The sequence below is a fragment of the Nocardiopsis sp. NPDC006832 genome, from assembly GCF_040635885.1.
GTDB lineage: Bacteria > Actinomycetota > Actinomycetes > Streptosporangiales > Streptosporangiaceae > Nocardiopsis.
The window spans coordinates 1-53,468 of the sequence record NZ_JBEYLC010000045.1; the positions used below are offsets into that span (position 1 = coordinate 1).

The 53,468-nt window shown below is 69.1% G+C and carries 48 protein-coding genes and 3 tRNA genes; 37 read left to right on the forward strand and 14 right to left on the reverse strand.

All coding sequences use genetic code 11. The annotated features are described in order from the left end of the window. The 10 genes from ABZ717_RS20060 to ABZ717_RS20105 all read left to right on the forward strand — a co-directional run. Window positions 1-1,059: glycosyltransferase family 2 protein (locus ABZ717_RS20060; protein WP_358512764.1), on the forward strand; the 1,059-nt coding region annotated here is incomplete at its 5' end. Next, entirely contained in the window at window positions 1,056-2,672 is a 1,617-nt protein-coding gene (locus tag ABZ717_RS20065; protein ID WP_358512766.1) for a glycosyltransferase family A protein, read from the forward strand. The genes ABZ717_RS20060 and ABZ717_RS20065, both read left to right, overlap by 4 nt. A 17-nt stretch (window positions 2,673-2,689) precedes the next feature. Continuing rightward, window positions 2,690-4,309 carry a glycosyltransferase gene (locus ABZ717_RS20070; RefSeq protein ID WP_358512768.1) on the forward strand — a complete coding sequence of 540 codons (1,620 nt, stop codon included), beginning with the start codon at window positions 2,690-2,692 and terminating at the stop codon, window positions 4,307-4,309. Between the two features lie 547 nt (window positions 4,310-4,856). Beyond that, window positions 4,857-5,921: a 3-isopropylmalate dehydrogenase gene (locus tag ABZ717_RS20075; RefSeq protein WP_358512770.1), complete on the forward strand. Its 1,065-nt coding sequence runs from the start codon at window positions 4,857-4,859 to the stop codon at window positions 5,919-5,921. Window positions 5,922-6,140: 219 nt separating this feature from the next. Next, a complete protein-coding gene (locus ABZ717_RS20080; RefSeq protein ID WP_358512772.1) occupies window positions 6,141-7,256 on the forward strand; it encodes a branched-chain amino acid aminotransferase in 1,116 nt (371 codons plus the stop codon). A 71-nt stretch (window positions 7,257-7,327) separates the two neighbouring features. Further along, window positions 7,328-7,852, forward strand: coding sequence for a hypothetical protein (locus tag ABZ717_RS20085; protein ID WP_358512774.1), 525 nt, complete (start codon window positions 7,328-7,330; stop codon window positions 7,850-7,852). Window positions 7,853-8,118: 266 nt separating this feature from the next. Then, window positions 8,119-9,729, forward strand: a complete 1,611-nt coding sequence (gene cimA, locus ABZ717_RS20090) for a citramalate synthase (protein WP_358512776.1) — start codon at window positions 8,119-8,121, stop codon at window positions 9,727-9,729. Between the two features lie 363 nt (window positions 9,730-10,092). After that, entirely contained in the window at window positions 10,093-11,040 is a 948-nt protein-coding gene (locus ABZ717_RS20095) for a sugar ABC transporter permease (protein ID WP_358512778.1), read from the forward strand. Continuing rightward, entirely contained in the window at window positions 11,037-11,924 is an 888-nt protein-coding gene (locus ABZ717_RS20100) for a carbohydrate ABC transporter permease (protein WP_358512780.1), read from the forward strand. The genes ABZ717_RS20095 and ABZ717_RS20100 overlap by 4 nt, the downstream gene beginning before the upstream one ends. A gap of 30 nt (window positions 11,925-11,954) precedes the next feature. After that, window positions 11,955-13,355: an ABC transporter substrate-binding protein gene (locus tag ABZ717_RS20105; protein ID WP_358512782.1), complete on the forward strand. Its 1,401-nt coding sequence runs from the start codon at window positions 11,955-11,957 to the stop codon at window positions 13,353-13,355. 165 nt (window positions 13,356-13,520) lie between these two features. On the opposite strand, the gene ABZ717_RS20110 is transcribed toward ABZ717_RS20105, so the two are convergent. After that, window positions 13,521-14,330, reverse strand: a complete 810-nt coding sequence (locus ABZ717_RS20110) for a DUF3152 domain-containing protein (RefSeq protein WP_358512846.1) — start codon at window positions 14,328-14,330, stop codon at window positions 13,521-13,523. A gap of 196 nt (window positions 14,331-14,526) precedes the next feature. On the opposite strand from ABZ717_RS20110, the gene ABZ717_RS20115 reads away from it, so the two are divergent. From ABZ717_RS20115 to ABZ717_RS20140, 6 genes are all read left to right on the forward strand, one after another. Beyond that, window positions 14,527-15,327 (forward strand): fumarylacetoacetate hydrolase family protein, encoded by an 801-nt coding sequence (locus ABZ717_RS20115; RefSeq protein WP_358512784.1) that lies wholly within the window; start codon window positions 14,527-14,529, stop codon window positions 15,325-15,327. Window positions 15,328-15,413: 86 nt separating this feature from the next. Next, window positions 15,414-16,322: a GDSL-type esterase/lipase family protein gene (locus tag ABZ717_RS20120; RefSeq protein ID WP_358512786.1), complete on the forward strand. Its 909-nt coding sequence runs from the start codon at window positions 15,414-15,416 to the stop codon at window positions 16,320-16,322. Between the two features lie 98 nt (window positions 16,323-16,420). Further along, window positions 16,421-17,869 (forward strand): glutamate--tRNA ligase, encoded by a 1,449-nt coding sequence (gene gltX, locus ABZ717_RS20125; RefSeq protein ID WP_358512788.1) that lies wholly within the window; start codon window positions 16,421-16,423, stop codon window positions 17,867-17,869. 131 nt (window positions 17,870-18,000) lie between these two features. Continuing rightward, window positions 18,001-18,072, forward strand: a tRNA-Gln gene (locus tag ABZ717_RS20130). Window positions 18,073-18,124: 52 nt separating this feature from the next. Continuing rightward, window positions 18,125-18,200 (forward strand) — tRNA-Glu (locus ABZ717_RS20135). Window positions 18,201-18,311: 111 nt separating this feature from the next. Then, a tRNA-Glu gene (locus tag ABZ717_RS20140) sits at window positions 18,312-18,384 on the forward strand. 152 nt (window positions 18,385-18,536) lie between these two features. On the opposite strand, the gene ABZ717_RS20145 is transcribed toward ABZ717_RS20140, so the two are convergent. Continuing rightward, the gene (locus ABZ717_RS20145; RefSeq protein WP_190318418.1) at window positions 18,537-19,271 is read right to left on the reverse strand and encodes an IclR family transcriptional regulator; all 735 of its coding nucleotides are present in this window, start codon (window positions 19,269-19,271) and stop codon (window positions 18,537-18,539) included. Window positions 19,272-19,395: 124 nt separating this feature from the next. On the opposite strand from ABZ717_RS20145, the gene leuC reads away from it, so the two are divergent. The 3 genes from leuC to ABZ717_RS20160 all read left to right on the forward strand — a co-directional run bounded on the left by leuC (window position 19,396) and on the right by ABZ717_RS20160 (window position 22,061). Beyond that, window positions 19,396-20,793 carry a 3-isopropylmalate dehydratase large subunit gene (gene leuC, locus ABZ717_RS20150; protein ID WP_358512790.1) on the forward strand — a complete coding sequence of 466 codons (1,398 nt, stop codon included), beginning with the start codon at window positions 19,396-19,398 and terminating at the stop codon, window positions 20,791-20,793. A 30-nt stretch (window positions 20,794-20,823) separates the two neighbouring features. After that, entirely contained in the window at window positions 20,824-21,420 is a 597-nt protein-coding gene (gene leuD, locus ABZ717_RS20155) for a 3-isopropylmalate dehydratase small subunit (protein ID WP_358512792.1), read from the forward strand. Window positions 21,421-21,779: 359 nt separating this feature from the next. Further along, the gene (locus tag ABZ717_RS20160) at window positions 21,780-22,061 is read left to right on the forward strand and encodes an HU family DNA-binding protein (protein WP_014910144.1); all 282 of its coding nucleotides are present in this window, start codon (window positions 21,780-21,782) and stop codon (window positions 22,059-22,061) included. A gap of 162 nt (window positions 22,062-22,223) precedes the next feature. On the opposite strand, the gene cofC is transcribed toward ABZ717_RS20160, so the two are convergent. Then, window positions 22,224-22,871 carry a 2-phospho-L-lactate guanylyltransferase gene (gene cofC, locus ABZ717_RS20165; protein ID WP_358512848.1) on the reverse strand — a complete coding sequence of 216 codons (648 nt, stop codon included), beginning with the start codon at window positions 22,869-22,871 and terminating at the stop codon, window positions 22,224-22,226. Between the two features lie 152 nt (window positions 22,872-23,023). On the opposite strand from cofC, the gene ABZ717_RS20170 reads away from it, so the two are divergent. The 5 genes from ABZ717_RS20170 (at window position 23,024) to ABZ717_RS20190 (ending at window position 28,158) form a co-directional block, all read left to right on the forward strand. After that, window positions 23,024-23,875 (forward strand): lysophospholipid acyltransferase family protein, encoded by an 852-nt coding sequence (locus ABZ717_RS20170; protein WP_358512794.1) that lies wholly within the window; start codon window positions 23,024-23,026, stop codon window positions 23,873-23,875. Beyond that, window positions 23,872-24,933, forward strand: a complete 1,062-nt coding sequence (locus ABZ717_RS20175) for an NAD(P)H-dependent glycerol-3-phosphate dehydrogenase (RefSeq protein ID WP_358512796.1) — start codon at window positions 23,872-23,874, stop codon at window positions 24,931-24,933. Before ABZ717_RS20170 ends, ABZ717_RS20175 begins: the two co-directional genes overlap by 4 nt. Before the next feature lie 11 nt (window positions 24,934-24,944). After that, window positions 24,945-26,162 (forward strand): aminotransferase class I/II-fold pyridoxal phosphate-dependent enzyme, encoded by a 1,218-nt coding sequence (locus ABZ717_RS20180; protein WP_358512798.1) that lies wholly within the window; start codon window positions 24,945-24,947, stop codon window positions 26,160-26,162. A gap of 60 nt (window positions 26,163-26,222) precedes the next feature. After that, window positions 26,223-27,347, forward strand: a complete 1,125-nt coding sequence (locus tag ABZ717_RS20185; protein ID WP_358512800.1) for a D-alanine--D-alanine ligase family protein — start codon at window positions 26,223-26,225, stop codon at window positions 27,345-27,347. Between the two features lie 250 nt (window positions 27,348-27,597). Beyond that, complete coding sequence (locus ABZ717_RS20190) at window positions 27,598-28,158, forward strand: Uma2 family endonuclease (RefSeq protein ID WP_358512802.1); 561 nt, start codon at window positions 27,598-27,600, stop codon at window positions 28,156-28,158. A 67-nt stretch (window positions 28,159-28,225) separates the two neighbouring features. On the opposite strand, the gene ABZ717_RS20195 is transcribed toward ABZ717_RS20190, so the two are convergent. The 6 genes from ABZ717_RS20195 to ABZ717_RS20220 form a co-directional block, all read right to left on the reverse strand. After that, window positions 28,226-29,029, reverse strand: coding sequence for an EI24 domain-containing protein (locus ABZ717_RS20195; protein ID WP_358512804.1), 804 nt, complete (start codon window positions 29,027-29,029; stop codon window positions 28,226-28,228). Window positions 29,030-29,038: 9 nt separating this feature from the next. Beyond that, complete coding sequence (gene cydC / locus ABZ717_RS20200) at window positions 29,039-30,811, reverse strand: thiol reductant ABC exporter subunit CydC (protein ID WP_358512806.1); 1,773 nt, start codon at window positions 30,809-30,811, stop codon at window positions 29,039-29,041. Next, a complete protein-coding gene (cydD, locus tag ABZ717_RS20205) occupies window positions 30,808-32,535 on the reverse strand; it encodes a thiol reductant ABC exporter subunit CydD (protein WP_358512808.1) in 1,728 nt (575 codons plus the stop codon). The genes cydC and cydD overlap by 4 nt, the downstream gene beginning before the upstream one ends. 205 nt (window positions 32,536-32,740) lie before the next feature. Next, the gene (cydB, locus tag ABZ717_RS20210; RefSeq protein WP_358512810.1) at window positions 32,741-33,775 is read right to left on the reverse strand and encodes a cytochrome d ubiquinol oxidase subunit II; all 1,035 of its coding nucleotides are present in this window, start codon (window positions 33,773-33,775) and stop codon (window positions 32,741-32,743) included. A gap of 13 nt (window positions 33,776-33,788) precedes the next feature. Beyond that, on the reverse strand, window positions 33,789-35,234 hold the full coding sequence (locus ABZ717_RS20215; RefSeq protein WP_358512812.1) for a cytochrome ubiquinol oxidase subunit I: 1,446 nt from the start codon (window positions 35,232-35,234) through the stop codon (window positions 33,789-33,791). Window positions 35,235-35,516: 282 nt separating this feature from the next. Beyond that, window positions 35,517-36,239, reverse strand: coding sequence for a DUF305 domain-containing protein (locus tag ABZ717_RS20220; RefSeq protein WP_358512814.1), 723 nt, complete (start codon window positions 36,237-36,239; stop codon window positions 35,517-35,519). A gap of 90 nt (window positions 36,240-36,329) precedes the next feature. On the opposite strand from ABZ717_RS20220, the gene ABZ717_RS20225 reads away from it, so the two are divergent. Beyond that, window positions 36,330-37,085: a DUF3105 domain-containing protein gene (locus ABZ717_RS20225; protein ID WP_358512816.1), complete on the forward strand. Its 756-nt coding sequence runs from the start codon at window positions 36,330-36,332 to the stop codon at window positions 37,083-37,085. 91 nt (window positions 37,086-37,176) lie between these two features. Here the strand turns inward: ABZ717_RS20225 and ABZ717_RS20230 are convergent, their stop codons facing one another. After that, entirely contained in the window at window positions 37,177-37,656 is a 480-nt protein-coding gene (locus ABZ717_RS20230) for a DUF3515 domain-containing protein (RefSeq protein ID WP_358512818.1), read from the reverse strand. Between the two features lie 32 nt (window positions 37,657-37,688). Further along, a complete protein-coding gene (locus ABZ717_RS20235) occupies window positions 37,689-37,922 on the reverse strand; it encodes an Lrp/AsnC ligand binding domain-containing protein (protein WP_358512820.1) in 234 nt (77 codons plus the stop codon). A gap of 148 nt (window positions 37,923-38,070) precedes the next feature. Here ABZ717_RS20235 and ABZ717_RS20240 point away from each other — a divergent pair, with 148 nt between their 5' ends. Both ABZ717_RS20240 and ABZ717_RS20245 read left to right on the forward strand, forming a co-directional pair. Continuing rightward, entirely contained in the window at window positions 38,071-39,066 is a 996-nt protein-coding gene (locus ABZ717_RS20240; RefSeq protein WP_358512822.1) for a thiamine-phosphate kinase, read from the forward strand. A gap of 140 nt (window positions 39,067-39,206) precedes the next feature. After that, entirely contained in the window at window positions 39,207-39,854 is a 648-nt protein-coding gene (locus ABZ717_RS20245) for a cellulose binding domain-containing protein (protein ID WP_358512824.1), read from the forward strand. A 108-nt stretch (window positions 39,855-39,962) separates the two neighbouring features. Here the strand turns inward: ABZ717_RS20245 and rpmB are convergent, their stop codons facing one another. After that, complete coding sequence (gene rpmB, locus ABZ717_RS20250) at window positions 39,963-40,148, reverse strand: 50S ribosomal protein L28 (RefSeq protein ID WP_013151263.1); 186 nt, start codon at window positions 40,146-40,148, stop codon at window positions 39,963-39,965. A gap of 414 nt (window positions 40,149-40,562) precedes the next feature. Here rpmB and recG point away from each other — a divergent pair, with 414 nt between their 5' ends. The 10 genes from recG to smc all read left to right on the forward strand — a co-directional run bounded on the left by recG (window position 40,563) and on the right by smc (window position 52,026). After that, window positions 40,563-42,782 carry an ATP-dependent DNA helicase RecG gene (gene recG / locus ABZ717_RS20255; protein WP_358512826.1) on the forward strand — a complete coding sequence of 740 codons (2,220 nt, stop codon included), beginning with the start codon at window positions 40,563-40,565 and terminating at the stop codon, window positions 42,780-42,782. A gap of 64 nt (window positions 42,783-42,846) precedes the next feature. Next, window positions 42,847-43,413, forward strand: coding sequence for a 16S rRNA (guanine(966)-N(2))-methyltransferase RsmD (rsmD, locus tag ABZ717_RS20260; RefSeq protein WP_358512828.1), 567 nt, complete (start codon window positions 42,847-42,849; stop codon window positions 43,411-43,413). 139 nt (window positions 43,414-43,552) lie between these two features. Beyond that, a complete protein-coding gene (coaD, locus tag ABZ717_RS20265; protein ID WP_358512830.1) occupies window positions 43,553-44,041 on the forward strand; it encodes a pantetheine-phosphate adenylyltransferase in 489 nt (162 codons plus the stop codon). 210 nt (window positions 44,042-44,251) lie between these two features. Further along, window positions 44,252-44,800, forward strand: coding sequence for a DUF177 domain-containing protein (locus tag ABZ717_RS20270; protein WP_358512832.1), 549 nt, complete (start codon window positions 44,252-44,254; stop codon window positions 44,798-44,800). Between the two features lie 130 nt (window positions 44,801-44,930). After that, window positions 44,931-45,107, forward strand: coding sequence for a 50S ribosomal protein L32 (gene rpmF / locus ABZ717_RS20275; RefSeq protein WP_067601846.1), 177 nt, complete (start codon window positions 44,931-44,933; stop codon window positions 45,105-45,107). Window positions 45,108-45,458: 351 nt separating this feature from the next. Continuing rightward, a complete protein-coding gene (gene rnc / locus ABZ717_RS20280; protein ID WP_358512834.1) occupies window positions 45,459-46,244 on the forward strand; it encodes a ribonuclease III in 786 nt (261 codons plus the stop codon). A 3-nt stretch (window positions 46,245-46,247) separates the two neighbouring features. Next, window positions 46,248-47,102, forward strand: coding sequence for a bifunctional DNA-formamidopyrimidine glycosylase/DNA-(apurinic or apyrimidinic site) lyase (mutM, locus tag ABZ717_RS20285; protein ID WP_358512836.1), 855 nt, complete (start codon window positions 46,248-46,250; stop codon window positions 47,100-47,102). A gap of 118 nt (window positions 47,103-47,220) precedes the next feature. After that, window positions 47,221-47,508: an acylphosphatase gene (locus ABZ717_RS20290; RefSeq protein WP_358512838.1), complete on the forward strand. Its 288-nt coding sequence runs from the start codon at window positions 47,221-47,223 to the stop codon at window positions 47,506-47,508. 357 nt (window positions 47,509-47,865) lie between these two features. Continuing rightward, window positions 47,866-48,057: a hypothetical protein gene (locus ABZ717_RS20295; RefSeq protein ID WP_067601834.1), complete on the forward strand. Its 192-nt coding sequence runs from the start codon at window positions 47,866-47,868 to the stop codon at window positions 48,055-48,057. Between the two features lie 420 nt (window positions 48,058-48,477). Beyond that, a complete protein-coding gene (smc, locus tag ABZ717_RS20300; RefSeq protein ID WP_358512840.1) occupies window positions 48,478-52,026 on the forward strand; it encodes a chromosome segregation protein SMC in 3,549 nt (1,182 codons plus the stop codon). 25 nt (window positions 52,027-52,051) lie between these two features. Here smc and ABZ717_RS20305 read toward each other — a convergent pair whose 3' ends face one another. Beyond that, complete coding sequence (locus ABZ717_RS20305) at window positions 52,052-52,402, reverse strand: ribosomal protein L7/L12 (RefSeq protein ID WP_358512842.1); 351 nt, start codon at window positions 52,400-52,402, stop codon at window positions 52,052-52,054. 140 nt (window positions 52,403-52,542) lie between these two features. Continuing rightward, window positions 52,543-53,468: Fn3-like domain-containing protein (locus tag ABZ717_RS20310; protein ID WP_358512844.1), on the reverse strand; the 926-nt coding region annotated here is incomplete at its 5' end.

The following is a 53,468-nucleotide window of genomic DNA, read 5'->3' on the forward strand; positions in this document are numbered from 1 at the left end:
TTGCGTGATCTGCGTGCGGTGCGGGTGGAGTGGGGGCGGCACAGTGGGCCGGTGGCGGCGGTGCGTGCGGTGGCCGGGTTGGCCGCCGCGGGCATCCCGCTGGTGGGAGCCGGACCGCCGATGTGGGCGCGGCCCTTGGGCGAGGAACTCCACGCGCTTCTCGGGCGAGTGAGTGAGGAGGGGTTCGTCGACGAGCTGCTGCGTGAGGAGCACAGTGTGCGGTTGCGGCGGGTGGCGTTGCGGCTGTTCGGGCGGCAGGCGCGTTGGTATCGGTCGGGTGGTGGGTCGGTAGAGCCTTCGGTGTCGGTTGTTTTGTGTACGCGGCGGCCGGAGATGGTGGGTTTCGCTTTGCGTCAGGTGGGGCGTCAGCGGGGTGTGGATGTGGAGGTGGTGTTGGCGCTGCACGGTTTCGGGGTGGGTGCTCCTGGTGTGTCGGAGGCGGTCGAGATCTTCCGGGGGAGTGGGCGTTCCCTGGTGGTGTGGGAGCCGGATTCGGGGATGGTGTTCGGTTCGGTGTTGAACGGGGCGATCGCGCGGGCGAGTGGTTCGTTGGTGGCGAAGATGGACGATGACGATTGGTATGGGCCGGATCATCTGTCGGATCTGGTGTGGGCCCGCCGCTATTCCGGCGCAGACCTGGTCGGCTGCGCGACGGAGTACTACCACCTGGAACAGTTGGATCTCACCGTTCGACGCCCGGTCCGCTCCGAGCGCTTCGCCCGGCACGTGACCGGTGCCGCGATGCTGACCGACCGCACCGTCATGGAGGAGGTCGGCGGTTTCCGGCCATGGAAGGTCGATGAGGACGCCGGTCTCCTCGACGACATACGCGTTATGGGTGGCGCGATCTACCGCACCCATGGTCTGGGGTGCGTCATCCGCCGCAGGCCGGACGGGCACACCTGGCGCGAGGACCCCGGCTACTTCTTGCGGGGAGCACACCAACAGTGGCGTGGCTGGCGGCCCAGCGTGTTGCTGGAACCCGACCTCATGGACGCGCCGGTGAGGGCGGCCGGCGAGAGCCCCTTCGACATGACGACATCCGGGAGTGAACGATGACGCTTGTTCAAGCCGACCCGGTGCGGAAGCGGTCCGCGCCTCGCCCGCTCATTCGCCGTAACGACTATTCGGTGTTGGAGCCGCCCGCGCTGGGGGAGTGGGAGCCCGAGTTGTCGGTGGGTGTGGTGGTTCCGGCCCATGGTGGTCAGGAGAAGTTGGATCTGACCCTGGCCTCGTTGGCGGCGCAGAGTTATCCGGGCGGCCTGATGGAGGTCGTGGTGGTGGATGACGGCAGTGATCCGCCGTTGCGGCTGCCTCCGATCCACCCGGAGCACACCCGGATCGTACCGAGCCTGCCCGGAGGTTGGGCTCGCGGACACGCGGTGCGGACCGGAGCCGCGGCCACCGACGCCGACGTCCTCCTGTTCTTCGACGCGGACATGATCGCCTTCCGGGAACATGTCGAGGCGCAGATGCGGTGGCACCACCTGGCGGACTACCTGGCGGTCACCGGGCACCTGCGCTGTGTCGACCACGACCCCGGAGAGTTGGAGCCGACCGAGGTGTTCGACGCGGTGCGTCGGGGAGAGCCGGAGGCGTTGGTCCGGACACCGGGTGAGGAACTGGGGTGGTTGCGCCGCGCCTACAAGCGGACGAGGAACCTGAGTACCGCGGACTACAAGGTGTTCAACTTCTTCATCGGCGGCACCGGTTCGGTGCGTCGGGAATTCTTCGAGGAGTCCGGTGGGGCCGCGTCCGAACTGGTCCTCGGCGAGGACACCCATCTCGGATACAGGTTCGCTCAGAACGGGGCGGTCTTCGTCCCTGAGCTGGAGACCAGTAGTTGGCACCTGGGACTGCCGCAGATGGAGACCCGCAAGGAGGAGGGGGCCCGGTTCCGTCGCCCCTTCGTGGGCACGAGGCTTCCCCTCAGCGGAGGGCGACGGGACCTGCCCGGACGGCAGTGGCAGGTGCCGAGGGTCGACGTGGTGCTGGACGCGACGGAAGCCCGGTTCGATGATGTGGCCGCGACTGTGGACGCGATGCTGGCGGGCCGGGTGTGCGACGTCCGGGTCCACCTGGTAGGCGAATGGTGGCGGGTGACGTCGGGGCGGCACCGGGTCCTGGACGATCCGGCGCTGGAGGCACGGCTCCTCCACGAGCACTACCGATGCGAGCCGAGAGTACGTCTGGCCGAGACCGTGTCGGAACCCGACCCGGACGTCCCCTTCCGGATGTCGATCCGGCCCGGGCAGATCCCGACCATCGATGGGATCCACCTGCTGATGGCGAAGGCGAACGAGACGGGGGCGGGCCTGGTCCTGGTGACCGGGGTCGGCGACGACCTGGACGGGCCTCGCCTGGAGCGTGCGGCGGCCTTCGCCCGTGCGCGGCGCTTGGGGGAGGGGGCCGAGGACCTGGACACCATGGTGGGTGAACTCTTCGGTGTGCACTGGATCGCCGGTGAGTCGGTGCTGTCCATGCCGGGTGAAGAGGTGGAGGAACCCTCGATCCGATCGGAGGAGGAACCGCCAAAGGACTGGCGGGCACGGTTGGAACGGGAACAGGCGCGGGCCGAGTTCCACAAGGCGCGCGCCACGAAGTTGGAGAACCGGTTCCGCTGGTTGACCGGGAGCCGTGCCGGTCGGTTCCTGCGTCGGGCCATCGGCTGATGGGCGGGGGAGGGTACATGGCCGAGGGCGAGACACCGGGCGCGAGGAACGGTCGCGCAGTGGTGGGAGAGAACGAGCCCCCTCGGCGTCCCAGGCTGCGCCGTAACGACTATTCGGTGTTGGAGCCGCCCGCGCTGGGGGAGTGGGAGCCCGAGTTGTCGGTGGGTGTGGTGGTTCCGGCCCATGGTGGTCAGGAGAAGTTAGATCTGACCCTGGCCTCGTTGGCGGCGCAGAGTTATCCGGGCGGCCTGATGGAGGTCGTGGTGGTGGATGACGGCAGTGATCCGCCGTTGCGGCTGCCTCCGATCCGCCCGGAGCACACCCGTCTACTGGTCGCTCCGGAGAAGGGATGGGGGCCCGGGCACGCGGTCGGGGCGGGTGTGAGGGCCTGCTCGACGTCGGTCGTGCTGCGGTTGGACGCCGACATGGTCGTCGGTCGGCGGCACGTCGAGGCGCAGATGAGGTGGCACCATCTGGCCGACTACCTCGTCGTCATGGGTCGGACGGTCTTCGGTGAGGAGCGGGGCCGCGAGTTCACCCCCGCCGATGTCCACGAGCACGTGTACCGGGCGGAGACCGACGAGCACCTGTTCCCGGGCGCGAGCGGCATGGAGTGGATGGCCGAGATCCTGGAAGGCACCGATGGTCTGCGCTCGGCCGGGCACCGGGCCTGGGAGGTGTTCACGGGGGCCACGGCCTCGACGCGGCGCGAGCTGTTCGAGGCGGTCGGTGGGACGTCACCGGACCTGGTCCTGGGAGAGGACAGCGAACTCGGGTACCGGCTTTCGCAACGGGGCGCGGTGTTCGTCCCGGAGCAAGAGTCCGTGGGTCTGCATCTGGGAGTACCGACGACGGAGCGACGAGGGGAGGAGGCGGCGCGCTATGGGCGTCCCTTCCTGGAGAACCGGGTTCCTCGCAAGTACACTCGCCGCCGGATACCCGGGCGGACCTGGCAGGTGCCCTTCGTCGACGTGGTGGTCGACACGGTGGGTCGCACGTTCGACGACGTGGTCGAAACGGTGGACGCCCTGCTCGCGGGTGACGTGGCGGACATCCGGGTCACCTTGGTGGGCCAATGGCGGTGGGTCACACCGGGGCGACACGCCACGATCGACGACCCGGCGGTTGACGTGCGACTCCTCCACGAGAACTACCGCTGTGAGCCGAGGACGCGCTTCGCGGAAACCGAACCGGAGCCCGACCCGGACGTCCCCTTCCGGCTCCTGCTGTCTCCCGGTACACGCCCGAGGAGGTGCGCGGTACGTGTCCTGACAGGGGCCGCCGACCGTGAGGGGGCCGGTCTCGTCCGATCCGTGGGCGCGGGCGGAAGGGCCGAACCACTGCGTCTGGAGCGCACTGCGGCCTTCGCTCGCGCGCGGCACCTGGGGGCGGACATGGCGGGCCGGGACGCCGCCGTCGCCCGATTGTGGGGTGTGCACGTGCTGGATCACGCCGAGGTTCTCACCGTGTCGGAGAGGGGCGGTGAGGGGCCGCCGAAGGACTGGCACAAGAAGATGCGCAAGGCGGAGAGGGACGCGACCCGCTGGCGGACGGAGGTCGAGCGATGGGAACGCCGGATTCGGGCGCTGACCCAGGGACGCGGTGCGTGGTTGTTGCTCGGCGGGCTCCGGAGGTGACACAGGGCCGATCTCCGCGTCGATGCGGTTCGTTTTCACCGTTCTGATCAGCGAAAACACAAAGGCTTCTCACATGGTGAGAAGTTCTGGTCATATAGTTGGACATCCGATAGTCTGAAGTCCTAGGAGTCAGTGGTGTAGGCACACTGCCGGGCGCCACGATCCACGCCGAACCCGCCCCCACCGGGGCCCGTTCCGGCGACTCCGGCAGGCGATCCCGCCGGGGCGAACTCCTTGTCCCCCTTCTTTCGTGGACACCGTCGCCCACGCCGTTCAGCGGTGATGGCCCCGTCGTGCTCGGGCGCCGTCGCACGACGCATCCGGAGGATCACATGTACGACATGATCGAGTACCCGTCCGCGCCCGACACCGACGACGAGATCGCTCGCGCCCTGCAGGACGCGATCAACCGTCGCGCCTGAGCGAATTCGCGGGTGGGGGACTGTGCCGGTCGTTCGGGCCGGTACAGTTGTCTCACCTACTGTTCATTTGATCTCGTCATGTGAGAAACACGGGCGTGGTCACGTCTGAGTTAGAGGCAGTCCGTATGGCAGCGCGCACCGTGAAACTGGCCGTCATCCCCGGAGACGGGATCGGCCCCGAGGTCGTCGCCGAAGGCCTCAAGGTGCTGGGGGTCGTGGCCGCCCAACACGACCTGGCCATCGAGACCACCGAATACGAGCTCGGCGCCCGGCTCTGGCACCGCACCGGTGAGACGCTGCCCGACACCGTCGCCGAGGAACTGCGCGGACACGACGCCATCTACCTGGGCGCGGTCGGCGATCCCTCCGTCCCCAGCGGCGTCCTGGAGCGCGGCCTGCTGCTGCGCCTGCGCTTCGACTTCGACCACTACGTGAACCTGCGCCCCGTCCGGCTCTACCCCGGCGTGGACAGCCCCCTGGCGGATGTCTCCCCCGAGGACATCGACATGCTGGTCGTTCGGGAGGGCACCGAGGGCCCCTACGCCGGCGCCGGCGGTGTGCTGCGCAAGGGCACCCCGCACGAGATCGCCACCCAGGACAGTGTCAACACCCGCTTCGGGGTCGAGCGCGTGGTCCGGTACGCCTTCGACAAGGCCGCCGAGCGTCCCCGCAAGAAGCTGACGCTGGTGCACAAGGACAACGTCCTGACCTTCGCCGGCGAGCTGTGGCAGCGCACGGTCAAGGAGGTCGGCGCCGAGTACCCGCAGGTGTCCGTGGACTACTGCCACGTCGACGCCGCGTCGATGTTCTTCGTCAATCAGCCGGGCCGCTTCGACGTGGTCGTCACCGACAACCTGTTCGGCGACATCATCACCGACATCGGCGCCGCCATCACCGGCGGCATCGGCCTCGCCGCCAGCGGTAACATCAACCCCGACAACACCTTCCCCAGCATGTTCGAGCCGGTCCACGGCTCGGCGCCCGACATCGCGGGCCAGGGAAAGGCCGACCCGACCGCCACGGTGCTGTCGGCCGCGGCGATGCTGGATCACCTGGGGGTTCCCGAGGCCGCTCGCCGCATCGAGCAGGCGGTCTCCATCGACCTGAAGACCCGCGCCCAGAGCGACGCGGTCCGGTCCACCTCCCGGATCGGCGACGACCTCGCCGCGCGAGTAGCCGAGCAGGGCTGAGGCGACCGCTTCCGGCCCTGCCTCGAACAGCGGGCGCGGCCGTAGCGGGACTTCAGCCACCTCATGACCCACGAACGGGCGCGTCCGGAACATCCGGCGCGCCCGTCGTCCGTGCGACCGTCCATGGTCCGCTCTGGCCCCGGGTGCGCTCTTCCGACACACTAGATTCCAGGTCGGCGGCGCTGCCGACCCGATGCACCCGAGAGGACCACCGACAACATGAACAACAACACCACCACCACTGGGTTGACGTTCGACGTCCAGCTCTCCGACCGGCGGAAGACCCCGCGGGAACGTGAGGCACTGCTGGAGAACCCCGGGTTCGGTCAGGTGTTCACCGATCACATGGTGAGCATCCGCTACACCGAGGGCGAGGGCTGGCACGACGCCAAAATCGAACCGTACGGCCCGCTGTCCCTGGACCCCGCCACGGCCGCCCTCCACTACGGGCAGGAGATCTTCGAAGGGCTCAAGGCCTACCGTCACCCGGACGGTTCGCTCGCCTCCTTCCGCCCGGAGGCCAACGCCGCCCGCTTCAACCGGAGCGCCGCGCGCATGGCCATGCCGGCGCTGCCCGAGGAGCTCTTCCTCAAGTCCATCGAACTGCTCATCGAACACGACGGCGACTGGGTCCCGGACAAGGAGTACTTCAGTCTCTACCTTCGTCCGTTCATGGTCGCCACGGACGTCGGCCTGGGGGTCAACCACCCTTCCCGCAGCTACGTCTACCTGCTCATCGCCTCGCCGGTGGGTTCCTACTTCTCCGGTGGCGTCCAGCCGGTGACGGTCTGGTTGTCCAAGGACTTCACCCGCGCCGCCCCGGGCGGCACCGGTGCCGCGAAGGTCGCCGGCAACTACGCCGCGAGCTTCCTGGCCCAGTCGCAGGCAGTGGAGAAGGGCTGCGACCAGGTCGTGTGGCTGGACGCCCGCGAGCACCGTTGGGTCGAGGAGATGGGCGGCATGAACCTGTGGTTCGTGTTCGGCGAGGGCGAGAACGCGCGCCTGCGCACCCCCTCGCTGACCGGAACCCTGTTGCCCGGTATCACTCGCGAGTCGTTGCTCAGGCTCGCCCCCGACCTGGGCATCCCCGCCGAGGAGAAGCCCCTGTCCATCGACGAGTGGAGGAGCGCCGCCGAGTCCGGTGAGATGACCGAGGTGTTCGCCTGCGGTACCGCGGCGGTCGTCACCCCGGTCGGTCACGTCAAGAGCGACGACGGTGAGTTCACCATCGGCGACGGCACCCCGGGCCCGGTCACCATGCGGCTGCGCGAGGAGCTCGTCGGCCTGCAGACGGGTCTGCGCGCCGACAAGTACGACTGGATCACCAAGTTCTAGTCGGCTGAGGGCCGCCCGGGGCGTCCCGGGCGGCCCGTGTCATCGATCCCCCTCATCCCCTGGAGTCCCCCATGACCGAGTCCCCGTCCCCCGCCCCGGACGGTTCCGCCCACGCCCGCCCCCGATCCCCGTGGCCGGGCAGGGTCGCCCTGACCGCCTGCGCCGGTCTGGTGGTGGGAGCCGTCGCCTACGGCGCGGCGGAGGTGTCGGCGGCGCTGAACCCGCCGGCCCCGACCCCCTCGGAGTCCGCCGACGAACCCTCCGACTCCGAGCGCACGGTGACCCCGTTGCTCCACCCCGACGAACCGGAGGAGGAGCACGTCGCGGAGGAGGCGCACCACGGCGAAGCCGTCGCCCCGGCCGGTGATCCGGCGCCCGGCGGTGGACAGGAGGCCGAGCCGGAGGCTCCGGCCCCTCCCGCGCAGGGCGATCCCGGGTGGGTCGACCCGCGCGGGGAGATCCTGGACGAGATCCTCAACACACCGCAGGACCGCCCGCCGATGGAGCCGCTCATCACCCAGGAGGAGCTCGACGCCATGACCCAGGAGGCCGAGTCCGCCGCGGTTCCGCAGACCCCGGCCCCCGCGGGTCCCTGAGGTCCGAGATGTCCGTAGTGGGAAATTCGCGTCTTGAAGAGTGAGACAAACCGGCCCCGAGGTGCGACTCTTCGGGGCCGGTATGGCACACTGGCCCCATGCCGTCCCAGGTCGTGATTATTCAGGGGCGCGCTGGCTGACGACTTCCCGCGATGACGCAGGGAAGAGAATCCGGACCCTGCCAGCGCGCTGACCTCTCGTGTCCACGAGGGGTCTTTTTTGTTGGCCGGGGCCGCCGTGCACATCCACCTTCGGGAGTTCCACCAATGAGGGACGACAGTTTCCACGTCTTCGACACCACGCTGCGCGACGGAGCCCAGCGCGAGGGGATCAACCTTCGGGTCTCCGACAAGCTGGCCATCGCCAAGCAGCTGGACGACTTCGGGGTGGCGTTCATCGAGGGCGGTTGGCCCGGCTCCAACCCCAAGGACACCGAGTTCTTCCAGCGGGCTTCACAAGAGCTCCAGCTGGAACACGCGCGACTCACCGCGTTCGGCGCGACCCGCCGTTCCGGTGTGAAGGCCGCCGACGACCCACAGGTGGCCGCGCTGCGCGAAAGCGGCGCGTCGGTCGTCACCCTTGTCGCCAAGAGTGACGACCGCCACGTCGAACGTGCCCTGCGCACGACCCTGGACGAGAACCTCGCCATGGTCTCCGACACCGTCTCGCACCTGCGTGAACACGGGCAGCGCGTGTTCGTGGACTGCGAGCACTTCTTCGACGGCTACCACCACAACCCCGAGTACGCCCTGTCCGTGGTGCGCTCCGCCGCGGAGGCGGGCGCCGACGTGGTGGTCCTGTGCGACACCAACGGCGGCATGCTGCCCGGCGACATCCGCCGCGTGGTCACCGAGGTGCTGGAGGCCACCGGTGCGCGCCTGGGCATCCACGCCCAGGACGACACCGGCTGCGCCGTCGCCAACACCCTGGCCGCCGTGGACGCCGGAGCCACCCACGTGCAGTGCACCGCCAACGGCTACGGCGAGCGGGTGGGCAACGCCAACCTGTTCTCCGTGGTGGGCGCGCTCACCCTCAAGTACGGCCGTGAGGTGCTGCCCCAGGGCTGCCTCGGCGAGATGACCCGGGTGGCCACCACGATCGCCGAGATCGTCAACCTGGCCCCCGACACCCACCAGCCCTACGTGGGGGTATCGGCGTTCGCGCACAAGGCGGGCCTGCACGCCTCGGCGATCAAGGTCGACCCCGACCTGTACCAGCACACCGACCCGGAGCTGGTCGGCAACCGGATGCGCATGCTCGTATCCGACATGGCCGGGCGCGCTTCGGTGGAGCTCAAGGCCCAGGAGCTGGGTCTGGACCTGTCCGACGATCGTGGTCTGTCCGGCCGGGTCGTGGACCGGGTCAAGGGCCTGGAACTGTCCGGGTACAGCTTCGAGGCGGCCGACGCCTCCCTGGAGCTGTTGCTGCGCGAGGAGATGGGTGAGCCCGTCCGCTACTTCGAGACCGAATCCTGGCGGGTGCTGACCGAACGTCGTCCGGCCACCGGGTCGGGTCCGCTGTCCAGCGACTACGTGAGCCTGACCGAGGCCACCGTGAAGCTGCGGGTCAAGGGCGAGCGCGTGATCGCCACCGCGGAGGGCAACGGCCCGGTGAACGCCCTGGACCGGGCGCTGCGCGGCTCGATGGAGAACGCCTATACCGCGCTGGCCGGCCTGGAGCTGACCGACTACAAGGTCCGCATCCTGGAGGGCGCCTCGGGTACCGACGCGATCACCCGGATCCTCATCACCTTCAGCGATGGAACGGGGGAGTGGACGACGGTGGGCGTGGGCCCCAACGTCGTCGACGCCTCCTGGGTCGCGCTGGAGCAGGCCCTCACCTACGGCCTGCTGCGCCAGGGCTACCCGAGGGATTAGGCGCGGTGTTCGTTCCCCGCCTCCGCTAGCGCTTCGGTGGTCGGTCGGGTGACGGAATCGTCACGTTCCTCCGTCACCCGACCGGACCCGTTCGACGCACGGTGCAGGTCACGGGCTTGAAACTTACTTACAGGTAAGAAAGGCCTGTCCGAAGGGTCATAGCCACCGTGACCCGGACCACTCGATACTGCGAACTTTCAGCCGATTCGCGATGGACGAGTGGTGATAGATGTCGAACGAAACCGTGGTGCGCCCCTCCGTTGGTGCGCTGTTCGTCTTCCCGCGAAGCGCAGGTCACGCACCACCTGAAGACTTCGGGACGTGTCCTCACCCACGATTCGCACACGGGGTGGAGGTAACGGCGTGACCACCGGTTCGGCGACCGACCGGCCGGCCGTGTCACCGCCATCCCCCAAGACCCGTAGGAAACGAGCCCGAGCCGGAAGAGACGCCTTGCTCGCCTGGGGCTTCCTCGGCCCCTCCGTGGCGATCTTCGCGCTCTTCCTCGTCTACCCGCTGGGCCGCACCATCTATCTGTCGCTGCACGGCAACGACATCATCGGCAGGCCGAACCGGTTCGTCGGCCTGAGCCACTTCGCCGAGATGGCCTCTCCCGAGTACGTCCAGGTGCTGATCACCACCGTGCTCTTCAGCGTCGGCGTGGTCGTACCGGGCGTGGTCGGCGCGCTGATCATCGTCCTGCTGTTGGAGGGGGTGATCCGCGGACAGAAGTTCCTGCGTGGAGCCTTCGCGGTACCGTTCGCCTTCTCCGTGGCCAGCGCCTCGGTGATCTTCGCGGTCTTCTACAGTCCCGGCAACAGCGTGCTCAACGGCATCCTGTACCGCTTCGGCCTGGATCAGGTGCCCTGGCTGACCTCGCAGGAGATGGCCCTGTGGTCCATCGTCATCACCACCGTGTGGATGAACCTGGGCTACGGGGTGCTGGTGCTGGCCGCCGGCATCGGCTCCATCCCCAAGGAGGTCAACGAGGCCGCCCGCATCGACGGCGCCACCGGGCCGAGGCTGGCCTGGGACGTCACCATCCCGATGCTCGGACCGCAGCTCTTCTTCCTGATCGTCATCTCCACGATCAACGCGCTACAGAGCTTCGGCCAGATCCACATCCTCACCGGCGGAGGGCCGGTCGGCTCCACGACCACCCTCGTCTACTCCATCTTCCAGGACGCCTTCGCCTACGGCACCAGCGACTTCGGTCGGGCCAGCGCCCAGGCGCTCGTCCTGCTGTTGGTGGTCCTGGTGTGCACCGCGCTCCAGTTCGGTGTCATCGAGCGGAAGGTGCACTACTCATGACGACCCTCGAACGTGAGACCGCACCCGCCCGCACCGGGGCGGTCCGCACCAGGCACCGGCGCACGCCAGGGCACATCGCGGGCCGTGTCCTGCTGTACCTGACGCTGGGCGTCTTCCTGATCCCGGTGATGTTCCCCGTCTACTACGTGTTCGCGGGCGCGCTCATGGGGTCTCAGGACCTGTCGGCCTTCCCGCCGAGGCTGCTGCCCACCGGCGTGAACCTGGAGAACGTCCAGGGCGCCCTGGACGCGGTGCCGCTGCTACGTATGTACGGGAACTCGCTGGTCATGGCGGGCATCATCACGGTGAGCCAGCTGTTCACCTCCGCCCTGGCCGCGTACGCGTTCGTGTTCCTGCGCTTCCGCGGCAGCGCGATCGTCTTCGCGCTGTTCCTGTCCACGCTGATGGTGCCGGCCGAGGCGACCTTCATTCCCAACTACCTGACCATCACCGGGTGGGGGATGGGCGACACCTACGCCGGTCTGGTCATGCCGTTCTTGGCCTACGCCTTCGGCACGTTCCTCCTACGCCAGAGCTTCAAGCAGTTCCCCCGCGAGCTGTTCGACGCCGCGCGCATCGACGGCATGGGTCACCTGCGGTTCCTATGGACCATCCTGCTGCCGCTGAGCAAACCGGCCCTGACCGCCGTCGGCATGTACGTGTTCATCACCAGCTGGAACATGTACTTCTGGCCGCTGATCATCACCCGCAGCACCGAGATGCAGACCCTGCAGATCGGCCTCAACAGCCTCAAGGTGGGGGAGTACTCCAACCCCGGACTCCTCCTGGCCGGCGCCGCGCTGTCGGTCCTCCCCACACTCGCCCTCGTGATCTTCGGACAGCGCTTCATCGTTCGAGGACTCACCGCGGGCGCGGTCAAGTAGGGCGCGAAACACCTAGTGGAGACGAGAAAGATGACAACCTTCCCCCGACGGCGAGGCGTCAAGGCCGCCGCCCTGCTCGCGAGCCTGGGCCTGCTGCTCAGCGCGTGTTCCGGAGACGATGGTGGCGGTGGCTCCGACCTCACCGCACCCGGCCCGGAGGTGCTGGACGGACTCGACGAGGCGGTCCAGGTCGAGTTCTGGCACAGCATGGACGCCACCAACGGCCAGGTGCTCGACGAGCTCATCGCGGGCTTCAACGCCGAGAACGAGGGCCGGATCGAGGTCACCGGTTCCTTCCAGGGCGACTACGACACCGCGCTGGCCAACCACCGTGCCGCCATCCAGCAGGGCGACACCGCCGAACTCATCATGATCTACGACCTGGGCACCCAGTTCATGATCGACTCCGGGCAGACCGTGCCGGCCCAGTCCTTCCTCGACCAGGACGACTACGACACCTCCACGGTCGAGGAGGCCCTCCTCAACTACTTCACCGTCGAGGGCGAGCTGCGGTCCTTCCCGTTCAACAACTCCACCCCGCTGATGTACATCAACCGGGACGCGTTCGAGGAGGCGGGTCTGGACCCGGACTCCCCGCCCACCGACCTCGCCGAGATCCGTGAGGCCGCCGAGGAACTCACCGTCACCGACGACGATGGCACCGTCGTCCAGTACGGGTTCGGCGCCGCGGTGTACGGGTGGTACATCGAGCAGTTCATGGCGCGCGCCGCAGTGCCCTACTGCGACAACGCCAACGGCCGTGACGGTCGCGCCACCGAGGTGCTCTTCGACGATCCCAAGATCATCGAGCTCGTCGAGTGGTGGGACCAGATGATCGAGGACGACCTCGCCGTCCAGATCGGCCGCAACACCGACGACGGCCAGGCCGCCTTCACCTCCGGCCGCGCCGCCATGACCCTGGAGTCCACCGGTTCCCTGGGCGGCTTCATCGAACAGTCCGACTTCGAGGTCGGCGCGGGCTACTTCCCGCTGGTCGGCGCGGGCGACCCGGGAGGCTCGATCATCGGCGGCGCCTCCCTGTGGGTCAACGGTGAGGGCCACAGCCCGGAGGAGGTCCGCGGTTCCTGGGAGTTCGTGCAGTACCTGCTGACCCCCGAGGCCCAGTCGACCTGGCACGCGGGTACCGGTTACCTGGCGGTCAACACCGAGGGCTACGACGGTCCCGAGGCGCAGGAGCGCTCCGAGGAGTTCCCGCAGTTCTCCGTGGCCGCGAACCAGCTCGCCGACTCCGAGATCAACGAGAACACCGCCGGTTGCATGATGGGCGTGATGTCCGAGGCCCGCGTCGCCGCCGAAGAGGGCTGGGAGGCCGCCCTGACCAGTGACGCGACCGCCGAGGAGGCCATGTCCGAGGCCGCCCAGGGCGTGGGCGGCACCATCGAGGAGTACAACCTGTCCGTGGAGGACTGAGCATCGACCGGGTTCACCCGGTAGGAGGCGCGGGGCCGCGGCGCGTCGTCGCGGCCCCGCCCCTCGTGTACGGGGATTCTGAACGACGGCGCCGAGCCCATCGAACACGGTTCGAACGCTCCATGCCGGCGAAGCCACGCGAGGCGATCGAAAGGTCGCGCGACGTCAGTCGGCGTCGGGGTCGACCCAGCCGTTGGCCTCGCAGCCCTGCAACCCCAGGGTCTGCTGCTGCATCACGGGGGCCACCTCGCCCTCGCCGGGGCAGTCGACGTGCCCATGGCCCAGGGTGTGGCCGACCTCGTGGTTGATCACGTAGACGCGGTAGGTCTCCAGGTCGTCCTCGAAGTCCTCCACGCCCGCGACCCAGCGGTTCTGGTTGATGATGGCGCGGTTGCCGTTGGCGCAGGAGACGAACCCGTTGGTGTTCAGCGGCGCGCACAGACGGTCCACGGTGTCGGGCGCGGCCAGCAGCACACGGATGTCGGCGTCGTCGCCGTCCACGCGTTGCAGGGAGCGGGAGCCCTCCTCGCCCCAGCTGCGGGGGTCGCCCAGGATCAGCTCGACGGCCTCGACGAAGTCCGAGTCATCGCCGGGCAGACCCTTCTCGACCTCCACGGCGAAGGTGGTGAGCGGACCCTCGCCCATCGCTTCGCTCTCGCCCTTCATGACCCGGATGTCGCCGTCGGCGGTGTCGACCTCGTCCTCGACCGAGCGCAGCAGCACCGGGGTCTCCTCCTCGGTGGGAGTGGCGCTCGGGTCGGGTGAGGCGTCGGATTCCGCGTCCGTCTCGGCGCCCCCGGTCTCGGCGGGGGACGCGGCGGGATGCCGGCGGACGCCGTCCGGGTCTCCCTCGCCGACGGGACCCTCGGCGGAGGTCTCCTGGGTGCTGTCGAGCTCGTCATTCGGCTCGGGGACGCTCACCATCAACACAGCGGAGGCCCCGGAGACCAGGCACACACCGATGGCCAACCCCATGGGGTTCCTGCGCCGGCGGTGCCGGGCACGGGTACCACGTGAACCCACGGTCCCTCCACCTCTCGACGGTCATCGAAACCCAGCATGCCAGAGTCGTGGACCCACAAAGGGTAGGGCTTGCGGACACGATCGATACTCCCACGCGGTTACGCTTCACTCGGACAGTGAGTCGAAGTGGGCTGCTTGGAGGATTCAGGTGCGTATCGCACGTTTCGCGTCCGGCGACGAGGTCGGTTTCGGTCTGGTCGAGACGGACACGGACAGTGGGGAGGAGTTCGTCGCCCGACTGAGCGGCCACCCGTTGATGGGTGACATCAAGCTCACCGGTGAGCGCGCCAGGCTCGCCGACGTGCGACTGCTGTCACCCGTGTTGCCGACGAAGGTCGTGTGCATCGGCAAGAACTACGCCGATCACGTCGAGGAGATGAAGGACGTCACGGGGGAGACCACCGACGAACCGGTGGTGTTCCTCAAGCCGTCCACGGCCGTGACCGGCCCGCAGGACCCGGTCTTCTACCCGGCGGCCTCGGAGCGGGTCGACTTCGAGGGCGAGATGGCCATCGTCATCTCCCGCCCCTGCCGCGAGGTGCCGCGTGAGCGCGCCAAGGACGTCATCTTCGGGTACACGGTCGCCAACGACGTGACCGCCCGTGACCTGCAGAAGAAGGACAAGCAGTGGACGCGGGCCAAGGGGTTCGACTCCTTCTGCCCGATCGGCCCGTGGATCACCACCGGGCTGAGCATCGAGGAGGCCCAGGACCTGCGGGTCACCACCACCGTGGACGGTGAGACGCGTCAGGATGGACGTACATCACAGTTCATCCACGACATCGCGGGCATCATCTCCCACGTCAGCTCGTTCATGACCCTCCTCCCGGGTGACGTGATCCTGACCGGCACGCCCGCCGGTGTGGGCCCCGTCCAGGTCGGCCAGGAAGTGGCCGTCACGGTCGAGGGCCTGGGCACCATCAGCAACCGGGTGGTCGAGCGGGACTGACCCCGAGCGAGCCGTGCGCGGGCCGGGCGCCCGCGCACGGGCCACCCGTCGGGGCCACGCGCTCCGACCGAGCGGAAGGTCCGACCTTGGCCCCCCGAAAACACCGCGTCCCGCCCCTCGCCCTCACCGGTGCCATCACCCTCGTCCTGGCCCTGGTGGGTTCGGGGCTGTGGGTCCTCGGCAGGAGCATGGGCGAACCCGAACGGGACGCCGACGGCGAAGGCCACGCCCTGGTGCGGCTCATGCTCGCCGGGGACTCCATGACCCACGGCGCCGACGGGGACCGGACCTGGCGCTATCACCTGTGGAACCACCTGGAACCGCACGTGGACGGGCTGGACTTCGTCGGCCCCTACAACGCGCCCGCGACCCCCGAACAGATCATCCCGCCGGAGATGATGGGGGCCGAGCCCACAGAGCCGGTCGGCGGAGACACCGAGGGCGTCGACTACCGTGACCCGGACTTCGACCAGGACCACAACGCCCGCTGGGGTCGCACCCTGGCCGACGCCGCCACCACCATCGGCGCCGACGTGGCCGAGCACCGACCCGACGTACTGTGCGTGCTGATCGGCCTCAACGACCTGTTGCACCCGATCACCGCCGAGGCGATGGAGGAGAACATCCGCGCCTACGTCCGGGACGCACGCGAGGCGAACCCGGACATCCACATCCTGTTCGCCGAGGCCCTGCCCATCACCATGGCCGACCAGGACCAGGGCTTCGCGCTGCGCCTGTACGTGTACAACAAACTGGTCCGCAAGCTGACCCTGGAACTGTCGAGCGAACGTTCGCCGGTGGTGGGCTTCGACCTGGCCAAGGCCGAGTCCTGGGACGTGAAGGCCGACACCTACGACGGCACCCACCCCAACGACGGCGGTGAGATCAAGATCGCGGCCGGGTTCGCCGACGCCCTGTCGGAGAAGTTCGGCCTGGGGACGGGCTACCCGAGACCACTGCCCATCGCGCCCGGGGAGCGGACCGAAACGCCCTGAGCGGATCCGCGCCGCCGAGGCGGTCCCGCGGTGTCCGTCCGCCGGGGAGCATCCGCGTTCCGCGATGGGGCGAGTGCGCCACCGATACCCTGGGGCCCGTGACTGAGACTCCGATTCGTACCCGCTTCGCCCCGTCCCCGACGGGCATGTTCCACGTCGGTGGCGCTCGATCCGCGCTCTTCAACTGGGCTCTGGCCCAGCAGCGGCCCGAGGGCCGCATGGTGCTGCGCATCGAGGACACCGACGCCGCACGCAACCGGCCCGAGTGGACCGAGGGCATCATCCGTGCGATGTCGTGGATCGGCATCGACGAGAGCGACCCCCACTTCGAGGGCCCCTACTTCCAGTCGGCCTACGTCGACAAGCACCGCGAGACCGCGCAGGAGCTGTACCGCTCCGGCCTCGCCTACTACTGCGACTGCACCCGTGAGCAGGTGCAGGAGCGCCGCGACAACCCGAACCTGGGCTACGACGGCTTCTGCCGCGACCGCGGCCTGGAGGCCGGGCCGGGTCGGGCGCTGCGTTTCCAGGTGCCGGCCGGTGGCCCCACCATCGTGCGCGACCAGATCCGCGGCGACGTGGAGTTCGACCACGCCGCCATCGAGGACTTCGTGATCGCCCGGGCCGACGGCTCCCCGCTGTTCGTGCTGGCCAACGTCCTGGACGACGTCGAGATGCGCATCACGCACGTCATCCGCGGCGAGGAGCACTTGTCCAACACCCCCAAGCAGCAGCTGCTGTGGGAGGCGTTGGGCCTGACCCCGCCGGTGTGGGCGCACCTGCCGGTCATCGTCAACGAGCAGCGCAAGAAGCTGTCCAAGCGCCGTGACAAGGTCGCCCTGGAGTCCTACCAGGAGGAGGGCTACCTGGCCGAGGCGATGATCAACTACCTGATGCTGCTGGGCTGGGCGCCGGGTGAGGACCGCGAGATCATGCCGTGGTCGGAGATGATGCCGCTCTTCGAGATCCAGGACGTCAACAGCTCCAGCGCGTTCTTCGACGAGAAGAAACTGCGCGCCTTCAACGGCGAGTACATTCGCGCGCTGTCGGTCGAGGACTTCATCGCGCGCTGTCAGCCGTGGCTCACCGGGCAGGACACCCCCTGGAACGCCGAGGACTACGACGCCGACGTCTTCGCCGCCGTCGCCCCGCTGGCGCAGAGCCGGGTCGCGCTGCTCGGCGAGATCGTCCCCAACGTGGACTTCCTGTTCCTGAAGGAGCCGGTGGAGGACGACAAGAGCTGGAAGAAGGCGATGAAGCCGGGCGTGGGCAAGGAGATGGTGGAGGCCGCCCTGGCGCGCTTCTCCGACCCCGAGCTGTCCTGGACCGCCGACGACCTCAAGATCGCCACCGAGGAGACCGGTGCCTCGCTCGGGCTGAAGCTGGGCAAGGCCCAGGCCCCGGTACGCGTGGCCGTCACCGGTCGGACCGTGGGACTGCCGCTGTTCGAGTCCCTGGAACTGCTGGGACGCGAGCGCGTCCAGGCACGTCTGGAGGCCGCGCTGGAGAAGCTGCGTGCCGAGGAGAAGGACGCCCGGGAGGGCTGATGCCACGGGGTGGTGGGGCTGTGTGCCCCACCACCCGTATTCGGTTCGCGAGCACTCTGAATGTCCGCTAGAGTTATCTACGTCGCCGAGGGGGACAGGGACGCGAAAGCGACCGGATCCCCTCAAAACATTGGCCTATGGTGTAATCGGCAGCACGACTGATTCTGGTTCAGTTAGTCTAGGTTCGAGTCCTGGTAGGCCAGCGAGTTCGATGTCTCGGCATCGGACGTGCGGATCCTCGGATCCGAGAAGTATGCCCCCGTCGTCTAGTGGCCTAGGACGCCGCCCTCTCAAGGCGGTAACGGCGGTTCGAATCCGCTCGGGGGTACCAACAGGAAGTGGCTTCCACGGTGTGGAAGCCTTCTTTCTGAGCCGATGCTCGCCATCGGTGTCCGGTTCGTGTGGTTATCATGGTTTCGATGATCTACGCGGATCACGTCCGGCCCCCGTCGTCTAGTGGCCTAGGACGCCGCCCTCTCAAGGCGGTAACGGCGGTTCGAATCCGCTCGGGGGTACAAGAACTGAAGGTCTCACCCATTCGGGTGGGGCCTTTCGTCGTTTCCGGGGGTCATTCGGGGTCGACGCCTTCCGGTGCGGTCAGGACGTGTCGAGGGCGACTCCCGGTTCGGGTGCCGCCCTCGGGGGATCGGATCGACGGGACGGGTGGTCAGTGACCTCCCTCGTAGGTGTGCAGGGACTCGCTGATCTTCTCCGCGGCCGACACCACGGCCTGGGAGTGCATGCGTCCGGGCGAGCGGGTCAGGCGCTCTATCGGGCCGGACACCGAGACCGCGGCGATCACCCGTCCACCGGGGCCGGCGACGGGGGCCGACACCGAGGCCACGCCCTGCTCGCGTTCGGCGACGCTCTGGGCCCAACGGCGACGCCGTACCTGCGCCAGGCTCGCGGCGGTGAAGCGCGCGCCCACCAGGGACCGGCGGATGCGGTCGGAGTCCTCCCAGGCGAGCAGCACCTGGGCGGCCGAACCCGCGTTCATGGGAAGTTCGCTGCCCACGGGCACGGTGTCGCGCAGACCACTGCTGCGCTCCGACGCGGCCACGCACACACGAAGGTCGCCCTGTCGGCGGTAGAGCTGGGCGCTCTCCCCGGTGAGGTCGCGTAGCTGGACCAGGACCGGCGCGGCCACGGCGAGCAGACGGTCCTCTCCGGTGGCTATCGACAACTCACCCAGGCGCGGCCCGAGCACGAATCGACCCTGGCTGTCCCTGGTCACCATGCGGTGGCGTTCCAGGGCGACGGCGAGGCGGTGGGCGGTGGGGCGGGCCAGGCCGGTGATCTGGACCAATTGCGCCAGCGACGCGGGCCCCGATTCCAGGGCGTCGAGGACGGACATCGTCTTGTCCAGGACACCGACACCGCTGGATGAGCTAGAGTTGTCCATGGCTTGATATTGCCGTCTCGCTATATGGAATGCAAGTCGGGCCGACCATCCGCGCGAGGGTTCCGGGTACGTGCGAGACACGGCGGGACCCAAGACCGAGAAGACACGAGAGAGGCGATCTCCCATGGCACGCACGATGGCCGAGAAGGTCTGGGAGGAGCACGTCGTTCGACGTGCCGAAGGCGAGCCGGACCTGCTCTACATCGACCTCCACCTCGTCCACGAGGTGACCAGCCCTCAGGCCTTCGAGGGCCTGCGTCTGGCCGGTCGCCCCGTTCGACGTCCCGACCTCACCATCGCCACCGAGGACCACAACGTCCCCACGATGGACCTCCTCGCGCCCATCGCGGACCCGGTCTCCCGCAAACAGGTCGAGACGCTGCGCAAGAACTGCTCGGACTTCGGCGTGCGCCTGCACCCCATGGGCGACATCGACCAGGGCGTCGTCCACGTCGTCGGCCCCCAGCTCGGCCTCACCCAGCCCGGCATGACCGTGGTCTGCGGCGACAGCCACACCAGCACCCACGGCGCGTTCGGCGCGTTGGCCTTCGGTATCGGCACCAGCCAGGTCGAGCACGTCCTGGCCACCCAGACCCTGCCGATGCAGCCGTTCAAGACCATGGCCGTCACGGTCAACGGCAGGCTCCGGCCCGGGGTGACGTCCAAGGACATCATCCTCGCGGTCATCGCCAAGATCGGTACCGGTGGCGGCCAGGGCTACGTCATCGAGTACCGGGGCGAGGCCATCGAGGCCCTGTCCATGGAATCGCGCATGACGGTCTGCAACATGTCCATCGAGGCGGGCGCCCGCGCCGGCATGATCGCCCCGGACCAGACCACCTACGACTACGTCAAGGGTCGGCCGCACGCCCCGCAGGGCGCCGACTTCGACGCCGCCGTCGAGCACTGGAAGAGTCTGCGCACCGACGAGGGCGCCGAGTTCGACGCCGAGGTGGTCCTGGACGCGGACGACCTCAGCCCGTTCGTCACCTGGGGCACCAACCCCGGCCAGGGCGTGCCGCTGGACGCCGGTGTGCCCGAGCCGTCCTCCTTCGAGGACCCCTCCGCCCGCGCGGCCGCCGAGAAGGCCCTGGCCTACATGGACCTGAAGGCCGGCACGCCCATGCGCGAGGTCTCCGTCGACACGGTCTTCCTGGGCTCGTGCACCAACGGTCGCATCGAGGACCTGCGGGCCGCGGCCGAGGTCGTCCGCGGTCGCAAGGTCGCGGACGGCGTGCGCATGCTGGTCGTGCCCGGCTCCATGCGGGTCAAGGAACAGGCCAACGAGGAGGGCCTGGGCGAGATCTTCAAGGAGGCCGGCGCCGAGTGGCGTGAGGCGGGCTGCTCGATGTGCCTGGGCATGAACCCGGACCAGCTCAAGCCCGGCGAGCGCAGCGCCTCCACGTCCAACCGCAACTTCGAGGGCCGCCAGGGCCGGGGCGGGCGCACCCACCTGGTCTCGCCGCTGGTGGCGGCGGCCACCGCGGTCCGCGGAACCCTGTCCTCCCCGGCCGACCTGTAGTCGCCCCGACCCGTCAAGGAGAGTCCTCCCATGGAGAAGTTCGACGTCCACACCGGTCGGGCCGTGCCGCTGCGCGCGAGCAACGTCGACACCGACCAGATCATCCCCGCCGTCTACCTCAAGCGGGTCAGCCGCACCGGCTTCGAGGACGGTCTGTTCGCCGAGTGGCGCAAGTCCGACCCGGACTTCGTGCTCAACCGCCCCGAGTACGAGGGCGCGAGTGTGCTGGTGGCCGGTCCCGACTTCGGCACCGGTTCGTCCCGTGAGCACGCCGTGTGGGCCCTGCAGGACTACGGCTTCAAGACCGTGCTGTCCCCGCGCTTCGCCGACATCTTCCGTGGCAACTCGCTCAAGGGCGGTCTGCTCACCGTGCTGCTGCCCCAGGAGGTCATCGAGCGGATCTGGGCGGCCGTGGAGGCCGACCCGACGATCGAGGTGACCGTCGACCTGGTGGAGCGTCAGGTGCGCGTTCCGGCCGCGGACGTGGTGGAGCCGTTCGAGTTGGACGACTACACCCGCTGGCGGTTGCTGGAGGGTCTGGACGACATCGCCCTGACGCTCCGTCACACCGACGACATCACGGTCTTCGAGGGCACCCGACCGGCCTGGAAGCCGGCCACGCTCTAGCCGGGGTCCGGGCCGGAAGCCCCTTCCGAACACGGGATCGAGGGTCGTTGTGACGCAGCGCACCCTCGGTCCCGAATAATTTTACCTTTACTTGACGTGAGCATTCGCTTACCGACTTTGTGTCCTTAAGGCGGGAGGTCGGGGGGCCCGGAATCCGGTTATACGTAGGCTTTTGAGGCCTACAGAAGGGGGCAAAAAGGACGCGTTCCCCGTCCGGGCACATCCGTCCCGGTAGTTGCGGAGCGTGACCTTGCAGGTCGGAAAGGCCCCGACACGCCTTGCCCACGGGCGTTTGTATTTGTGTAAGGGCCGCTGCTTCCCCTAATTTCGTGCGAGCAAGGGGGAACCGGAGGAACCTTATGAACAAGCGTGACCTGATCGACGCGATCTCCGACCGGCTCGGAGACAAGAAGACCGCGACCGAAGCGGTCAACGCTGTGCTTGAAACCATTCAGGCCACCGTGGCGTCGGGCGACAAGGTCGCCATCACGGGCTTCGGAGTATTCGAGAAGTCCGAGCGCGCGGCGCGTACCGCTCGCAATCCCGCCACCGGCGCCACGATCAACGTCCCCGCGAGCTTCGTTCCGAAGTTCCGCGCCGGCGCTGACTTCAAGGCTCTGGTCAACGGCGACAAGAAGTAGTCCTCTCGCCTCAGGCGAGCCGGAAGTACCCGCCCGGGTTCCCTCCATAGGGGGCCCGGGCGGAGTGCTGTCCGGGGTCGCTCTCCATCGGTCCGGGGTCGTCCTCGGGTCGGGCGCGGCCCACGGATGCTCTGGACGGCGCTCAGACGCACCGAGAGTGCCTCAGGGGCTCTTCTGTGACTCCCGGGTCGACACGCGCCCCACCAGGGCGCGTGTGCGCGGACCCAGGCCCAGGGTGGTCGCGCAGACCAGGTCCTCGGGTGTGTCCACGTCACGGCGCACCGACTCCACGTTCGGCGGTGAGAGCTCGTGTGCCCCACCCGCCAGATGGCGGGCCCGGGAGGCCCCCTCGAAGGCGGGGGCGAACGGCCGACCCGGTGCCGCGGCCAACAAGGTCGTTCCCACCCGCGGCGAGTCCGCGAGGAACGACCGCTCGTGGGCGGACGCGGCGGTGAGGACACGCTCCAGCTCCGCCGGCCGCAGTGCCGGCAGGTCCGCCGACAACGCGCAGATCCCCAGCCCGGGTCCCAGGGCGCGCGCGGTGCGCGCCCCGTGCACCAGGGCCGGGTTCAGACCGCCCCCCGGCTCCCCGGACACCACCACGGCGCCCAGGGCGGACAAGGCGGCGTCCGCGCGGGCGTCGTCGGTCACCACGAACAGCGTCCCCACCGAAGGGCACCGGCGCGCGGCGGCCACCGTGTCGCAGGCGATCGCGAGCGCCAGTTCCTCGCGAAGGTCCCCGGCGGCCCGGGCCAGTCGACTCTTGGCCAGACCGAGGTGCTTGACTGGGACGATCAGGGACCAGCGCACCCCGGGCAGGGCGGACCCGCCACGTTCTCCACAGCCGGTCACGGTTCCCCCGGAACTTGATACGGCGACGACACTGACGAGGGTAGATGTTCGGGGATCGGCGCGGCGCGGACACCCTAGACTGAGTCGGTTGTGTTGAAGTGAGGAGTCCCGTGACCAAGCAACGAGAATCACGATGGGTCGTTTGGGTCGTGTCCCGGATCGTCCGTTTCGTCCTCTGGCTGATCACCAAGCCGGAGTGGCGGGGGACCGAGAACGTCCCCAAGCAGGGCGGTGCGATCATCGCGGCCAACCACCTGTCCGTGACCGACCCGCTGACGGTCGCCCACTTCCTCTACATCGGTGCCCGGCGCTGGCCCACCTTCACCATGAAGGACTCGGTCATGAAGATCCCGGTGGTCAGCTCGGTCGCCAAGGCCACGGGCCAGATCCCGATCAAGCGCGGCAGCTCCGACGCGGTCAAGGCGCTGGGCGAGGCCGAGAAGGCGCTCACCCAGGACGGTTCCTCGGTGATCTTCTACCCCGAGGGCACCTGCACCCGTGATCCGAACCTGTGGCCGATGACCGCCAAGAACGGTGTGGCGCGCCTGGCGCTGACCACGGGTGTCCCGGTCATCCCGGTGGCGCACTGGGGAGAGCAGAACATCCTGCCCTACGGTGCGAAGAAGCCCCGGCTGCTGCCGCCGCGCAAGCGCATTCAGTTCAAGGCCGGACCGCCGGTGGACCTGTCCGCCTACCGGGACGAGCCGATCACGGCCACCGTCCTGGAGGGGGCCACCAAGGCGATCATGGCCGACATCACCGCCCTGCAGGCCGAGATCCGCGGGGAGGAGCCGCCCGCGGTGCCCTTCGACTTCGCCAAGGCCCGCCGGGAGCAGGCCGAGGCCAAGCGCACCGAACGCGCGGTGGAGCAAGGGGGACAGGGCGCCGAGGCCGCGGCGAACGGGGCCGGGCAGGCCGAGACCGCCGACGGCGACAACGGGAAGAACAACACGGGGGCATGACCGAGTACATGAGCGATGACAAGGTGAAGGTCGCGATTCTGGGCGGTGGCTCGTGGGGGACCACGTTCGCCAACGTCGTCGCCGACGCCGCCGACCTCGCCCGCAAGTCGGGGCAGGAGGCCGCCGAGGTCGTCCTGTGGGCGCGCCGGGCCACGATCGTGGACGCGATCAACGAGGCCTCGGAGAACCCCGACTACCTCCCGGGGCTCATGCTCAACGCGGAGCTGCGGGCCACCACCGACGTCGACGAGGCGCTGGAAGGCGCCTCGGTCGTGGTACTGGCGGTACCCTCCCAGTCGCTGCGGGCCAACCTCGCCGACCTGAAGGACGTCTTCCCCCGGAACGCCGTGGCCGTCAGCCTCATGAAGGGCGTCGAGCTGGGCAACCTCCTACGGATGAGCCAGGTCATCGGCGAGGTCCTGGAGCTGCCCGAGGAACAGATCGCCGTGGTCTCGGGCCCCAACCTGGCCAGGGAGATCGCCGAACGCCAGCCGGCCACCGCCGTGGTGGCCTGCCCGCACGAGCCCACGGCCGTGCGGTTGCAGTCGCTGTTCAAGTCGGCCTACTTCCGCCCCTACACCAGCACCGACCTGGTGGGCGTGGAGATCGGCGGCGCGATGAAGAACGTCATCGGGCTGGCCGTGGGCGTGGCCGAGGGCATGGGCTTCGGTGACAACACCAAGGCCTCGCTCATCACCCGTGGTCTGGCCGAGACCACCCGCCTGGCGGTGACGCTCGGCGCCGACGAGCACACCCTGTCCGGCCTGGCCGGAATGGGCGACCTCGTCGCGACATGCTCCTCCCCGCTGTCGCGGAACCGGACCTTCGGTGAGAAACTGGGCGCCGGTAAGACCCTGGAACAGGTCGTCCAAGAGACCAGCCAGACGGCCGAAGGGGTCAAGTCCTCCGAGTCGATCCTCGAACTCGGGTGGGCCAACGGGGTCGACATGCCGATCACCGAGGCCGTCGTCAAGATGATGCACCACGACCTGAGCCCGGCCCGGGCGCTCGCGGAATTCATGTCCCGTAGCAGCAAGCCGGAGCGGTACGGGGTCTGAGAGCGAGCACGATGTCACACACACCCGGATCCGGGAACGCGGGCGAGCACACCAGGGCGGTCTCCCTTCCGGAGTCCTCCGCCCCCGACCAACGACCGATGCGGATGCCGGTCCACCGCGCCACCACGTACGCGTTCGACACCTCGCAGGGGTTCGCCGACGTGCTGGACGGCAGGACCGACGGCTACTCCTACGCGCGCATCGACAGCCCCACCGCGGACGCCTTCGCCGAGGCCGTGGCCGCGCTGGAGGGCGTGGGGCTCCCCGACCGGGTGCGCGGCCAGGCGTTCGCCTCCGGCATGGCGGCGATCAGCACCGTGTTCCTGGCCCTGACCGAGGCGGGGGCGCACGTGGTGGCGTCCCGCTCGATCTACGGCAACACCTACTCGCTGCTGGACCGGATGATGCGTCGGTTCGGCGTGCGCACCGACTTCGTGGACATCACCGACCTGGACTCGGTGCGGGCGGCGATCACCCCGGACACGCGGATGGTGTTCACCGAGACGCTGTCCAACCCCACCATGACCGTCTCCGACCTGCCGGAACTGGGGCGGATCTGCCGTTCGGCGGGCGCCGCGCTGGTGGTGGACTCCACGTTCGCTTCCCCGGCGATCTGCCGTCCCCTGGAGTTCGGCGCGGACGTGGTGGTGCACTCGGCCACCAAGTACCTGGGCGGACACAGCGACACCACCGGTGGTGTGGCCGTGGCCTCGCCCTCGCTGATCGAGCGGATCCGCGCGGCCCGCGTCGACCTGGGCCCGTGCCTGGCCCCGGACGAGGCGTACCTGCTGCACCGCGGTCTGGAGACCCTGCCGCTGCGCGTACAGCGCCAGTGCGAGACCGCCGCGGCGTTCGCCGCCGCGCTGGAGGACCACCCGGCCGTGGAGCGGGTCGACCACCCGTCACTGGCCGCGCACCCCCAGCACGACCTCGCGGACAAGCTGTTCGACGCGGGCCGTTACGGCGCCGTGGTCACCGTGCACCTCAAGGGCGGACGCGACGACGGCATGGCCTTCGTCGACCGCCTGCGGCTGGCCACGATCGCCGCGTCCCTGGGCGGCACCCACACCCTGGTCGGGCATGTGGGCTCGACCTCGCACCGGTTGATGAGCGCGGCCGAACTGGCGGCGGCGGGCGTCTCACCGGGCGCGGTACGGTTCTCCATCGGCCTGGAGGACCCCCAGGACCTCATCGACGACGCCTTGACGGCGCTCGACGGGGGAAAGTGACACACGGGACGAATTCCACTCGTTCCGGTTCCATCGTTAGGCGAGATAAGGTCTGTCAGCATGTCGTCCGAGCAGCGCAAGATTCGGGTCGCCGTCGTCTTCGGCGGTCGTAGTTCCGAGCACGAGATCTCCTGCGTCACCGCGGGCAGCGTCATGTCCGTCATCGATCCCGATCGCTACGAGATCGTCCCGGTCGGGATCACCCCGTCCGGCAACTGGGTCCTGACCTCGGGCGACCCCGAGGCCCTGCGCATCGACGCGGTGACCAAGACGCTGCCGTCGGTCTCCGAGGAGGGCACCGAACTGGCGCTGCCGTTCGACGGCCCGGGCCGGCTCATGACCGTCTCCCCGGACCAGGGCACGCAGCGCCTGGCCGAGGTCGACGTCGTGCTGCCGCTGCTGCACGGTCCTTTCGGCGAGGACGGCACCATCCAAGGCCTGTTCGAGATGATGGGCGTGCGCTACGCGGGCGCCGGGGTGTTCTCCAGCGCCGCCGCCATGGACAAGGTGTTCATGAAGGCGTTGCTGGTCGGCAACGGCATCCCCACCAGCCCGTTCGTCGCCATCACCGAACGCACCTGGCGCAACGAGCGCAAGAAGGTCCTGGACGACGTCGCCGAGTTGGGCACGACGGTGTTCGTCAAGCCGGCCCGTGCCGGCAGCAGCGTCGGGATCAGCCGGGTGCGGGACTCCTCCGACACCGACGCGGTCGTGGCCGCCGTCGAGGCCGCCCGTGAGCACGATCCCAAGGTGCTCGTCGAGGCCCAGGTCATCGGCCGGGAGATCGAGTGCGGGGTGCTGGAGTCCGAGGACGGCGGCATCGCCGACGTGTCGTTCCCCGCCGAGGTGCACGTGGCCGACGGCTTCGACTTCTACGACTTCGAGGCCAAGTACCTGTCCACCTCCAGCCTGACCATCCCGGCCCGGATCCCGGAGGAGGCCACGGCACGTCTGCGCCAGATGGCCGTCGACGTGTTCGAGGCCATGGGCTGCGAGGGTCTGGCCCGGGTGGACTTCTTCTACACCGAGGACGGCGAAGTCCTCGTCAACGAGCTCAACACCATGCCCGGCTTCACCCTGGCGTCGGCCTTCCCGAAGATGTGGGAGGCCACCGGCGTGGACTACGCGACCCTGGTGGAGCGCATGATCACCACCGCCCTGCGCCGCGACCCCGGTCTGCGATAGAGCCCTTCCAGACGTTGTCCACAGGCCCGGCCGTCCACAGTGGCGCCGGGCCTGTGGCGTGTGGTCCCCTCGAATTCGGGGGAGCCTCGAACTTCTTCCACTTCGCGCCGCCCGCACGTCGAATTCCTGGGGATCCTTCGAGAAAGCGCGTACGCTGGCAGAGTGCTCTCGCTACGCTCGGAAACGTTCTGGATACCGCAGGGAGCCGCCCATGACGTGTGCTGTGCAGGAGCGGACGGAGAAGTCTGAGATGGACCTCCACGCACTGGCCGAAAGCATCGAACTCCCGGATGGTTACCGCACGGAGATCATCAACGGGAGCATCATCGTGTCGCCTACGCCCACGGTCAGACATGCCGACATTCTCACCGAGGTACACGAGTCGCTACTAGAAGTCGGTCTCAAGGACCAGGGTCTACGGGCGATGCAGATGATCACTCTGGAGATCGCCAAGACGGGTGACCGATATGTTCCCGACCTGGTCGTCATGCCGATCCCTCTGGCGAGGGGGGAGGGGTGGGATGGTCCGGAATGGACACGTCCTGCCGAGGAGGTCGAGCTGGTCGTGGAGGTCGTCTCTCCGAGCAGTAGGCACGCTGACTGGATCGACAAGGCGAAGGGGTATGCGCAGGCCGGGGTCCCCTTGTACCTGGTGATCGATCCGGTACGGGAGGAGGTCGCTCTGTTCCAAGAACCGGAGGGATCGGAGCACCAGGAAGTGACTCGAACTCAAAAGAACGGATCGGTTCGCTTCCCGAAGCCGTTCGACCTGAAACTGGACGCGGCTGATCTGCTGCTCTCCGATACCTGAGCGAGAACAAGGGTGTGTCGAAGGGGCGGGCGACCACGTGGTCGCCCGCCCCCTTTCGTGGCGTGTTTCAGGCGGTGGTCGTCGGGGGGACCTGCGGAACCGGCGTCTGCGGGGACTCGGGCTGTTCGGGAAGGAGTTCGCGGGCGAGGATGGTTCCGCCGGCGGTCGCGGCCGGGAACACCACCACCGCCACGAACGGCACCGCCAGCAGGAAGTACGTGGGGAGCGAGAAGCCCAGAACCCGCCAGCGGCGCCGGCCCATGTGTTGCCTGCGGTCCCGGAGCCGCAGCAGCCCTCGGCGGTCGAAGGCGCTGGCGACGAGCTCGATACAGAGCAGCCAGCCGCCCATCACGGCGGTCAGCGCCGGCCCCAGGACCCAACCCACCACGGGGATCAGCCCGAGCAGGAACGCGCAGAGCGTCACGACCAGGGAGACCAGTACCAGGACCACCGCCTGGCGGGTGGCGCGGATGATCGAGGCGATCAGGGGTTCTTCGAAGGCCTCGGGTGCCCCGCCCATCTCCTCCTCGACCATCTCGGCGATCTTGTCGTAGATCGGGGCGCCCAGGGTCAGGGTCACCGTGGTGAAGGCCACCACCATCACCAGGATCGAACCGACCAGCAGCCCCAGCGCCAGGGAGCCGCGCACCAGCCCCCGCCAGGGGGAGTCCCAGCCGGCGGCGAAGGGGGTGGCCCAGGCGACCAGATCCTCCATGTTGAGGATCAGGGTGACCAACGCCGCCAGGAACAGCAGCGACGTGATCAGCGCCGGTAGGGCGCCGAGGAGGAACAGGCGGGGTCTGCGCACGACGATGGCCAGACCGCGGAACAGGGTGCCGACCCCGGAGAGGGCCTCACTTATGGGATTCACAGGCGAACACTAGCGCTCGTGCACCCGCCTGTACCATCCGTCCTCCTCCAGCAGCCGGGTGTGGGTGCCCGACTGCAGCACACGGCCGTCGCGGACCACGTAGATCCGATCCACCCGGTCCAGCCCGGTGAGGTCGTGGGTGATGAGCAGGGTGGAGAACCCCTCGGCCGCGGCGAGCAGGTCCGCCACCACGGCGTCACGGGTGTCGGGGTCCAGGTGCGCGGTGGGTTCGTCCAGCACCAGGACCCGGGGCGCGGCCAACACCGCGCGCGCCAGGGCCAGCCGCTGCACCATTCCGCCGCTCAGTCCCAGACCGTGCGATCCCACCTGGGTGTCCAACCCCTGGGGCATCGCCTCGACGTCGTGGGCCAGGCGTGCGCCGCGCAGCGCGGCCCAGAGTTCGTCGTCCTCGGCGCCGGGCTTGGCCAGACGTAGGTTCTCCCGCAGGGTCGACCCGAACACGTGCGGGTCCTCCGGCACCCCGGAGACCACACGGCGCACCTCGTCGGCGGGGTAGGCGGTGATGTCGGTGCCACCGATCTCCACTCGGCCCTCGTCGGGGTCGCGCAACCGCAGCAGTACCGACGCCAGCGTGCTCTTGCCCGCGCCGCTCGGCCCGATCACGGCCACGGTCGCCCCGGCGGGGATCTCCAGGTCCACCCCGTCCAAGGCCCACGGTTCCTCGGGACCGTACCGAACCCGCAGGTCGCGGATGTGGACGGGGGCGTCGGCGTCCGGGTCGATCTCCAGCCCCTCCTGGGTGGGCGGCGCGATGGCGGCGGGGGTGTCCAGCACACCGAACAGGCGGACACCGCTCGCCCGGATCGCCCCCAGGCGGGAGGCCACGGCGGGCAACGGCGCGACGATCTCGAAGGCGGCGAGAGTGGTCAGCACCAGCACGGCCAGGGCGGTGGGGCCGATGGTGCCCTCCTCCACGGCCAGCACCCCCAGGAAGAGGGCGCCCCACACCGTCAGTCCGGTGATCAGGGCGTTGACGCCCTCGCTCAACCCCAGGGTGGCGGCGTCGCGGCGGGCCACCCGGGTGAGTTCGGCGTCGGCTTCGTTCACCCGGGCCACGTGGCGGTCCATCGCTCCGTAGGCCACCAGGTCCGGGGCGCCTTGGAGGGTGTCGACCAGGGCGGTGGACAGGGTTCCACGCGCCTCGGCCTCGCGTAGCCCGGGCTTGCGGTTCAGCGCGGCGGCCATCAGTGGGACGGCGAGCCCGGCGAGCGACAGACCCGCCGCGAGCAGCAGACCGCCCGGCGCGTACACCGCGGTCAGGACCAGCACCGTGGCACCACCGGTCACGACCGACACCAGCGGCGGGGTGAGCCCGCGCACCAACAGGTCGAGGGTCGCCTCGGTGTCGTTGACCAGGCGGGACACCAGGTCGCCGGAGCGGAACCGGCCGAACGGCTCGGTTCGGGCCAGTCGTTCGTACACCCGCACCCGCACCCGGGCCAGGACGCGGAACGCGGCGTCATGGGTGACCAGACGCTCCAGGTAGCGGGTCACGCCCTTGCTCACGCCCAAGGCGCGGGTGGCGACCACGGCCACGCTCAACGCGGTGATGGAGGGGTGGTTCGCGGCGGTGGCCAGCATCCACGCGGCCACGCCCAGCAGCGCGACACCCGAACCGGTGGCGGCACCGCCCAGCAGCACACCGAGGGCGAAGCGGGCGCTGCGCGGGCGGGCCAGCGCGATCATTCGGCGCAGCGGGTCCTTGCGACGCTCGCGCTCGGCCTCGGAGCCGACGTCACGGCCGGTGACGGGGGCACTCATCGGGACACCCTCTCGGTGAGCAGCGGCAGGTGGGCGGTGCGCAGGCGGTCGCCGGAGACGGACTCGGCCCAACCGGTGTCGTGCGCGACGATCACGGCGGTGCGTCCCTCCAGGAGGCGGGCCACGGCGGTACGCACGGCCGTGGCGTTCTCCGGGTCCAGGTGGGCGGTGGGCTCGTCCAGCAGGACCAACGGGGCGTCACGGCACAGGGCGCGGGCCAGGGCGATGCGTTGGCGCTGTCCCGCGGACAGGCGGGCGCCGCGTTCGCCGAGCCGGGTTTCGTAGCCGTCGGGCAGGGCCTGGACGAACCCGTCGGCCTCGGCCAGCCGCGCGGCCTCCCGGACCCGGTCGAGGTCGGCGTCGGGGGCGCCGAGCCGGATGTTGTCGGCCACCGACACGTCGAACAGGTAGGGGTGCTGGGGCACCCAGGCGATGCCGGCGCGCCAGTCCTCGACGGGCACGTCCCACAGCGGCGTCCAATCACCGTCGGGGGCACGAACCTCGATCCGGCCCTCGGTGGGTTCGCGTAGGCGCAGCAGCAGGGACAGCAGGGTGGTCTTGCCCGAACCGCTGGGGCCGGTGAGCAGCAGGTGTTCACCGGCTTCGAGGGTCAGGTCCAGGTCTGACAGGGCGGGTGTGTCCCGACCGGGGTAGCGCAACCCGACCCCGCTCAGTCGCAGGTCGCCGTCGGTGGTGGGGGAGGGACGCCCGGTCGGTGCGGGCGAGGGGCGCTCGGCTCCGTCGTCGCGGCGGCGGTCGAGTTCGGTGAACACCTGGTCGGCCGCGGCGACCCCCTCCATGCTCGCGTGGAAGCGGGCACCCACCTCGCGCAGCGGCAGGTACGCCTCGGGTGCCAGGATCAGCACGAGAAGGGCCGTCTGGTAGTCCATGTGGCCGCCCAACAACCGCAGCCCGACCTCGACGGCGACCAGGGCCACGGCGAGGGTGGCGAGCAGTTCGAGGGCGAACGCGGACAGGAACGCGATCCGCAGCGTGCCCATGGTGGCCTTGCGGTGGTCCTCACCGACCTCGCGGATGATGGCGGCCTGGGCCTTGGCGCGACGGAAGATCGCCAGGGTCGGCAGGCCCTCCACGACGTCGAGGAAGTGGCCGCCCAACCGGCTCAGCAGCCTCCACTGTCGGTCGGTGCGCTGTTGGGTGTGCATGCCGATCAACGCCATGAAGATGGGGATGAGCGGCAATGTCACCAGGATGACGATCCCGGAGATCCAGTCGGCCCAGAACACCACGGAGAGCACGGCGAGCGGCACGATCGCCGACAGCACCAACTGGGGCAGGTAGCGCGCGAAGTACTCGTCGAGCGCGTCCAGGCCGCGGGTGGCGAGGGTGACGAGTTCACCGGCCTTGGGCGATCCGTCCTGCCCGTCGCCGCCTTCGGCCAGCCACACCTTGCCGGATCCGGTCACGTGCGCGATGAGTCTGCGCCGCAGTTGTGACTTGGTGCGGGCGGCGCTGTGCAGCGCGGAGGTCTCGGCGAGGTAGGACAACAGGGCGCGGGTCAGGGCGACGGCGGCGACCAGGGCGATCAGGGGGCCGAGGACGTCCATGCCGTCTCCGGCCCAGGCCCCGGTGATGACTCGGGACAGCAGCCAGGCCTGGACGAGGATCAGGCCGGTGATCAACACGCCGCTGACGACGGTGACGGCCAGGTGGACGCGGACCGCGCTCGCGGTGCGGACCAGGCGCGGATCGAGCGGTTTCATGCGCGGAGGACCTCGTGTGATCGTCGTGGCGGTCCCGGGTGGGCGGGACCGTGGGTGGCGAGGCGGGACGGGCACGGTGTGGACCCAGTATCGCCGGGCGGAGGCCGAGCGACGCCGTACCCCCCGCCCCCGGGGCGATACGGGGGCGGGGGGTACGGGCGTCGGTGGGTTTCGGTCGGATGGTCGGGTGGTCGATGGGCCGCGACTAGGTGACCTTCTCGAATCCACCTCCGCCGACCGACGCCGGGGTGATCTGCTCGCCGGTGACCCGCTTGCGGAAAACCCAGTAGCTCCAGGACTGGTAGCCGATGACCACCGGTAGGGCGATCAACGCCACCCACGACATGACGGTCAGCGTGTAGTCGGCGGAGGAGGCGTTGGTGACGGTCAGGCTGAACGCCGGGTCGGTGGTGGAGGGCAGCACGTTCGGGAACAGCGACCCGAACAGTGCCGTCACCGCGGTCAGGATGGTGACGGCGGTGGCCACGAAGGACCACCCCTCCATGCGGCGGTAGGCCGCCGCGACACCGATCACCAGGGCCACCGCGGAGATCAGGACCAGCGGCAGGGTCCACGGCTTCCCGTACGAGAACTGCGTCCACAGCAGGAAGCCCGCCCCGACGGGAAGGGCGACGCAGGCGGAGTACATCGCGGCCCGTCGGGCGCGGATCCGGACCGGACCGTCGGTCTTGAGGGTCAGGAAGACGGCACCGTGCAGGATGAACAGCGACAGGGTCGTCAACCCGCCCAACAGGGCGTACGGGTTGAGCAGGTCGAGCAGGGACGCGGTGACGATCTGGTCGGCGTCCATGGCCACACCGCGCACGATGTTGGCGAAGGCCACGCCCCACAGGAACGCGGGGACGACGCTGCCGAAGAAGATCGCCCGGTCCCACCAGTCCTGCCAGCGCGGGTCATCGCGCTTGCCCCGGTACTCGAAGGCCACACCGCGCAGGATCAGCGCGATGAGGATGAGGAACAGCGGCACGTAGAACCCGCTGAACAGGGACGCGTACCAGGCGGGGAACGCGGCGAACATGGCGCCGCCCGCGGTGATCACCCACACCTCGTTGCCGTCCCAGACCGGGCCGATCGAGTTGATGGCGACCCGGCGGTCGACGGAGTTGCGCTCGCCCATGAAGGGCAGCAGGGCGCCCACCCCGAAGTCGAACCCCTCCAGGACGAAGTAGCCGATCCACAGGATGGCGATGGCGATGAACCAGATGACGGCCAGTTCCATGGTCTTGCTGCTCCTAGTAGCTGAAGTGCGGGATCTGGGACTCGTCCTCGTCGTTCTCCAGGTCGGGAACGAGGTGGGAGGGGCCCTTCTTGACGTACTTCCAGAGCAGTCCGACCTCCACCACGAAGAGGAATCCGTAGACGGCGGTGAAGATGCCCAGGCTCATCGCGACGGTTCCCAGGCTCACCCCCGGCGAGACACTGTTCGCGGTCAGGAGTTCGCCGTGCACGGTCCAGGGCTGGCGGCCCATCTCGGTGAGCACCCAGCCGAAGATGTTGGCGAGCAGGGCGGCGGGCAGCGCGATGACGCCGGCGAGGTAGAACCACTTGGTCCGGGGCACACGTTCCCGTCCACGGGTGAGCCACAGCCCCAGGGCCGCCACCGCCACACCGAACAGGCCCAGGCCGATCATGAGGCGGAAGGACCAGTAGACGACGAACACGTTGGGGATGTAGTCACCCGGCCCGTAGAACTCCTCGTAGGCCTCCTGGAGGTCGTTCATGCCGTGGACCTCGCCGTCGAAGTGCCCGGTGGCCAGGAAGCTGAGGACGTTGGGGACGGTGACGTCGATCGGGTTGTAGCGGGCCTCGGTGTCGCCGACCGCGAAGGTGGAGAACGCGGCACCTTCCTCGGTGTCCCAAAGGGCCTCCGCGGCGGCGATCTTCATGGGTTCGTACTCGGCGGCGAGCTTGGCCTGGTGGTCGCCGGAGAAGATGGTGAGCGCTCCGGCGAGGAGGGTGAAGACCAGACCGACCTTCAGGGTGGACCGGAACAGCGCGAGGTCCCGCTTGGGCGGTGTGACACCGACTTCGCCGGTGTCATCGTGCTTGATGTTGCGCCAGAGCTTGAAGGCGCTGACCGCCACCACGAACAGTCCGGCGGTGATGAAGGCCGCCGAGACGGTGTGCAGGTAGGTGGACCAGGCCTGGTCGTTGCTGATCACGGCCCAGATGTCGTTGAGTTCGGCGCGGCCGTTCTCGGGGTTCACCTCGAAGCCGACGGGACGGCGCATCCAGGCGTTGGCGGCCAGGATGAAGTAGGCCGACAGGTTGGTCCCGATGGCGACCAACCAGATGCAGGCCAGGTGGATCCCGCGCGGGAGCCGGTGCCAGCCGAAGATCCACAGTCCGATGAAGGTGGACTCCAGGAAGAAGGCCAGGAGCGCCTCCATCGCCAGGGGAGCGCCGAAGACGTCGCCGACGAAGCGGGAGTACTCGCTCCAGTTCATGCCGAACTGGAACTCCTGCACGATCCCGGTGACCACACCCATGGCGAAGTTGATCAGGAACAACTTGCCGAAGAACTGCGTCGCCTGGAGGTACTCGTGACGTCCGGTCTTGTACCAGAACGTCTGGAGTACGGCCACGATGAACGACAGCCCGATGGTCAGGGGCACGAACAGGAAGTGGTAGATCGTGGTGACCCCGAACTGCCATCGCGCCAGGTCTAGAGCTTCCATGTACGCCTCTCACATATACCGACCGCCGGTAGTACTACAAACTGTAGTGCTACTCGCTGTCGTAATGACGGAGGCCCCCTGTGAAACGTGGCTCGTGACGGTGATCACCTCGGTCGGAGCACCCGAGAAACGGCGGAGCGCCCTCGGGTCGAGGGCGCTCCGCCGGGTCATGGTCTTCGGTTTCGAGGGTGTTCGGACGGTTCATCGATGGTGTGAGGGGACGGGGCGGGAAACGGGGCCCTGTGGCCTCCGGTGTGCTCGACCACGCTCACCGAGGAGGTGTCACTCGTACCGCTCCAGCATTCTCTCCATGTTCTCCACCTCGACCGTCTGGGCGTCGACCATGCCCTGTGCGAGCTGGACGACGAGGTCCTCGCCGCCCAGCTCCACCTCGGCCTCGGCCATCTCGATGCCGCCCAGGTGATGGGCGATCATCAGGTTCAAGAACATGACCTCGGCCTCTTCGCCCTCGGCCTCCTCCAGCTCCACCATCTGCTCGTCGGTGGCCAACCCCGGCATGGCCTCGGGCACCTCGCCCTCGCCTCCGCCGTGGTCGTGGCCCTCCATCCAGGTCATCGGCGGCTCGGACGCGCGCGCGGTCAACCCCCACGCAGACAACCAGCCCTGCATGATGCCGATCTGCGCCTGCTGGGTCCGGGCCATGTCCATGGCCACGGTGTGCAGCTCCACGTCCTCGGTCTCGTCGAGGACGAGCATCGACATGTCCACGGCCTGAGCGTGGTGCGAACTCATGTCGCGCAGGAACCCGGCGTCGGCCCCGGTGTCCAACGGGTAGGAGGGACGCCCCAGGAAGAAGCCCGCGACCAGCGCCAACGCGACCAAGATCACGGACGTCCACAGCGGAACGGACCGTTGTTTCGAAGACGTGGACCCGGTGCGTCCGGACGCGCGGGAGAACCCCTCGGGCAAGGGGCCGTCGTCCTCGTGCCCGTCCGTCTCGGTGTCGCCGCCGTCGCCGGAGGCGGGTCCGGACAATCGCCCCATTCAAATCACCTTGGTCAAATCGCCCAACTCTGCTGACAAAGTAGAGGATAGGAAAGTTCTGTCCGACCACTCGCATCCCCAGGAGTCCCAGTGGCCAAGAAGTCGAAGGCGGAGGAGCGCCGCGCCAGAGCGGCCGCGTTGCGTGAGGAGCAGCGCAAGAAGGAGCGGCGCGCCAAGGCCCTCAAGATCACGGGTGTCTCCGTGGCCGGAGCCGCGGTCCTGGGTCTACTGGGCACGGCCATCTTCATGGAGCTGCGCAGCCACAATATCGAGGGCGTCGCGGAGTACACGATCGACGACTACAGCCACGTGTCCGTCGGTGAGCGGGTGGACTACGAGCAGTCCCCGCCGGTCGGCGGTCAGCACTGGCCGCAGTGGCAGAACTGTGGGGTCTACCCCGACCCGATCACCCCGGAGTTCGGTGTCCACGCCCTGGAGCACGGCGCCGTGTGGATCAACTACGACCCGGAGCTGGCCCAGGAGGAGGTGGACGCTCTGGAGAGCTTCTACAACCCGGGCGACTACGTCCTGGTCACCCCCTACGAGGGTGAGATGGAAGCCCCGATCGTGGCCTCCAGTTGGGAACGCCAGATCGCCGTGGACTCCGTCGACGACGAGAACCTGAGTCGCTACGTGCAGCTGTACGAGCGCGGCACGGACGTTCCCGAGCCGGGCGCCGCCTGCTCGGGCGGTATCGCCGAGAGCGCCGCCGAGGTCGAGGAGCAGATCGCCGCGCAGGGCGAGCAGGCCGAGGCCATCGAGGGCGCCGACAGCGACGAGGAGGGGGCGGACCCCGACAACGAGGACAACACCGGCGACGAAGGCTCCGAAGAGGAGTCCGAGTAGTCACGGACCTCACCCCGGACCTCGGCGAGGTGGCACACGAACGGGGCGCGGACGGCGATCCACCGCCGTCCGCGCCCCGAGGCGTCGAGGATCACACGCCGCTGTCGGAGCGCTCCTCCAAGTGTTGCTTGATCAGCTCGCTCACCTGGGACAGCGCGGCGGCGGGGTTGCCGTGGGCGCTCGGGACGCTCAACTCCACGTAGGCCTCTCGATGGACCGAGACGTACACGACCGAGGCGTTCCCCGTCAGCGGCAGCCAGGACACGGTCTCCTCACCCGCGTCCTCGTCACCGACCACGGTCAGGGTGGAGTCCATTCCGAGGCTGGAGGGGCGGGGAACACCGCAGCGAAGACCGATGGGCGGGTCACCCCAGGCGGCCATCACGTCCGACTCGGGGCGGACCGTGGCGCGGTCGGCGTCGAGGAGGGTGTCCGGAAGGTCCGCGACGAGGGCGGCGCAGGGTTCTTCGGTGTTCACCTGTGCTTCGAAGGGCTGCATCTGCACGGTCTGTCCACAGCCGGCAGTCAGCAGGACGACGGCACCGGCCGCCCCCAAGGACCGTTTCAGCACGAGTAACCTCGATCCGTCGACGCGGTCGACACTCAGATGTTGACGATGGGACACGTCAGGGTACGGGCGATGCCATCGAGTCGTTGAATGCGGGCGACCACGAGGGTGCCCAGGGCGTCGATGTCGCCGGCCTCGGCCTGAACGATCACATCGTAGGGACCCGTGACGTCGTTCGCCTTCTCGACCCCGTCGATCGCCCGGATGCGCTCCGCGACCTCGGCGGCCTGCCCGACCTCGGTCTGAACCAGGATGTACGCCTGCACCATGTGTCTACTCCTTCGTACCGTGCTGGTGTGCTGCAAGAGGGAAATCGCCCGAACCGGGGCGCAGCCGATGACGAACGGGTGACCGACGTCGAGGCCCGCCCACCGGGTCCGGGCCCCTGAACCGGAGCGTCACCGTACCCTGATCTTCGTGTTGAGCACCATTGGGGGCCTGGGTGAGTTCGCTCTGATCACACGTGTGACGAGCCAATTCCCCGGGACGGACGATGTAATCCTCGGACCCGGCGATGACGCCGCGATCGTTGCCGCGCCCGACGGGCGTACGGTCGCGACCACGGATCTGCTGGTCGAGGGCCGCCATTTCAAACGAGAATGGTCCAGCGCCCGTGACGTCGGGCATCGCGCCGTGGCGCAGAACTACGCGGACGTGGTCGCCATGGGCGCGCGTCCCACCGGCATGCTCATCGGGTTCGCCGCACCGCCCGACCTGCCGATCGTGTGGGCCGAGGAGTTCACCGCGGGCGTGCGCGACGAGTGCGCGCTCGCCGGGGGAGCCGTGGTCGGCGGCGACATGGTGGGCTCGGAGGTGCTGACCATCGCGGTCACCGCCTTGGGGGACCTGGAGGGGAGGGCGCCGGTGCGACGCGACGGCGCCCGGCCAGGAGACGTGGTCGCCTACGCGGGGAACCTGGGACTGTCCGCAGCGGGGCTGGCCCTGCTGGAACGGGGGATCGACGGCCCCGCGGCCTGCCTGGACGAACACCGCAGGCCGAGCCCTCCCTACTCGGCGGGATCGGAGGCGGCCCGACTCGGCGCCACCGCCATGCTCGACGTCAGCGATGGGTTCCTACAGGACCTCGGGCACATCGCCGCGCGCAGCGGGGTGCGTATCGATCTGGACTCGAAGGCACTGCGCCCTGATCCGGCGCTCCTCGAAGCCATGGGAGTACTCGGTGTCGCGAAGGGGAAGATCGAAGAGGCCGCCCGTGGACTGATGCTCATGGGTGGGGAGGACCACTCGTTGGCCGCTGTCTTCCCCGCCGAGGTCGACCTTCCGGAGAACTGGCCTCCGGTGGGAACCGTCGTGGCGACCGGCGATCCCTCGGGGGAGGACACGGGTCCCGCCGTCACCGTGGACGGGAACGTGATGGAGGGCGGGGGATGGGATCATTTCCGTCGGGCGTGAGCCCGATTGGATTTGTCCTGTTTGGCGATCACGCTAGGCTTTGCCATCGCGACCGGCATCGGCCGGCGGCCGGTCGGAAGGCGGACCGGGGGTCACGGCAGGGAAGCGGAGCAGCGTCGAGAGGCGGTTGATGAGGCGGTATGGCTAGGCGGCGTGGTCCTCGCCGGGGAGCCCACCGCAGCGAACCGGAGAACGCCGGTCCCCTGCGGAGGTTCGGCGGCCTTATCGAGAGCACTGTCCCCAAACGTGTGGAACCCCCGAGGCTGCTCAACGTCCTCGTCGTCTCCGGCGTCATCCTCGGCCTGCTCCTGTTCGGGTACAGCACCACCCAGATCTACCTGCAGTTCGGCGGTGCTCCCGGCGCGACCGAGGCGCCCGGGACCCAGGACGGGGCCGAACCCGACGAGGAGACCTCCGCCGAACCCGATGGGGCGAGCCCGGAACAGGGTGACTCGGGGCCCCAGACCCAGGCCGGGACCGAACCCACCACGGTCGTCTACCGGATCCTGGAGTCATCCTCCATGGGGTTCACCGGACAGGTCACCGTCACCAACACCTCCAACAGCACGCTGAACGCGTGGGAACTGGCGTTGGCGTTCGAGAGCGCCGAGGTCACCGACGTTCGAGACGCCGACTGGGAGCCCCTGGACGACGGCATCCTGGCCGGTCGGTCCGGTGCCGAGGCGGCGCTGGAGCCGGGAGAGTCGACCGAGCTCACCTTCGACGCGGTCGGGATCGCCCAGAGCCCGATCCGTTGCTCGCTCAACGGGCACGTCTGCCAACTCTGACCCACCGACTCCGCGCGGACCCGAGGCACACGAACGGATCCGGGCGTGACGAAGGCCCCCCGACCGGAGCCGGAGGGCCTTCGATGAAACAGACAGGGGCGGGTTCCCTTAGCGGGTCACCTTGCCGGCCTTGATGCACGAGGTGCATGCGTTCACACGCTTGGGCGTGCCGCCCACGCGGGTGCGAACGGTCTGGATGTTGGGGTTCCAGCGGCGGCGGGTGCGACGGTGCGAGTGGGAAACACTGTTACCGAACCCTGGTCCCTTGCCGCAGACGTCGCAGACGGAAGCCACGGTAACTCCATTCAAGCGCTCGGGATCGCGCACGTCGCCGCACGCGAAGGTTCATCCGACCGGGAGAGGTCGGGCGGACAGGTCGGCGAAGACGCCAACCTTGGAAGAGTACACGAGGGTGCTACCCGAAAGTGGAACTGGACCACTGGACGGCACCCGTTCGCGCAACGGTGGAACAGGTGCGGCCGAAGCCTGGAGCACCACCACCGGAGCATCGAGATCAGCCACAGAGGCATGGCGAAAACGCGATGAACTCTGACGAGTATACCCCGGTTGAGAGTGCCGCTCGCCCACCGCCGATGGCCCGGGGCGGCACCTCCGACACGGGCGACCGACCACATCGGGTCCCACCCGTCACAGCCGAGGTCTAACGTGGCGGGTGGATCGACGCACGAGTCCAGGACGGGGACGACAGTGAGCACCTGGGACGAGCCGCTGCGCAAGGGACCGCTCGGTGGCAGGACGGCCAAGGCACTGGCCGAGAAACTCGACCTGCACACCCTCGGCGACCTGCTGCGTTATTACCCGCGCCGCTACGACCGCCGCGGTGACCTGACCGACCTCGCCCTGTTGCGCGAGGGCGAGGACGTGACCGTGCAGGCCAAGGTGCTCGACGCCCGGCGCAAGACCATCCCGGCCCGTCAGGGGCGCCGCCGCCTGGACATGATGGAGGCCGTCGTCACCGACGGGACCGGCCGCCTGCACCTGACCTTCTTCAACCGGGGTTCCTATCACCAGGGCGCCCTGGTCCCGGGGCGACTGGCCATGTTCTCCGGCAGGGTCTCCACGTTCAAGGGACGCCGACAGCTCGACCATCCCGAGTACGTACTGCTCGACGAGGACGGCCTGGACGGGGAGGCGGCGCGGGCCTACGCCGACGAGGTCATCCCGATCTATCCGGCGGTCAAGGGGCTGGACTCGGCGACCATCGCCCGGTCGGTGGGCGTGGCCCTGGACTACGCCGTCGACATCCCCGACCCGCTCCCACCGGAGCCGCGCTCCGAACAGCGGCTGCTCGCCGTGCACGACGCCCTGACCCGGATCCACCGGCCCAAGGACATGGACGACCTCAAGCCCGCCCGACGCAGGCTGAAGTGGGATGAGGCGTTCGTGGTGCAGATCGCCCTGGCCCAGCGTCGGCAGAAGGCGGAGGAGCTGCCCGCCAAGCCCCGCCCCGGCGCGAGCGACGGCATCCTCGACGCGTTCGACGCTCGACTCCCCTTCACCCTCACCGACGGGCAGCGCGAGGTCGGTGACGCCCTGGCCGAACGACTTGAGGCGACCAACCCCATGCACTGCCTCCTGCAGGGCGACGTGGGCGCGGGCAAGACCCTCGTGGCCCTGCGCGCCATGTTGCGGGTCGTGGACTCGGGGGGCCAGGCCGTGATGCTCGCCCCCACCGAGGTCCTCGCCCAACAGCACCACCGCTCCATCGGCGCGATGCTCGGGGCGCTCGGCCGCGCGGGGCAGATCGACGGCGCCGAACACGCCACCAGGGTGGCGCTGCTCACCGGATCCATGGGCGCCGCCGCACGTCGGGAGGCGTTGCTGGACGCCGCCTCGGGCGCGGCCGGGATCGTCGTGGGCACGCACGCCCTGCTTCAGGAACACGTGTCCTTCGCCGACCTGGGCCTGGTGGTGGTGGACGAGCAGCACCGCTTCGGCGTGGAGCAGCGCGACGCCCTACGGGAGAAGGCCGTCGACGGCCGCCCGCACGTTCTGGTGATGACCGCCACACCCATTCCGCGTACCGTCGCGATGACCGTGTACGGGGACCTGGACGTGGTGGCGCTGACCCAATTGCCCAAGGGGCGCGCCCCGGTCTCCACGCACGTGGTCCCGGCCGCGGAGAAGCCCCACTTCCTGACCCGCGCCTGGGAACGGATCCGGGAGGAGGTCGGCCAGGGACGGCAGGCGTTCGTGGTGTGTCCCCGAATCGGCGACGGCACCGACGGTTCCGGTGGTGGCGAGACCGGAGACGAGGTGGACGCGCCACCGGAGGAGTCGCCCCAGGGCGCTCGCCCGCCGCTGGCCGTGCTGGACGTCCTGGCCCGTCTGAAGGAGGGGCCGTTGGCGGACGTGCGGGTGGAGGCCCTGCACGGCCGGATGACACCCGAGGACAAGGACGCGGTCATGCGCCGGCTGAACGCGGGGGAGACCGACGTGGTGGTCTCCACCACCGTCATCGAGGTGGGCGTGGACGTGCCCAACGCCACTGTCATGGCGATCATGGACGCCGACCGCTTCGGCGTCTCCCAGCTGCACCAGCTGCGCGGCCGGGTCGGTCGAGGACGGCTGCCCGGTCTCTGCCTGCTGGTCACCGAGTCGGAGGAGGGCACCCCCGCACGCGAGCGACTCGCCACGGTGGCGTCCACCACCAACGGATTCGAGCTGTCCCGCGCCGACCTGGAGATGCGCCGCGAAGGCGACGTCCTGGGCGACGCCCAGTCGGGTGCCCGTTCCAGCCTGCGCATGCTCACCCTGGTCTACGACGAGAAACTCATCGGCCAGGCACGAGAGGCGGCGACCCGGTACGTGGCGAAGGATCCGTCCCTGGCCGACCACCCGCCCCTGGCCCAGGCCCTGACCGCCCTGCTCCCGGAGGAGCGCGCCGAGTACCTGGAGAAGACCTGACCTTCCGGGCGTCCGAGAAGCCCTGCCCCTCGCCCGATCCCGTGAGCGCACTAACGTGGTGGCCATGACCCGCATCATCGCCGGGGCGGCGGGCGGTCGACGCATCAACGCCCCCGACGGCCGCACCACCAGGCCCACCAGTGACCGTGCCCGCGAGGCGTTGTTCGCCTCCGTCCAGTCCGACCTCGGCTCCCTCGACGGGATCCGGGTGATGGACCTGTACGCCGGATCGGGCGCCATCGGCCTGGAGGCCCTCTCACGCGGCGCGTCCCACGCCCTGATGGTGGAGGCCGACCGCAAGGCGGCGCAGGTGGTGCGCGGCAACATCGCGACGCTGAAGCTGCCCGGGGCCGAACTGGCCGCGGATCGCGTGGAACGCGTCCTGGCGCGCGGCAACACCGGAGCCCCCTACGACCTGGTGGTGGCCGACCCGCCCTACCCGGTCACCGAGGAGGAGATCGCCGGGGTCCTCGCCGACCTGGTCGACCACGGTTGGTCGACCGAGGACACGGTCGTGGTGATGGAGCGCTCCAAGCGCAGCCCGGAACCGACCTGGCCCAAGGGCATCGAACTCGACCGCAGCCGAAAGTACGGCGAGGCCATCCTCTGGTACGCCCGCGCCACCGGTTAGGCGGGGTCAAGGGAGCGTGTCCCCTGAGTCCGTACTGCGTGTGAATGTGGACACTAAGGGGGAGTTGCCCTAATCGGCGTGGAGTCCAACCCCTACGATCGCGGTACCCGCGAGTAGTTCAGGAGAGGGGCGATCCACCGTGCGCAGAGCTGTCTGTCCGGGTTCCTTCGACCCGGTCACCTACGGTCACATCGACATCATCGGTCGAGCCGCCAAACAGTACGACGAGGTCATCGCCGCCGTACTGAACAACGTCAACAAGCGGGGTCTCTTCGCCGTCCCCGAGAAGCTCGACATGCTTCGCGAGGGCACGTCCGAGTTCGGCAACGTGCGTGTCAGCGAGTTCGACGGGATGCTCGTCGACTTCTGCCGCGAGAACGACATCGGGACCATCGTGCGCAGCCTGCGCTCGGTCAGCGACTTCGACTACGAGTTGCAGATCGCGCAGATGAACTACCGGCTCTCCGGTGTGGAGACCGTCTTCATGACGGCCAACCCGCAGTACTCGTTCCTGTCGTCCAGCCTGGTCCGCGAGATCGCCCTGCACCGCGGTGACGTCTCCAGCCTGGTCACGCCCTACGTCCAGGGGCGACTCAAGGACAAGTACGAGGAGAAGCACGCGGAGTAGGATCTTCGGGCCCTGATTTGGGTGCGCGGGGGCATGGTAGGTAGAATCCTGGTTCGACCATGGGCGTCGCCGGTCTTCGGCGTGCGCTCAGGCCGGTCAGCACCACCGTGAACGACCGACGCGCAGGCGTCGGCGAGCTCGTGCCCGGCCCTCGGAACCTCTTTTGAAAGCGCGATCACTCTGTCTCGTCTAGATGCCCGTGGCCCGTACGTGGTCGACACCCGCCCGCTGGGCCGCCAGCCGGGGTCGATGCGGACCGTCAACCGTATCGTGACCCTCACCGAAGGGTTCGAGACGGCGATGGCCGGCGTGCCCAAGGGGCAGGAGATCGAGCTGGACCTGCGCTTGGAGGCCGTCATGGAGGGGGTCCTGGTCACCGGGACCGTCAGCGGCAACCTGACCGCCGAGTGCTCCCGCTGCCTCGAACCCCTGTCCGAGGAGCTGGAAGCCCGCTTCCAGGAGATGTTCCGTTACCCCGGGGACGATGACGACGTCACCGCGTCCGGTGGTGAGGACTCGGGCGACGAGGATGAGGACTACTATCTAGAGGGCGACCTGCTCGACCTCGAACCGGTGGTCCGAGACGCCGTCGTGCTCGCGCTCCCACTCTCGCCGCTGTGCGGCCCGGACTGCCCCGGTCTGTGCTCCGAGTGTGGCGTCAAGCTCGCCGAGGCCGGGCCCGATCACGGGCACGGCGACGGCATCGACCCGCGTTGGGACGCACTCCGTGGAATCACGGAGGACCCCGGCGAGCAATGAGCTCGTGAACCGGTCGCCCACGGTGCCCCAGGGCCCGACCGACCGGAGCACACCCTCCCCGCCACAGCGCGCGGGGTGACCAGATAAGCGACCTCCCGCGACCGCGCGGGGGTGACCCAGGAGGATTGAAGTGGCCGTCCCGAAGCGGAAGATGTCGCGGAGCAACACCCGGACCCGCCGTTCCCAGTGGAAGGCGTCGCGCCCGGTGCTGGTCAACTGCCCGCGCTGCCGTGACCCGAAGCAGCCCCACATCGCGTGCCCGAGCTGCGGCACCTACAACAACCGCCAGGTCACGAACCCGGCGTAACGATGTACCGGCCCCGGGCGGCATGCGCCCGATCCCGGTCTTCGACGAACACGCAGGCGGGGCGGAACCCATCGGGGATCCGCCCCGTTGTGCTGTCCAGGAGGGGATTCGGGAGTCCCGGTGTCACCCGGTCTTTGTAGAGTGATCTCGTACGGCCGGGGAAGTCATCTTCCGTGGCACTCTCGACACCGGAGGGTTCCGGGTCCGCAGTGGCTCCCGAGATCGTGGTGGCCGCCGGGGGAGCACATGCTCCCGCGACGATCACCTCGTTTTCGAGCGTCCCGGTCGGGCCGAGGGATCCCCACAGCACTCGCGCGCTCCGGCGCGCCCGAACCAGGGAAGCGAACCCGCGTGGCCAGTCAACTCTCCGCATCCGAGGCGAAGTCGTTCCACAGGGCGATCGGGGTCGAGGTCGACCCCAAGATCCTGCTCCGAGCCCTCACCCACCGTTCCTACGCCTACGAGAAGGGCGGCCTGCCCACCAACGAGCGACTGGAGTTCCTCGGCGACTCCGTGCTGGGCCTGGTCGTCACCGACACGCTGTTCCGCAAACACCCGGACCTGCCGGAGGGCCAGCTCGCCAAGCTGCGCGCGGCGGTGGTGAACATGCGCGCCCTCGCCGACGTCGCCCGCGGGCTGGGCATCGGTCAGTACATCCGCCTGGGTCGGGGCGAGGAGGGTACCGGGGGCCGGGACAAGTCCTCGATCCTCGCCGACACCCTGGAGGCCATCATCGGCGCGGTCTACCTGGACCGTGGTCTGGACGTGGCCTCGGAGTTCGTGCACCGCCTCTTCGACCCGCTCATCGCGACCGCGTCGGGGCTGGGCGCCGGTCTGGACTGGAAGACCTCCCTGCAGGAGCTCACCGCCGCCGAGATGCTCGGCGTGCCCGAGTACCACGTGGACGAGAGCGGCCCCGACCACCAGAAGACCTTCCGCGCCACCGTGCGGGTGGCGGGGGAGAGCCACGGGCTGGGTGAGGGGCGCAGCAAGAAGGAGGCCGAGCAGCAGGCCGCGGAGGCGGCCTGGAAGGCCATCCGCGCCCGCTCGGACCAAGGCGCCGCCCAGAGCGGGGAGGCCCCCGCCAGGTCCCAGGGCGGCAAGGGGCAGGCCAACAAGACGAAGGGGCGTGGTTGACCCGTGCCCGAACTTCCCGAGGTCGAGGTCGTGCGGCGTGGTCTCGACGAGCACGCGGTGGGCCGTCGGATCGGTGCCGTGGAGGTGCTGCACCCGCGTTCGATCCGTCGTCACGTACCCGGACCCGCGGACTTCGTCGGCCGGCTGGCGGATCGCACCCCGACGGCGGTGCGCCGACGCGGCAAGTACATGTGGTTGGTGCTGGACAGCGGCGAGATGCTGCTGACCCACCTGGGCATGAGCGGCCAGATGCTGGTGCAGCCACAGGGCAAGCCGGACGAGAAGCACCTGCGCGTGCGGTTGCCACTGTCCGACGGACAGGAGCTGCGCTTCGTCGACCAGCGCACCTTCGGCCACCTGCTGGTGGACGAGCCGGGGGAGCGGGCCGAGGTGCCGGTGTCGGTGGACCACATCGCCCTGGACCCCCTGGACCCGGAGTTCGTCCCCGAGTCGTTCGTAGGGGCGCTGCGGGCCAAGCGGACCGAGGTCAAGCGAGCCCTGCTCGACCAGTCGCTGATCAGCGGTGTGGGAAACATCTACGCCGACGAGGCGCTGTGGCGCTCCCGCCTGCACTGGGCGCGGTCCACCCGGGGGTTGAGCAACGCCCAGGCGCTGGAACTGCTCGGACACGTCACCGAGGTGATGACGGAGGCGCTGGAGGTCGGCGGCACCACGTTCGACGGGTTGTACGTCGACGTCAACGGGGAGAGCGGCTACTTCGAGCGCGGGCTGAACGCGTACGGCCGACGGGATCGGCCGTGCGGACGTTGTGGGACCGCGATCGTGCGCGAGGCGTTCATGAACCGTTCCTCGTTCAGTTGCCCGACCTGCCAGCGGGCGCCTCGCTCCCGGGCCTGAGGTTCTCTGGAGAAGTCCCCTGCTCAGGGGCGGAAAGTGCCCCGCGTCGCCTAGGGGAAGGGCGATGGGGCGTGTCGGTGAGGAAACTGTCGCCGCGAGGTAAGGGAGTGGCCCGACCATGGGAGAACGGAGTGAACCCGTCCGGCTGACCGCGTGGGTGCGCGGTCGGGTGCAGGGGGTGGGTTTCCGCTGGTGGGCGCGGTCTCGGGCGCTCGAAATCGGGCTGACCGGAGCCGCCACCAATCTCGACGACGGTCGTGTGGAGGTCGTCGCGGAGGGCCCCCGGGCCGACTGTGGGCGCCTTCTGGAGCACCTCAGAGGCGGGGGAACACCCGGTCGTGTGGATTCCGTGATCGAACGTTGGTCCCCGCCAGGGGGTTCCTTCGACGGTTTCGTCGAGCGTTGAGTAGACTGGAAGGGTAACGCGGTACGAATCATCCACCGTCGAATGGCGCATCACAGCCGTGGACGGTGGTCGCGGGCCAGGGCGCCGGACGTGAGAGCTCCGCCGTCACCGGCCGCACGCGGCACCGGGGGTGGACCGATTCGGATCGTGCGAAACCACGTGCCTTGAGCCCCTACGGCCGGGCAGTGGTCGTTACGGACTGTTGTAATCCAATCTTGACCAGCGGCGCGCATGGTGAGACTCTTAAAGACACATCGCGCATCAACCACCCGTGACACACGACCCACGGTCGTTTCATTACACGGGATGTCGCACGTGCGCACAACCACTGGTCACTCAGCGTGGAGGACCCACATCATGGCGAAGGCTCTGTTCGGCCACGTCGGCGGCTCCGACCCTCGAATGGTTTCGGAGATGCGGCGGCTTCAGAAGCGGGTACGCGACCTTGAGGACGAGATCGGTCGTCTTCAGGCACAGAACGACCAGCTCAGCATGGCCGTCACCGACGTCGCCACCAGCGCGACCGACCGCGAGCCCGCGCTCGCCTGAACCACAACACCACGTTCGTAGCCGCACGGGTGGGTGCGAACGAGATCTGTCGATCCACTGACGGGGACGCCGACAACATCACTGGCGTCCCTGGCCGGATCGATCACCCGTGCTTCCGCCGCTGAATTTTTCCTTCCCTTGGCGGCCTCTTTAAGCGTTGTACCCGGCGGGCCGAAGGGCAACCCTGTGTGTTCGCCGGACATTCCCCTGGATGTCAACCCCTGACCGGGCCGGTTTTCCGGCCGTGTCCCATTCTCCCGAGAACCCCCGCCGGTAAGCGGATCCGTGCGCGCGGTGTCGCAGTTCATCGGGCTCGGAAGCTCCTAACATCACCCTTTGGTCACCGCTTCGTGGCACCCTTGTTGTCGGCCTCGTGGCGACCGCCCGTGGCGAGAACGGTGACCGTCGTGGGAGGTGTGGGTGTACCTGAAGAATCTGACGTTGCGCGGCTTCAAGTCGTTCGCGTCGGCCACCACCCTTCGATTCGAACCGGGGATCACCTGCGTGGTGGGGCCCAACGGTTCGGGCAAGTCCAACGTCGTCGACGCCCTGTCCTGGGTGATGGGTGAGCAGGGGGCCAAGTCCCTGCGCGGCGGCAAGATGGAGGACGTGATCTTCGCGGGTACCTCCACCCGCCAGGCGCTGGGACGTGCCGAGGTCAGCCTCACCATCGACAACACCGACGGCGCGCTGCCGATCGATTACACCGAGGTCACCATCAAGCGGACGATGTTCCGCAACGGCGGCTCCGAGTACGCGATCAACGGCGACACCTGTCGCCTGCTGGACATCCAGGACCTTCTCAGCGACTCCGGCATCGGCCGGGAGATGCACGTCATCGTGGGCCAGGGCCAACTGGACACCGTGTTGCACGCCGGCCCGGAGGAACGCCGCGCCCTCATCGAGGAGGCCGCGGGCATCCTCAAGCACCGCAAGCGCAAAGAGAAGGCGATCCGCAAGCTCAACGCGATGCAGGGCAACCTGGACCGCGTCACCGACCTCACCGCCGAACTGCGCCGTCAGCTCAAACCCCTTGGCCGCCAGGCCGAACTCGCCCGCAAGGCCGCCGTCATCCAGGCCGACCTGCGCGACGCCCGCCTGCGCCTCCTCGCCGACGACATCGTCACCCTCACCGACAAGCTCGCCAAGGAGGAGGCCGACGAGAAGGACGTCCTCCAACGACGCGGCGCCACCGAGGCCTCCCTCAAGCAGTCCCAGGAACGTGAGGCCGAGCTGGAGGCACAGTCCACCGCCGCCGCCCCGAACCTGGCCAGGGCCAACGACACCTACCACGCGCTCTCACGCCTCACCGAACGCCTCGACGCCGTGCGCGGCCTGGCCACCGAACGCCACCAGAACCTGAGCGCGGTGCAGGGCGAGGTGGTCGGCCGCCGCGACCCCGAGGAACTGGAGATGGAGGCCGAGGAGGCCGCCGCCCAGGAGGAGGAGCTACAGACCCGCTTGGAGGAGGCCCGCGAGGTCCTGGAGACGAGCGTCACCGAGCGCGCCGCCGCCGAGGACGCCCTGCACCGGGAGGAACGCCGGTTGGAGGCCGCCTCCCGCGCCTCCGCCGAACGCCGCGAGGGCCTCGTTCGCCTGTCCGCGCGGGTGGAGGGTCTGCGCGGTCGCCTGGCCTCCCACGGGTCGGAGATCGCCCGTTTGGAGGAGGCCGCCGCCCAGGCCGCCGAACGCGCCGCCGGTGCCCAGACCGAGTACGAGATGGCGGCCGAGGAGTCGGCCGGACTCGACGAGGGTGACGCCGAACTCGACCAGACCCAGGAACGGTTCACCCAGAGCCTGTCCGCGGCCGACGCCGAACTCAACCGGCTCCGCGACGCCGAACGCACCGCTGAGGGTGAACGCGCCGCGCTGGCCGCGCGCAAGGAGGCGCTGGAACTGGGGCTGGCGCACAAGGACGGCGCGGGCACCCTGCTGGCCGCGAACCTTCCCGGCATGCTCGGTGGCCTGGCCACCCTGGTCCAGGTCGAACCCGGACACGAGACCGCTGTGGCCGCCGCGTTCGGGGTGGCCGCCGGCGCGGTGGCCGTGACCGACCACGATAGCGCCATGGCCGCCCTGGAACTGCTCAAGTCCGAGGACGCCGGACGCGCCGGGATCGTGGTGTCCCGAGCGGTGCCCTGCGCCGAACGAGCCGACTGGCCCGCGCTGCCCCAGGGCGTCCGCTATGCCGCGGACGCCGTCACCGCGCCCGACCACCTGACCGGCGCCGTCACCGCGTTGCTGGACCGGGTGGCGTTGGCCTCCGACGCCCGTGCGGCCCTGGACCTGGTCGCAACCCTGCCCGGGGTGCGGGCCGTCACCCCCGAGGGAGACGTGTTCGCCACCGAGCTGGTGCACGGCGGCACCGCGGCGGCGCCCAGCCTGTTGGAGGTCCAGGCCGCGGTCGACGAGGCCGCCGAGCGCCTGGAGACCGCCACCGAGACCGCCAAACGGGTGGCCGTGGACCTGGACGCCGCCAAGCGCGACCGCGCCGACATCGCCCGGGCCGCCGAGGAACTCACCGCCCGACGCAAGCAGAGTGACCGCAAACGCAACGAATCCGCCCAGCGTCTGGGCAAGCTCGGCGGGCAGGCGCGTTCGGCCGAGGCCGAGTCCGAGCGCTACCAGGCGGCCGCGGCCAAGGCCGGCGCCGCGCGCGACGAGGACGTCCTGAGGCTGGAGGCCATGGAGGCCGAGCTGGCCGAGGCGGAGGAGATCACCGCCGCCGTGGAGGAGGAGGCGCCCGACGCCGACCATCGCGACGAACTCTCCGACCTGGCCTCCCGAGCCCGTGCCACCGAGATGGAACGCCGTCTGTCGGTGCGCACCGCCGAGGAACGCGCCAGGTCCATCGCCGGTCGGGCCGACGCGCTGCTCGCCCAGGCCGCGGAGGAACGTCGGGCCGTCGAACGCGAGGCCGAGCGCCGCCGCGACCGGGCCGCCCAGGCCACCGTCGCCCGGGCCGTCACCGAGAGCGCCCGACTGGCCCTGGAACGTATCGCCGTGTCGGCGGCCACCGCCGAGACCGAACGCGCCACGGCCGAGGCCGAACGCGAGGCGCGCGACGGCGAACTCAAGACGGTGCGGGCCCGCGTGCGGGAGCTCTCCGTGGAGATGGAGAAGCTCACCAGCTCCGCGCACAGCGGAGAGGTGGCCCGCGCCGAGCGTCGGCTGCGCCTGGAGCAGATGGAGACCAAGGCCATGGAGGAGCTGGGCGTGGACGTGCCCACGCTCGTCGCCGAGTACGGTCCGCGCGTACCGGTGCCGCCGCCCGCGGACGCCCACGAGGACGCGGTCCCGTTGCCGTACGTGCGCGAGGTGCAGGCCAAGCGTCTCAAGGCGGCCGAACGACAGCTCAACCAGCTCGGCAAGATCAACCCGCTGGCCCTGGAGGAGTTCGCGGCGCTGGAGGAGCGGCACGCGTTCCTCAACGCGCAGTTGGAGGACCTGAAGAAGACCCGTCGCGACCTGATGGACATCGTCGCCGAGGTCGACGCCCGGGTGCAGGAGGTGTTCTCCTCCGCCTACCTGGACGTGGAACGCGAGTTCGCGGCGATCTTCGGCCGTCTGTTCCCCGGAGGCGAGGGCAGGCTGGTGCTCACCACACCGGAGGACATGCTGACCACCGGCATCGAGGTGGAGGCCCGCCCGCCGGGCAAGAAGGTCAAGCGACTGTCGCTGTTGTCGGGCGGTGAGCGTTCACTCACCGCGGTGGCGTTCCTCGCCGCGATCTTCAAGGCGCGCCCCTCGCCCTTCTACGTGATGGACGAGGTCGAGGCCGCCCTGGACGACACCAACCTGCAGCGGCTGTTGGTGATCTTCGAGGAGTTGCGGGAGTCGTCGCAGCTCATCGTGATCACCCACCAGAAGCGCACGATGGAGGCGGCCGACGCCTTGTACGGCGTCACCATGCAGGGCGACGGCATCTCCCAGGTGATCAGCCAAAAGCTCGAACGTCCGACGTCCTGACGCGGCATGGGCCACCGCGTTCGGATCAGCGGTCGAGGGAGCCGATGAAGCGCGAGGCCTCGTCCTCGGTCATGCCGGTCTCCTTCGCGACCATCAGGACGGCGTCGGCGACACGGTCCCGAGCCAACAGTTCGCGGGTCCGGTCGGCGAGGCTCTGACCGTCCGCGGGCCCGGCCGGGCTCCAATCGCCCGCTTCGATGGCCTCGGCGAGGCTCTTGGCCTCGGCCAGCCCCATGCCGGTGCGTTCGCGGACGACCTTGATGGCGTGGATCTTGCGGCCGTTCCGGATGTGTCCGAGGACCTCCTCGTACCCGGGCCGGTCGAGCTCCCTACGGGTGGGTTCGGGAATGCGGAAACGGTCGAAGAATCCGGCCATGGGGAGCCCTTCCGAGAGTCGGGGAATGGGGACGTTCGCCCCGGCGAAGCAGTGTACGCCCGGCCGGCGACCGAGCCGCGGGCGGACGCGAAGGGGCCGCCCTCCCGGTGGGGAGGACGGCCCCGAAGAGGAGACCGGGGTCAGCCTCGGTCGATGGTGATGACCGGGGAGGTCCAGTCCTCCCAGTGGTCCGGGTCGTCAGGGTCGCCGAGCGCCTTCAGCGCCCGGGCCTCCAGCCGGTAGTCACCGTCGCGCACGTCGGTGATCCGGCCGTGCGAGTCCGTCACGGTGCCGTCCCAGGCGTAGGCGAAGAACGCCGTGGGGGTCGCACTGCGGTTGACGTGGTCGACCGACAGGGCGATGTTGCGGTCCGGGTGGACCGGTCGGCCGGTGCGCTCGTCGACCACGGTCATCTCCAGCTTGGTGACGTGGTGGTCGAAGTGGGCGATCACGTAGGGCACGTCCGGCAGACCGTCCACCCAGTCCAGGGAGTAGGCGGCGCCCTCGGGCTGGTTCTCGTACCCGCCGCCGCTGCCGGCGCAGTCCAGACCGAAGAACGCCTCGCACTCGGTGATCTTGGTCAACCACGGAAGCTCGTGCGTGTTCCCGTCGCCGTCGGTGATCGGGGTCATGGCGTCGATGGCCTGGTAGTCGCCGTTGTAGGCGGCGTACGGCACGCGGTGCGTGTCACCCTCGCCGTCTCCCTCGGTGACCTTGACGTAACCGCCGTAGATCATCTGGTCGAGGTCGTCGGCGGGCGGAGTGATGGTCACGTCGACGGAGACCGAACCGCCGGCCGGCACCGTCACCTCGTCCTGACCGAACACGGCCTCGGCGTAGGTGTCGTTGAACAGCGGTGCGAACGTGTCGCCGTGGGTGCCCAGGGCGGGCTCGTGTTCGATCGCGTAGGTGGCCTCGGCGTCACCGTCGTTGGTGATGGTGACGGTCTCGGTCACGGGCCCCTCGGTGGCGCCCAGGCCGAGCTTGCCGGGGGACAACGAGGTGGTCGCCTCCACGGCTCCGGGCAGGTCGAGCATGCCGGCGCCCTGGCGGTGGACGTTGTCGA

Bases quoted from the DNA above. Each gene is read 5' to 3' on its own strand.
- ABZ717_RS20065 (WP_358512766.1), top strand. From the start codon at position 1,056: ATGACGCTTGTTCAAGCCGACCCGGTGCGGAAGCGGTCCGCGCCTCGC.
- ABZ717_RS20070 (WP_358512768.1), top strand. From the start codon at position 2,690: ATGGCCGAGGGCGAGACACCGGGCGCGAGGAACGGTCGCGCAGTGGTG.
- ABZ717_RS20075 (WP_358512770.1), top strand. From the start codon at position 4,857: ATGGCAGCGCGCACCGTGAAACTGGCCGTCATCCCCGGAGACGGGATC.
- ABZ717_RS20080 (WP_358512772.1), top strand. From the start codon at position 6,141: ATGAACAACAACACCACCACCACTGGGTTGACGTTCGACGTCCAGCTC.
- ABZ717_RS20085 (WP_358512774.1), top strand. From the start codon at position 7,328: ATGACCGAGTCCCCGTCCCCCGCCCCGGACGGTTCCGCCCACGCCCGC.
- cimA (WP_358512776.1), top strand. From the start codon at position 8,119: ATGAGGGACGACAGTTTCCACGTCTTCGACACCACGCTGCGCGACGGA.
- ABZ717_RS20100 (WP_358512780.1), top strand. From the start codon at position 11,037: ATGACGACCCTCGAACGTGAGACCGCACCCGCCCGCACCGGGGCGGTC.
- ABZ717_RS20105 (WP_358512782.1), top strand. From the start codon at position 11,955: ATGACAACCTTCCCCCGACGGCGAGGCGTCAAGGCCGCCGCCCTGCTC.
- ABZ717_RS20110 (WP_358512846.1), bottom strand. From the start codon at position 14,330: ATGGGGTTGGCCATCGGTGTGTGCCTGGTCTCCGGGGCCTCCGCTGTG.
- ABZ717_RS20145 (WP_190318418.1), bottom strand. From the start codon at position 19,271: ATGGACAACTCTAGCTCATCCAGCGGTGTCGGTGTCCTGGACAAGACG.
- leuC (WP_358512790.1), top strand. From the start codon at position 19,396: ATGGCACGCACGATGGCCGAGAAGGTCTGGGAGGAGCACGTCGTTCGA.
- leuD (WP_358512792.1), top strand. From the start codon at position 20,824: ATGGAGAAGTTCGACGTCCACACCGGTCGGGCCGTGCCGCTGCGCGCG.
- ABZ717_RS20160 (WP_014910144.1), top strand. From the start codon at position 21,780: ATGAACAAGCGTGACCTGATCGACGCGATCTCCGACCGGCTCGGAGAC.
- ABZ717_RS20175 (WP_358512796.1), top strand. From the start codon at position 23,872: ATGACCGAGTACATGAGCGATGACAAGGTGAAGGTCGCGATTCTGGGC.
- ABZ717_RS20180 (WP_358512798.1), top strand. From the start codon at position 24,945: ATGTCACACACACCCGGATCCGGGAACGCGGGCGAGCACACCAGGGCG.
- ABZ717_RS20185 (WP_358512800.1), top strand. From the start codon at position 26,223: ATGTCGTCCGAGCAGCGCAAGATTCGGGTCGCCGTCGTCTTCGGCGGT.
- ABZ717_RS20190 (WP_358512802.1), top strand. From the start codon at position 27,598: ATGGACCTCCACGCACTGGCCGAAAGCATCGAACTCCCGGATGGTTAC.
- cydC (WP_358512806.1), bottom strand. From the start codon at position 30,811: ATGAGTGCCCCCGTCACCGGCCGTGACGTCGGCTCCGAGGCCGAGCGC.
- cydD (WP_358512808.1), bottom strand. From the start codon at position 32,535: ATGAAACCGCTCGATCCGCGCCTGGTCCGCACCGCGAGCGCGGTCCGC.
- cydB (WP_358512810.1), bottom strand. From the start codon at position 33,775: ATGGAACTGGCCGTCATCTGGTTCATCGCCATCGCCATCCTGTGGATC.
- ABZ717_RS20215 (WP_358512812.1), bottom strand. From the start codon at position 35,234: ATGGAAGCTCTAGACCTGGCGCGATGGCAGTTCGGGGTCACCACGATC.
- ABZ717_RS20220 (WP_358512814.1), bottom strand. From the start codon at position 36,239: ATGGGGCGATTGTCCGGACCCGCCTCCGGCGACGGCGGCGACACCGAG.
- ABZ717_RS20235 (WP_358512820.1), bottom strand. From the start codon at position 37,922: ATGGTGCAGGCGTACATCCTGGTTCAGACCGAGGTCGGGCAGGCCGCC.
- ABZ717_RS20245 (WP_358512824.1), top strand. From the start codon at position 39,207: ATGGCTAGGCGGCGTGGTCCTCGCCGGGGAGCCCACCGCAGCGAACCG.
- rsmD (WP_358512828.1), top strand. From the start codon at position 42,847: ATGACCCGCATCATCGCCGGGGCGGCGGGCGGTCGACGCATCAACGCC.
- ABZ717_RS20290 (WP_358512838.1), top strand. From the start codon at position 47,221: ATGGGAGAACGGAGTGAACCCGTCCGGCTGACCGCGTGGGTGCGCGGT.
- ABZ717_RS20295 (WP_067601834.1), top strand. From the start codon at position 47,866: ATGGCGAAGGCTCTGTTCGGCCACGTCGGCGGCTCCGACCCTCGAATG.
- ABZ717_RS20305 (WP_358512842.1), bottom strand. From the start codon at position 52,402: ATGGCCGGATTCTTCGACCGTTTCCGCATTCCCGAACCCACCCGTAGG.